General features: G+C 70.5%; 39 protein-coding genes, 4 tRNA genes and 1 pseudogene (1 of these 44 running past the window's edge). 25 read left to right on the top strand and 19 right to left on the bottom strand.

The genetic code is table 11. The features are described 5' to 3' along the window. From AR3_RS04730 to AR3_RS04710, 5 genes are all read left to right on the top strand, one after another. On the top strand, positions 1–1,293 hold a 1,293-nt coding region (locus AR3_RS04730), incomplete at its 5' end, for an extracellular solute-binding protein (RefSeq protein ID WP_217998446.1). Positions 1,294–1,348: 55 nt separating this feature from the next. After that, complete coding sequence (locus tag AR3_RS04725; RefSeq protein ID WP_067908960.1) at positions 1,349–2,284, top strand: carbohydrate ABC transporter permease; 936 nt, start codon at positions 1,349–1,351, stop codon at positions 2,282–2,284. Beyond that, positions 2,284–3,114 (top strand): carbohydrate ABC transporter permease, encoded by an 831-nt coding sequence (locus tag AR3_RS04720; RefSeq protein ID WP_067908957.1) that lies wholly within the window; start codon positions 2,284–2,286, stop codon positions 3,112–3,114. Before AR3_RS04725 ends, AR3_RS04720 begins: the two co-directional genes overlap by 1 nt. Before the next feature lie 29 nt (positions 3,115–3,143). Continuing rightward, a complete protein-coding gene (locus tag AR3_RS04715) occupies positions 3,144–4,448 on the top strand; it encodes an ABC transporter ATP-binding protein (RefSeq protein ID WP_067908954.1) in 1,305 nt (434 codons plus the stop codon). A gap of 7 nt (positions 4,449–4,455) precedes the next feature. Further along, positions 4,456–5,748, top strand: coding sequence for a DUF4032 domain-containing protein (locus tag AR3_RS04710; protein ID WP_067908951.1), 1,293 nt, complete (start codon positions 4,456–4,458; stop codon positions 5,746–5,748). On the opposite strand, the gene AR3_RS04705 is transcribed toward AR3_RS04710, so the two are convergent. The 6 genes from AR3_RS04705 to AR3_RS04680 form a co-directional block, all read right to left on the bottom strand. Further along, positions 5,749–6,951, bottom strand: coding sequence for a L,D-transpeptidase (locus AR3_RS04705; RefSeq protein WP_227023106.1), 1,203 nt, complete (start codon positions 6,949–6,951; stop codon positions 5,749–5,751). It lies immediately after the preceding gene. A gap of 146 nt (positions 6,952–7,097) precedes the next feature. After that, positions 7,098–8,297, bottom strand: coding sequence for a fumarylacetoacetase (gene fahA, locus AR3_RS04700; RefSeq protein ID WP_067908949.1), 1,200 nt, complete (start codon positions 8,295–8,297; stop codon positions 7,098–7,100). Next, a complete protein-coding gene (locus AR3_RS04695) occupies positions 8,294–9,127 on the bottom strand; it encodes a hypothetical protein (protein ID WP_067908979.1) in 834 nt (277 codons plus the stop codon). The genes fahA and AR3_RS04695 overlap by 4 nt, the downstream gene beginning before the upstream one ends. Beyond that, complete coding sequence (locus AR3_RS04690) at positions 9,124–10,320, bottom strand: homogentisate 1,2-dioxygenase (protein WP_067908946.1); 1,197 nt, start codon at positions 10,318–10,320, stop codon at positions 9,124–9,126. Before AR3_RS04690 ends, AR3_RS04695 begins: the two co-directional genes overlap by 4 nt. A gap of 80 nt (positions 10,321–10,400) precedes the next feature. After that, the gene (locus tag AR3_RS04685) at positions 10,401–10,937 is read right to left on the bottom strand and encodes a MarR family winged helix-turn-helix transcriptional regulator (RefSeq protein ID WP_067908943.1); all 537 of its coding nucleotides are present in this window, start codon (positions 10,935–10,937) and stop codon (positions 10,401–10,403) included. 35 nt (positions 10,938–10,972) lie between these two features. After that, on the bottom strand, positions 10,973–11,515 hold the full coding sequence (locus AR3_RS04680; protein WP_067908977.1) for an HD domain-containing protein: 543 nt from the start codon (positions 11,513–11,515) through the stop codon (positions 10,973–10,975). A gap of 258 nt (positions 11,516–11,773) precedes the next feature. Between AR3_RS04680 and AR3_RS04675 the strand changes: the two genes are divergently transcribed. Continuing rightward, positions 11,774–12,955 carry a glycerophosphodiester phosphodiesterase gene (locus AR3_RS04675; RefSeq protein ID WP_067908940.1) on the top strand — a complete coding sequence of 394 codons (1,182 nt, stop codon included), beginning with the start codon at positions 11,774–11,776 and terminating at the stop codon, positions 12,953–12,955. A gap of 743 nt (positions 12,956–13,698) precedes the next feature. Here the strand turns inward: AR3_RS04675 and AR3_RS04670 are convergent. Further along, positions 13,699–14,181, bottom strand: a complete 483-nt coding sequence (locus AR3_RS04670) for a hypothetical protein (RefSeq protein ID WP_067908937.1) — start codon at positions 14,179–14,181, stop codon at positions 13,699–13,701. A gap of 506 nt (positions 14,182–14,687) precedes the next feature. After that, positions 14,688–15,053, bottom strand: a complete 366-nt coding sequence (locus tag AR3_RS04665) for a DUF488 domain-containing protein (protein WP_067908934.1) — start codon at positions 15,051–15,053, stop codon at positions 14,688–14,690. Positions 15,054–15,373: 320 nt separating this feature from the next. On the opposite strand from AR3_RS04665, the gene AR3_RS04660 reads away from it, so the two are divergent. From AR3_RS04660 to AR3_RS04630, 7 genes are all read left to right on the top strand, one after another. Beyond that, positions 15,374–15,446, top strand: a tRNA-Val gene (locus tag AR3_RS04660). Between the two features lie 79 nt (positions 15,447–15,525). Next, positions 15,526–15,598, top strand: a tRNA-Arg gene (locus AR3_RS04655). A 32-nt stretch (positions 15,599–15,630) separates the two neighbouring features. Next, the gene (locus AR3_RS04650; protein ID WP_067908931.1) at positions 15,631–17,022 is read left to right on the top strand and encodes an SDR family NAD(P)-dependent oxidoreductase; all 1,392 of its coding nucleotides are present in this window, start codon (positions 15,631–15,633) and stop codon (positions 17,020–17,022) included. Then, positions 17,022–18,170 carry a leucine-rich repeat domain-containing protein gene (locus AR3_RS04645; RefSeq protein ID WP_067908974.1) on the top strand — a complete coding sequence of 383 codons (1,149 nt, stop codon included), beginning with the start codon at positions 17,022–17,024 and terminating at the stop codon, positions 18,168–18,170. Before AR3_RS04650 ends, AR3_RS04645 begins: the two co-directional genes overlap by 1 nt. Beyond that, positions 18,167–19,948 carry an ankyrin repeat domain-containing protein gene (locus AR3_RS04640; protein WP_067908928.1) on the top strand — a complete coding sequence of 594 codons (1,782 nt, stop codon included), beginning with the start codon at positions 18,167–18,169 and terminating at the stop codon, positions 19,946–19,948. The genes AR3_RS04645 and AR3_RS04640 overlap by 4 nt, the downstream gene beginning before the upstream one ends. Beyond that, a complete protein-coding gene (locus AR3_RS04635; RefSeq protein WP_067908925.1) occupies positions 19,945–21,156 on the top strand; it encodes an AAA family ATPase in 1,212 nt (403 codons plus the stop codon). The genes AR3_RS04640 and AR3_RS04635 overlap by 4 nt, the downstream gene beginning before the upstream one ends. Beyond that, positions 21,156–22,340: a vWA domain-containing protein gene (locus tag AR3_RS04630; protein ID WP_067908922.1), complete on the top strand. Its 1,185-nt coding sequence runs from the start codon at positions 21,156–21,158 to the stop codon at positions 22,338–22,340. Before AR3_RS04635 ends, AR3_RS04630 begins: the two co-directional genes overlap by 1 nt. 12 nt (positions 22,341–22,352) lie before the next feature. On the opposite strand, the gene AR3_RS04625 is transcribed toward AR3_RS04630, so the two are convergent. Next, the gene (locus tag AR3_RS04625) at positions 22,353–22,856 is read right to left on the bottom strand and encodes an ATP-binding protein (RefSeq protein ID WP_083950928.1); all 504 of its coding nucleotides are present in this window, start codon (positions 22,854–22,856) and stop codon (positions 22,353–22,355) included. 412 nt (positions 22,857–23,268) lie between these two features. Between AR3_RS04625 and AR3_RS04620 the strand changes: the two genes are divergently transcribed. The 3 genes from AR3_RS04620 to AR3_RS04610 all read left to right on the top strand — a co-directional run bounded on the left by AR3_RS04620 (position 23,269) and on the right by AR3_RS04610 (position 27,125). After that, positions 23,269–24,279 (top strand): hypothetical protein, encoded by a 1,011-nt coding sequence (locus tag AR3_RS04620; RefSeq protein WP_067908919.1) that lies wholly within the window; start codon positions 23,269–23,271, stop codon positions 24,277–24,279. Positions 24,280–25,725: 1,446 nt separating this feature from the next. Continuing rightward, a complete protein-coding gene (locus AR3_RS04615) occupies positions 25,726–26,133 on the top strand; it encodes a hypothetical protein (protein WP_067908917.1) in 408 nt (135 codons plus the stop codon). 257 nt (positions 26,134–26,390) lie between these two features. Further along, positions 26,391–27,125 carry a hypothetical protein gene (locus AR3_RS04610; RefSeq protein ID WP_067908914.1) on the top strand — a complete coding sequence of 245 codons (735 nt, stop codon included), beginning with the start codon at positions 26,391–26,393 and terminating at the stop codon, positions 27,123–27,125. Positions 27,126–27,445: 320 nt separating this feature from the next. On the opposite strand, the gene AR3_RS04605 is transcribed toward AR3_RS04610, so the two are convergent. The 5 genes from AR3_RS04605 to AR3_RS04585 form a co-directional block, all read right to left on the bottom strand. After that, positions 27,446–27,931 carry a GNAT family N-acetyltransferase gene (locus AR3_RS04605; protein ID WP_083950934.1) on the bottom strand — a complete coding sequence of 162 codons (486 nt, stop codon included), beginning with the start codon at positions 27,929–27,931 and terminating at the stop codon, positions 27,446–27,448. Positions 27,932–27,983: 52 nt separating this feature from the next. Next, a complete protein-coding gene (locus AR3_RS04600; RefSeq protein ID WP_217998445.1) occupies positions 27,984–28,568 on the bottom strand; it encodes a methyltransferase domain-containing protein in 585 nt (194 codons plus the stop codon). Between the two features lie 177 nt (positions 28,569–28,745). After that, complete coding sequence (locus tag AR3_RS04595; RefSeq protein WP_067908908.1) at positions 28,746–29,096, bottom strand: ArsR/SmtB family transcription factor; 351 nt, start codon at positions 29,094–29,096, stop codon at positions 28,746–28,748. 64 nt (positions 29,097–29,160) lie between these two features. Then, the gene (locus AR3_RS04590) at positions 29,161–29,580 is read right to left on the bottom strand and encodes an arsenate reductase ArsC (protein WP_067908905.1); all 420 of its coding nucleotides are present in this window, start codon (positions 29,578–29,580) and stop codon (positions 29,161–29,163) included. 109 nt (positions 29,581–29,689) lie between these two features. Further along, positions 29,690–30,067: an ArsR/SmtB family transcription factor gene (locus AR3_RS04585; RefSeq protein ID WP_067908902.1), complete on the bottom strand. Its 378-nt coding sequence runs from the start codon at positions 30,065–30,067 to the stop codon at positions 29,690–29,692. A gap of 139 nt (positions 30,068–30,206) precedes the next feature. On the opposite strand from AR3_RS04585, the gene AR3_RS04580 reads away from it, so the two are divergent. Further along, a complete protein-coding gene (locus AR3_RS04580) occupies positions 30,207–30,695 on the top strand; it encodes an ArsI/CadI family heavy metal resistance metalloenzyme (RefSeq protein ID WP_067908899.1) in 489 nt (162 codons plus the stop codon). A gap of 447 nt (positions 30,696–31,142) precedes the next feature. Here AR3_RS04580 and AR3_RS04575 read toward each other — a convergent pair. Then, positions 31,143–31,216, bottom strand: a tRNA-Phe gene (locus AR3_RS04575). Positions 31,217–31,243: 27 nt separating this feature from the next. After that, positions 31,244–31,321: transfer RNA gene (locus AR3_RS04570), tRNA-Asp, on the bottom strand. 443 nt (positions 31,322–31,764) lie between these two features. Here AR3_RS04570 and AR3_RS04565 point away from each other — a divergent pair. The 4 genes and pseudogenes from AR3_RS04565 to AR3_RS33035 form a co-directional block, all read left to right on the top strand. Further along, positions 31,765–33,156: an amino acid permease gene (locus AR3_RS04565; protein ID WP_227023105.1), complete on the top strand. Its 1,392-nt coding sequence runs from the start codon at positions 31,765–31,767 to the stop codon at positions 33,154–33,156. A gap of 171 nt (positions 33,157–33,327) precedes the next feature. Then, complete coding sequence (locus tag AR3_RS04560) at positions 33,328–35,079, top strand: adenylate/guanylate cyclase domain-containing protein (protein WP_227023104.1); 1,752 nt, start codon at positions 33,328–33,330, stop codon at positions 35,077–35,079. Between the two features lie 394 nt (positions 35,080–35,473). Continuing rightward, the gene (locus AR3_RS04555) at positions 35,474–36,349 is read left to right on the top strand and encodes a glycerophosphodiester phosphodiesterase (protein ID WP_227023103.1); all 876 of its coding nucleotides are present in this window, start codon (positions 35,474–35,476) and stop codon (positions 36,347–36,349) included. 391 nt (positions 36,350–36,740) lie between these two features. After that, a pseudogene (locus tag AR3_RS33035) lies at positions 36,741–36,913 on the top strand (transposase); the annotation flags it as partial. Positions 36,914–37,519: 606 nt separating this feature from the next. Here the strand turns inward: AR3_RS33035 and AR3_RS04550 are convergent. Continuing rightward, complete coding sequence (locus tag AR3_RS04550; protein WP_067908892.1) at positions 37,520–38,836, bottom strand: cyclic nucleotide-binding domain-containing protein; 1,317 nt, start codon at positions 38,834–38,836, stop codon at positions 37,520–37,522. A gap of 906 nt (positions 38,837–39,742) precedes the next feature. On the opposite strand from AR3_RS04550, the gene AR3_RS04545 reads away from it, so the two are divergent. From AR3_RS04545 to AR3_RS04525, 4 genes are all read left to right on the top strand, one after another. Next, positions 39,743–40,615 (top strand): helix-turn-helix domain-containing protein, encoded by an 873-nt coding sequence (locus AR3_RS04545; protein ID WP_067908888.1) that lies wholly within the window; start codon positions 39,743–39,745, stop codon positions 40,613–40,615. 274 nt (positions 40,616–40,889) lie between these two features. Next, positions 40,890–41,102, top strand: a complete 213-nt coding sequence (locus tag AR3_RS04540; protein WP_174545421.1) for a DUF397 domain-containing protein — start codon at positions 40,890–40,892, stop codon at positions 41,100–41,102. Between the two features lie 1,172 nt (positions 41,103–42,274). Next, positions 42,275–43,054 carry a cellulose binding domain-containing protein gene (locus tag AR3_RS04535; protein WP_169803784.1) on the top strand — a complete coding sequence of 260 codons (780 nt, stop codon included), beginning with the start codon at positions 42,275–42,277 and terminating at the stop codon, positions 43,052–43,054. Positions 43,055–43,397: 343 nt separating this feature from the next. Next, the gene (locus tag AR3_RS04525; RefSeq protein WP_227023102.1) at positions 43,398–44,369 is read left to right on the top strand and encodes a sigma-70 family RNA polymerase sigma factor; all 972 of its coding nucleotides are present in this window, start codon (positions 43,398–43,400) and stop codon (positions 44,367–44,369) included. 824 nt (positions 44,370–45,193) lie between these two features. Here the strand turns inward: AR3_RS04525 and AR3_RS04520 are convergent. Beyond that, positions 45,194–45,844, bottom strand: a complete 651-nt coding sequence (locus AR3_RS04520) for a hypothetical protein (RefSeq protein ID WP_067908876.1) — start codon at positions 45,842–45,844, stop codon at positions 45,194–45,196. 13 nt (positions 45,845–45,857) lie between these two features. Further along, on the bottom strand, positions 45,858–46,492 hold the 3' portion of the coding sequence (locus AR3_RS04515; RefSeq protein WP_067908873.1) for an alpha/beta fold hydrolase. The gene runs 121 nt beyond the window's last position; only the last 635 of its 756 coding nucleotides appear in the window; its start codon lies off the right edge, out of view — the gene reads right to left on this strand; it ends in the stop codon at positions 45,858–45,860.

The following is a 46,492-nucleotide window of genomic DNA, read 5'->3' as shown; positions in this document are numbered from 1 at the left end:
CGCGGCAGGGCGAGAGCGCTGCGCGGCGCGGTCGCCGCGGCGCTGCTGGCGGGCGGGCTCGCCGCCTGCGGCGGCGACGGCGGCACGCCGACGCTCCACTGGTACATCAACCCCGACAACGGCGGGCAGGCGCGGCTCGCCGAGGCGTGCACGAAGGCGGCCGGGGGCCGGTACCGCATCGTCACGTCGATCCTTCCCAACGACGCGACGCAGCAGCGCGAACAGCTCATCCGGCGGCTGGCCGCCAAGGACGACCAGCTCGACATCATGAGCCTGGACCCGGTGTTCGTCGCCGAGGCCGCCAACGCCGGGTTCCTCCGCCCGTTCACCGCCGACGAGGCGCGGCAGTTCACCCAGGGCGTGTTCCCGGCGGCCGTGGAGAGCTCCACGTGGAAGGGGCGGCTGTACGCGGCGCCGTTCTGGGCGAACACGCAGATCCTCTGGTACCGCAAGTCGGCCGCGCAGAAGGCGGGCGTCGACCCCAACGCGCCCGACTTCACCTGGGACAAGATGATCGACGCGGCGGTGCGCGCCGGCGTCACGGTCGGCGTCCAGGGCAACAAGTACGAGGGCTACATGGTGTGGATCAACGCCCTCGTCGCGTCCGCCGGCGGCCGCATCATCAGCGCGGCCGAGCGCGGCAACGACGCGTCCATCGACATCGACTCCCCGGCCGGCCGGGAGGCCGCCCGGATCATCGGCAAGCTGGCCCGGTCGAAGGCGGCCAGCCCGTCGCTGTCCACCGACATGGAGGAGCAGGCGCGGTCCCTGCTCAACAGCGACCGCGGCGGTTTCATGGTCAACTGGGGCTACATCTGGCGCGCCGAGAACGACGACGCCAAGTCCGGTGTCATCGACAAGAACATCCCGAACGACCTGGGCTGGGCCCCCTACCCGCGGGTGCGGGCGGACCAGCCGGGCAGGCCGCCGTTCGGCGGCATCGAACTCGGCATCGGCGCCTTCGGCAAGTACAAGGACACCCACGCGGTCGACGCGGTCCGCTGCATCACCACCCCCGAGAACATGAAGAAGTACATGCTCGACTCGGGGAACCCGGCGGCGCGTCCCGAGGTGTTCGACGACCCCGAGGTGCGGCGCGAGTTCCCCATGGCCACGATGATCCGCGACTCGATCAACGCGGCGGCGCCCCGGCCGAACACCCCGTACTACACCGACCTGTCCGCGGCGGTGCAGAGCCGATGGCACCCGCCCGCGTCGGTGAACCCGGAGTCCACGCCGCGCCGGTCCGCGGAGTTCGTCCGCGCCGTGCTGCGCGACGAGGCGCTGCTGTGATCGGGGGTGTCGCTGTGACGAGACGGAAGGCCCCCGCCGTGCCAGGAGGTGCGTCATGACCGCCCAGGTGGAGACGGCGCCCGCCGCCCGACCGGCCGCGCGCTCGGAGATCTCCGACCGCGCCCGGGCCGAACGGCGGCTGGGACTGCTGCTGTCGGCCCCCGCCGTGATCGTCATGCTGCTGGTGACCGGGTATCCGCTGCTGAACGCGGTGTACCTGTCGCTGTTCAACTACCGGCTGACCGCGCCGCAGGACCGCGAGTTCGTCGGCCTGCGCAACTACATCACCGCGCTGTCGGACGGGCTGTTCTGGCAGGACGTGTTCACCACGTTCCTCATCACGGCGATCACCGTGGCGGTGGAGCTGGTGCTGGGCTTCGGGCTGGCCATGGTGATGCACCGGGCGGTGTTCGCGCGGCGCACCGTGCGCACCGCGATCCTGCTGCCGTACGGCATCGTCACCGTGATCTCGGCGTTCGCCTGGCGGTACGCCTTCGACCTGCAGTCCGGGTTCGTCAACTCCTGGTTCGGGCTCGGCGACTTCGCCTGGTTCTCCGACCGGTGGGCCGCGCTGTTCGTGATCTGCCTGTCGGAGGTGTGGAAGACCACCCCGTTCATCTCGCTGCTGCTGCTCGCCGGGCTGGCGCAGGTGCCGCACGACCTGAGCGAGGCCGCCACGGTGGACGGCGCCACCGCCTGGCAGCGGCTGCGGCGGGTGATCATCCCGAACATGAAGGCGGCGATCCTGGTGGCGGTGCTGTTCCGGACGCTGGACGCGTGGCGGATCTTCGACAACCCGTTCGTCATGACCCGCGGCCAGGAGCAGACGGCCACCCTGTCGTTCCTGACCTACGACCAGACCATCACCCGCACCTCGATCGGCATGGGCAACGCGGTCGGGGTGCTGCTGTTCCTGTCCGTCGTGCTGATCGCGGCCGTGTTCATCCGCGGGTTCCGGGTGGACCTGTCCCAGGTGAGGGGTGATCGTTGATGGAGACGGGACGCTCCAAGGCGCTGTGGATCGTCGCCTCGCTGCTGATCCTGGTCTGGACGATCTTCCCGATCCTGTGGATCGTGATGCTGTCGTTCAAGCAGCCCGGCGAGGTCGGCAACGTCCAGAGCTTCCTGCCCAAGGACTGGACGATGGAGAACTACCGCACGGTGTTCTCCACCAGCCTGTTCACCTCCGCCCTGATCAACTCGATCGGCGTCTCGCTGATCGCGACGTTCATCGGGGTGGTGTTCGCGACGCTGGTCGCCTACGCGATCGCCCGGCTGGAGTTCCCCGGCAAGAAGCTCATCCTGTCGTTCGCGCTGGCCATCGCCATGTTCCCGGTGGTGACGCTGGTCGGGCCGCTGTTCGACCTGTGGCGCACCATCGGCCTGTACGACACCTGGCCGGGCCTGATCATCCCGTACATCTCGTTCGCGCTGCCGCTGGCGATCTGGACGCTGTCGGCGTTCTTCCGCGAGATCCCCTGGGAGATGGAGCAGGCCGCGCAGGTGGACGGCGCGACCAGCTGGCAGGCGTTCCGCAAGGTGATCGTGCCGCTGGCGGCGCCGGGGGTGTTCACCGCGGCGATCCTGACGTTCTTCTTCTGCTGGAACGACTTCGTCTTCGGCATCTCGCTGACCTCCACCGACCGGGCCCGGCCGGTGCCCGCGGCGCTGGCGTTCTTCACCGGCCAGTCGCAGTTCGAACAGCCCACCACGGCGATCTGCGCCGCCGCCGTGGTGGTGACGATCCCGGTCGTGGTGATCGTGCTGCTGTTCCAGCGGCGCATCGTCGCTGGGCTGACGGCCGGCGCGGTCAAGGGCTGACGGGGCTGACACGAGGAGGGCTGTGCGGCATGGCCGAGATCACCTTGAAGAACATCGTCAAGCGGTACGGCGACGGATACCCGGCCGTCAACGACGTCAGCCTGGAGATCAAGGACGGCGAGTTCATGATCCTCGTCGGCCCGTCCGGCTGCGGCAAGTCCACGCTGCTGCGCATGATCGTGGGCCTGGAGGACATCACCTCCGGCGAGCTGCGCATCGGCGGCAAGGTCGTCAACAAGGTCGCGCCGCGCGAGCGGAACCTGGCGATGGTGTTCCAGAACTACGCGCTGTACCCGCACCTGACGGTGTTCGAGAACATCGCCTTTCCGCTGCGGCTGGCCAAGACGCCCGAGGACGAGGTGCAGCGGCGCGTCAAGGAGACCGCCGAGCTGCTGGAGCTGACCGACCACCTGGACCGCAAGCCCGCCAACCTGTCCGGCGGCCAGCGGCAGCGCGTGGCGATGGGCCGCGCGATCGTCCGGGAGGCCGACGCGTTCCTGTTCGACGAGCCGCTGTCCAACCTGGACGCCAAGCTGCGCGGGCAGATGCGCACCGAGATCTCCCGGCTGCAGCGGCGCCTCGGCGTGACCACCGTGTACGTCACGCACGACCAGACCGAGGCGATGACGCTGGGCGACCGGGTGGCGGTGCTGCGCAAGGGCGTGCTGCAGCAGGTGGGCAGCCCGCGCGAGCTGTACGAGCAGCCGACCAACCTGTTCGTGGCCGGGTTCATCGGCTCCCCGTCGATGAACTTCCTGCCCGCGACCGTGGACGGCACCGTCCTGGACACCCCGCTCGGCCGGTTCGACATGCGCGACCGCCGCAAGGCCGAGGCGGTCGGGGACCGCACGGTGGTGCTGGTCGGCATCCGCCCCGAGCACTTCGAGGACGCCTCGCTGGTCGGCGACGACCGGCGCGAGCGCGGCGCCGTGGTGAAGGCGCGGGTGGACGTCACCGAGTGGCTCGGCAACGAGCTGTACGCCTACGTCCCCTACGAGGCGCCGGCGGACGTCGCCGCGCAGCTGCGCGACCTGTCGCAGGAGCTCGACAGCGACCAGCTGCGCACCCAGGCGGTCGTCGCGCTCGACGCGTCCAGCCTGATCAGCCCCGGGGACGAGGCGGAGCTGTGGATCGACACCTCCCGCGTCCACCTGTTCGACCCGGCGACCGGGGAGAACCTCACCCGGGACGAGGAGCGGGCGGCGGCGCTGGGACGGCTGGCCGACAAGGAACGCGAGGCCCAGCGCCGGGCGCAGCGCGCCGAGGCGGAGGCGACGTCCGATACGAGCGACGAGGACGAGGACAAGGGCGGGACCGAGACCGCGGCCGGGTAGGCGGCGGATGCGGTTCGTCTTCAAACCCCCGGCCGAGACGGCGAGCGGCCTGCTCAGCCTGCCGTGGCACGAGCCGCTGGCGTCCTGGCGCGACGAGCGCCTGGTGGAGATCCGCCACCGCGGACTGTCCCGGCACACGGTGCGGTTCGTCGCCGAGGCCGGCGCGGTCTACGCGCTCAAGGAGCTGGACGAACGGCTCGCCCGCCGCGAGTACAAGCTGCTGCGCAAGCTGCGCGAGCTCGGCATCCCGGCCGTCGAGGTCACCGGGATCGCGGTGGACCGGCCCGGCGGGCAGGACGCGGTCCTGGTGACGCGGTTCCTCGACCACGCCAGCTCGTACCGGGCCCTGTTCGCCAACCCGCGCGGCGGGCACCCCGCCGACCGGCTGCTGGACGCGCTGGTCGAGCTGCTGGTCCGGCTGCACCTGGCGGGCTTCATGTGGGGCGACTGCTCGCTGTCCAACACGCTGTTCAAGCTGGACGCGGGCGCGTTCTCGGCGTACCTGGTGGACACCGAGACCGCCGAACTGCACCCGTCCCTGTCGGAGGGGCAGCGCACCTACGACCTGGAGCTGGCCCGGGAACGCATCGCCGGGGAGCTGTTCGACCTGGACGCCGCCGGGCTGCTGCCGCCCGACCTGGACCCGGTGGCCGTGGCCGACGACACCGTCCGCCGCTACACCGCGCTGTGGGACGAGCTGACCCGCGAGGAGATCATCCGCCCGGAGGAGCAGCGGCTGCGCATCGCCGAGCGGCTGCGCCGCATCAACGAGCTCGGCTTCGACGTGGACGAGGTGGAGCTGATCGACGCGGGCGGCGAGGGCAGCAGGCTGCGGGTGCGCACCGTCGTCGCCGAACCGGGCCACCACCGCCGGCTGCTGTTCGCCCGCACCGGCCTGAACGCCCAGGAGAACCAGGCCCGCCGGCTGCTCAACGACATCGCCAGCTACCGCGGCCACCTGGAGCGCGAGTCGGGGCGTCCGGTGTCGGAGGCGCTCGCGGCGAGCAAGTGGCTGACCGAGGTGTACGACCCGGTGGTGCGGGCCATCCCCGACGACCTGCGCGGCCGCCTGGACGAGGTGGAGATCTTCTACGAGGTGCTGGAGCACCGCGGGCACCTGGAGCGGACGCTGGGCCACGACGTCAGCACGACCGCCGCGGCCCGCGACCACTTCCGCCACGTCCTGCCGCACGTCCCGGAGGAGCTGACCATCAAGCCCATCCCGCGCACGCCCCCCGACGGCGAGCGGGCGGCGGGGGACCGGCCGGAGGCCCGGGCCCGGGACGGCGGAAGCGACTGATTAAGAGAGGGCGCTGCCCTTCTTCCAGGTCTGGAACGGCAGCTGCCAGAACGACCAGCCGTTGTTCCACTCCAGCTTGCGCTTGGTGCCGGTGATGACGACGACGTCACCCGGCTGGACGGTCTTGTAGAACCAGATCGCGTCGCTGCGGGGCTGGCGGACGCAGCCGTGGCTGCAGTTGGCGCGGCCCAGGCAGTACTCCTCGCCCATCGACTGGTGCAGGTACTCGCCGGTGTTGGAGATGCGGACCGCGTAGTTCACCAGCAGGTCGTAGTACCCGGGGTCGCCCTTCTTGCGGCCGGGCGCGGTCATCCGCACCGGGTTGCCCTTCTCCATGGTCAGGTGGACGCCGCTGGTGGTGGTGTACTCCCGGGTCGTGCCGTTGCCGCCGCTGACCGGCACCGAGCGCGCCTTCTTGCCGTCGACGTACACCGCCATGCGGTGCCGCTTCAGGTTGATCTTGGTGATGCGGGCGGCGCCGATGCGGAACGTGCGGTTGAGGTCCTTCGTGGCGTAGACGCCCTTGGCGACGCGCACCCCGGCCAGGTGGGCGTTCAGCTTCACCGTCTGGTGCGCGGGCCAGTAGGTCTTGGTGCGGTAGACGACCCGCTGGTCGCCGATCCACCGCCAGGCGCCCTCGACCGGCTTCTCCGCGGTGACCTCCAGGGCCCGCTCCACGGCCTTCTTGTTGGCGACGGGACGGTTGAAGTCGACGATGATCGGCAGGCCGACGCCGTAGGTCTTGCCGCGGTTGCTCTCGAGGATCCAGTCCAGCGAGGCGGTGGCGGTCTGCGCGGCCGTCGGCTTGAGCGTGCGGAACGTGCTGGTGGACCGCGAAACGGTGCCGATGGAGTTCTTGGCCGTGGACGTCACCGTGTAGGTGGTGCCCGGCCGCAGCGCCCACTTGGACCGCCATTCGGTGCGCTGGGCGTTGAAGGCGCCCTCCACCGGCCGGCCGTTCGCGGTCACGCTGACCGACTGCAGCGTCCCGCCGTCCGCCTTCACCACGACGCCGCGGTCGGGGCGGGCCTTCTCGGCGCCGTTCTTCGGATACGTGGTCACCTTGGCGGCGGGGACCGTGGTGTCCCCGCCCGCCGTGGTCGTCTTGTGGGTCTCAGAGGAGCAGGCCGTCAGTCCCAGCGTTCCGGCCAGCAGAACGATCCCGGCCGCCCAACGTCGATCAACGATGCCGCGTGTGCGCAACGGTGCCACCCCAGGCCGTCCCCGATATTCCCGCCGCGGACCGGCGGGACCGAACCTTAAACAAAGGTTAAAGTTGTTGATGTTGAAAATACCTGGTGGCTCGGCTGCGCATGCGGCCGGGCATATTACGATTTGGGATCAGTCGATCACCCTGCTCGCTCGTTCCCGGGCGCGCAGGACGCCGGAAGGATCCGTCCGCGGACCTCGCCGAAGCCGATGCGCGACCCGTCCGGGCCGGGCGCGGTCGCCGCGATGGCGACCTCGTCGCCGTCCTCCAGGAAGGTGCGCTCCTCGCCGTTGACCCGCAGCGGCTCGCGCCCGCCCCACGTCAGCTCGATGAACGCGCCGCGCTGGTCCTTCTCCGGGCCGGAGACGGTGCCGGACGCGAACAGGTCCCCGGTGCGCGCCGACGCGCCGTTGACGGTCATGTGGGCCAGCATCTGCGCCGGCGACCAGTACATCGTCCGGTACGGCGGACGGGAGACCACCTGGCCGTTCCAGCTGACGGCCATCTCGATGTCCAGGCCCCACGGCTCCTTTTCCCGCAGGTAGGGCAGCGGTTCGGGCTGCTGCGGCGGGGTGGCCGTCCGAGCGTGCTCCAACGCCGCCAGCGGCACCACCCACGGCGACACCGACGTGGCGAAGCTCTTGCCGAGGAACGGCCCGAGCGGCACGTACTCCCACGCCTGGATGTCGCGCGCCGACCAGTCGTTCACCAGCACCGCGCCGAAGACGTGCTCGGCGAAGTCCTCGCACGGGATGGGCCGGCCCAGCGGGGAGCCCACGCCGACGACGAACCCCAGCTCGGCCTCGATGTCGAGACGGCGGCTCGGCCCGAACACGGGCGCGGGGTCGGCGGGCGTCTTCCGCTGGCCGCACGGCCGCACGATGTCGGTGCCCGACACCACGACCGTTCCGGCGCGCCCGTGATAACCGACGGGAAGGTGCTTCCAATTCGGCATGAGCGGCTCGGAATCCGGGCGGAACAGCCGCCCCAGATTCGACGCGTGGTGTTCGGAGGCGTAGAAGTCGACATAGTCGCCGACCTCGAACGGCAAATGCAGGGTGATCTCCGAGGCGTCCGCGACCGCCGCGTCCGGAACGTCCCCTTGAACGAGCTCGGTGATCCGCTCGCGCGTCTCGGCCCAGCGGCGCGGCCCCTGAGCCATGAACGCGTTCAGCGAGGGACGGGCGAAGACGTCGTCGTCGAGCGCGACCGCCAGGTCCACGACCGAGTCGCCGACGCGCACCCCCACCCGAGGCCCGGCGCCGGGCGTGGAGAAGACCCCGTACGGGAGGTTGGCGATGCCGAACGGCGAGCCGTCGGGAACGTCGATCCGGGTCATCGGGTGTCTCCTTCGGATTCCGCCACGGACGCCGGGAGCAGCCCCAGCGCCACCAGGTCGGTCAACGGGTCGGTGATGCTGCACGTCCCGAACGAGACGAACCGGCCCCGGATGTCGGCGGCCCGCGCCTCGTCCAGCTTCCGCACGCGGTCGGCGAGCGCCGCGCCGTCGCGTTCCGCCGAGGTGCGCGCCAGCGCGTCCGCCGGACGCCCGTCGAGGGCGTCGTCGACCGCGAGCAGCAGATTGAGGAAGCCGTGCTGCTCGAACCCCGTGTCCGGGTCGGTGTTGCGCACGGCGTGGTGCAGCCCGGCGGTGGCCTTGAACGGGACGCCCGCGTCCACCACCGCCTTGACCGCGGCGGCGAGTTCGTCCTCGTCCGGGTACATCTCCGCCCGCACCCCGCCGGTGCGGAACTTGGCCTTGCCGCCCCGTTCGGCCAGCCCGGCGATGACGTCCGGCCGCCGCTCGTCCCGCGGCACCTCGACGAACACGGTCGTGCCCGTCAGGCGTTCGCATTCGGCGAAGAAGTCGTCCACCGACATGCCCGCCGGGACCGCGACCTCCACGGCCTTCACGGCGCGGGACGCCACGGCCTCGGCCGCCTGCTTCGGCCCCTCCGGCGCCGTCACGATCAGCTCCGGCGCCTCCTCGGGCAGGCGGTCCAGCTCGTCCAACATGGGCGCCGCGATGACGAACGGGCCGACCAGCTCGGCGTACTTCGCGCGCCGGTGCCGGTGGTGCGCGGGCACCGCGTCGCGCAGCGGCAGCGACCCCGGGGGGAACACCGCCGCGTCGTCGCACAGCCCGCGGAGCACGGCGGGGACGCTCATGACCGCCGCCCTCCGGCCCACGTCCACGCATAGGCGGAGTCCTCGCAGGCCAGGCCGCCCTCGCCCAGCTCCAGCGGCCGGAACGTGTCGACCATGACGGCCAGCTCGTCGAAGAACTCGACGCCGATGCTGCGCTCGTAGGCGCCCGGCTGCGGCCCGTGCGCGACGCCGCCGGGGTGCACCGACACCGAGCCCTGCCCGATGCCCGAGCCCTTGCGCGCCTCGTAGTCGCCGCCGCAGTAGAACATGACCTCGTCGGAGTCCACGTTCGAGTGGTAGTAGGGCACCGGGATGGCCAGCGGGTGGTAGTCCACCTTGCGCGGGACGAAGTTGCACACCACGAACCCGGGCCCCTCGAACACCTGGTGGACCGGCGGCGGCTGGTGCACCCGCCCCGTGATCGGCTCGAAGTCGTGCACGTTGAAGGTGAACGGGTAGAGGCAGCCGTCCCAGCCCACCACGTCGAACGGGTGCCGCGCATAGGTGAGGCGGGTGCCGACGACCCCGGACGACGTCCGGTGCTTGACGAACACCTCGACGTCGGTCTCGTCCACCACCAGCGGCTCCTCGGGACCGTGCAGGTCGCGCTCGCAGTACGGGGCGTGCTCCAGGAACTGCCCGTACCGCGACAGGTAGCGCTTGGGCGGCGCGACGTGCCCGTTGGCCTCGATGGCGTACGCGCGCAACGGCTCATCGCCCTCCGGCAGCCACCGGTGCGTGGTCGACATCGGGATGACGACGTAGTCGCCCTCCTTCACGGAGAGCACGCCGAAGACGGTCTCCACGGTCGCCGCGCCGGACTCGACGTACACGACCTCGTCGCCGAGCGCGTTGCGGTACAGCGGCGACGGCGCCATCCCGACCGCGTAGGAGATGCGCACGTCGCCGTTGCCCAGGATGAGCCGGCGCCCGGTGACGACGTCCGTGTCCGCCCACACGTCCTTGGGGAACAGGTCGTGCAGCTTCAGATGCCGGGGCTTGAGCGGATGGTTGGGCGTGGTGGCGACGTCCGGGATCTCCCAGGGCCGCGAGTCCGTGATCGCCGAGGGGATGTCGCGGTGGTAGAGCAGCGAGGAGTCCGAGGAGAAGCCCTCCTCGCCCATGAGTTCTTCGTAGTAGAGCCGTCCGCCGCCGTCGCGGTGCTGGGTGTGGCGCTTGGGCGGCACCTCGCCGACCCGCCGGTAGTACGCCATGGTGTCCTCCTCCCCGCCGAACGGGCGAAGTAGTTAACACATGTACTATCTCACCCCGTTCGGGATGACGCCAGCCCCCTTCAGCTCCGTTCCCGCACGTCGAACCGCCGCCGCCCCTCGATGAGCTTGTCCAGCAGCATGATCAGAATGCGCTGCTCGGTCTCGGTCAGCGCGTCCGTCCACTCCAGCTCGCGGGCGTTCTGCGCGGCGAACACCTCCAGCATCGCCTTGCGGCCCTGCTCGGTCAGCGACAGCGTCACCGTGCGGCCGTCCCGCTCGCCCGGCGCCCGCGCCAGCAGCCCGTCGGCGACCAGCGACTTGGACAGGTTCGACACCGCCGCCCGCGTCATGCCCGCCAGCGCCGCGGCCCGTCCCGGCTCCAGCGGCCCGGCCAGCCACGTCACGAACAGCAGCCGGAACCCGGCCCACGACAGCCCGCGCGGCCGGTGCACCGCCGCCTCCAGGTCGTAGGTGACGATCGCCGAGGCCCGGTTCAGCGTCAGCAGCAGCCGCGTGGCCGTCCGATGCGGGAACCCGAACTCCTCCGCCAACCTCCGCTCGGCCAACTCGACGAACGACCAGAAGTCCAGTCCGTCGGTGGCGCCCTCATCCGCCATGCCCCCAGGCTAGCCCCAGATAGTTAATACATGTATTAACTAGGGTCGTCTCCGTTCATCGCCCGGCCCAGCCACTCCAGCGACCCCGTCTCCAGCGCGTGACGCGCCAGCCGCTTGGCGGACTCGGTCTGCAGCTGCTCCAGCGAACTGTCGATCCACCCCTGGGTGTTCTGGTTTCCCTGCTCCCGGTACTCGACCGCCTGGAGCAGGCATTCGAGCTTGTCGGCGTCCCGCGCGCACACGGCCTCCGCGCTCGCCCTGCCCTCGTACTCGGCGACCACCCCGGTGACCATGTCGGCGACCGCCTCGGGAAGGCCGCGCACCTGATGCGCGGTGACCTCCTCGTTGCCCGTCCTCGTCACATACGGCCTGGCCAGGTACGGGATGTCGGTGAGCCGGGTCTCCTGAGTGTCGTGGAACAGGCTGAGCAGCGCGGCCCGCGCGGGGTCGGCGCCCTCCATCACCGCGAGCACGCTCGCGATGACCGCGGCGCGGAACGAGTGCTCCGCGATGCTCTCCGGATCGCGCACCCCCGCGACCAGCCACCCCGTCCGCTTGTACCGCTTGAGCAGCCCCATCTCGTACAGGAACCCCGCCACCCGCTCCACCGTCGCCTCCTTGCCGTACGACCCCGACGACCCGCTTCTACCCGATCGTCCCGCGACCGCGACACCGTCCGCGCCGCCTCCGGCGGCCCGTTCACCCGGTCGGCGGGCAACGTTCGCCTGTCCGTCATCGGCCGCATCCTGGTCCGCCCCCGCACCGCTCGTTAAGGTCCGGCGGCAGTGATCACCCGACGAGCGATGTCGGCAAGCGCCGCACGGAGAGGAGCTGGCATGAGCGACGGACGGGCGACGAAGACGATCAGACGGCGCGCGGTCATCGTGGCGGGAGCGCTGCTGCCGCCCGTACTGGCCGTCGGCGCCGCCCAGGCCGCGCCGAGCGTCGCGCCCGCCGCACCGGCCGAGACCGCCGCCGTCGCCACGGTGCCCGCGCGGGGACCGCTCGTCCTCGGCCACCGGGGCGCGGCCGGCTACCGTCCCGAGCACACCACGGCGTCGTACGAGCTGGCCGTCCGCATGGGCGCCGACTACATCGAGCCCGACCTGGTGCCGACCAAGGACGGCGTGCTCGTCGCCCGGCACGAGAACGAGATCGGCAGCACCACCGACGTGGCGCAGCGCCCCGAGTTCGCCTCCCGCAAGACCACCAAGACCATCGACGGGCAGAAGGTCACCGGCTGGTTCACCGAAGACTTCACCCTCGCCGAGCTGAAGTCGCTGCGCGCGGTCGAACGGCTGCCCGACGTCCGGCAGCACAACACCCTCTACGACGGCCGCTACCAGGTGCCCACCCTGCAGGAGGTCATCGACCTGGCCGAACGGCTGAGCCGCGAGCACCACCGGCGCATCTCGATCATCCCCGAGATGAAGCACCCCACGTACTTCCGCTCGATCGGCCTGCCGCTGGAGGGCGCCCTCGCCACGACGCTCAAGCGCAACGGCCTCGACCGCCCCGACGGGCGGGCGATCGTCCAGTCGTTCGAGCCGACCTCCCTGCGCATCATCGACAAGCAGGTGCGCGTCCCCCTGCTCCAGACCATCTCCGCGACCGGAGCCCCCTACGACACCATCGCGAACGGCAAGGGCCCCACCTACGCCGAGATGATCACTCCCGCGGGGCTCAAGGAGGTCGCGTCCTACGCCGACTGGATCGGCCCGGACAAGAACCTCGTCATCCCCCTCAAGTCCGACGGCTCGCTCGGCACCCCGAGCCCCCTGGTGAAGAACGCCCACGCCGCCGGACTCAAGGTCGCCCCGTACACGTTCCGCAACGAGAACCAGTTCCTGCCGACCGACCTGCGCACCGGCACCGCGCCCGGCGACTACGGGAAGGCGCTGAAGGAGTACGACGCCTTCTACCGCGCCGGCATCGACGCCCTGTTCAGCGACAACCCCGACACGGCCGTCATCGCCCGCAACGAATTCCTGGGCGGCCGCCCCACCCGGTCCAGCTGACCGCACGTCCGCGCCAGGCGCCCCTCAGAGCGGGACGGCCCTGCTCAGCGGAGAGGCTCGGTCGGGATGCGGACGACGTGCCAGCCGACCCCGTGTTTCGGCCGTCTGCATGAGCCGGCGCCGGGGCGGAGCGGTGAGGTGGCTCGAGCATGAGCCCGTGCAGCGGCCTGCCGACAGCCCGTCGGCAGGCCGCTGGCCCGCCGCCGTTCCGTCCCGTACCGCAGGACAGTCGGCGGCCTGGTGCTTCGGCGACCAGCGGCCGCTGCGCACAGGCGCGCAGGATCGACTCGCGGTGCGGGGGGGACCGTGCGGCTTCCCCGTCACGATGAGGTGTACGTGCGGGGCATGCGGTGTGGATCTACCTTGCCCGAGATCAAAGATGTGGCCCGCAGCACTCACTGCTCCCGCGCGACGGCCCCGTCTCAGACGTGACCGCACACGGCACCCCCGCCCGCAAGACATAAGTCCCCGCCACACTGACCCACGCCGAGGCGCATTACGTCGACTCGCACCACCGCTTCCGGGTCCAATACGGGGAAGCAGTCGTAGAGAACACCCACCGGCCTGCAAGCCGGATGGTCCGGAAGTAGAGCAAACGCCTCTGACAATGGCCTGCGCGCTGATCAACCGGCTGGGCAGTGCTTCGCAGCGCCGCCCCGGGCGTGGTCGTCGCGAGCATGGGGCGCGGGGGGTAGTTGGTACGTCGACATGGCATAGGTCGACGGCGGTGCAGGGCTGGCTGATTAGACGCAGCACCAGCAATAGAGCTGTTCGCCCGCGTCACGGGCGTTTCTGGCGAGCTGGACCAGCTCTTCGATGAGCGGCCGCAAGTCCTCGGGGTTCGCTTGGTCGAGCTCCTCCGCCTGTGCCCACTCGGCGGCCAGCCGCGGTATATCGGCGTCGCGCACTCCCGCCAGCGTGTCCCGCACCCCGACGTCCAGGTGCAATACCCACGGCCCTGGCCAGTCGTCGTCAAACTGAGGGCCGTCCGGGCCCGGACTGGTTGGCCATACCGGCGTTTCGTGAACCAAGTCCCCGTGCCATGGCACCCGTCTGATGGCCGCGATCAGTGTCCCCAGAGCGATCGGCGGATCCACGTTCTTGGTTTCGACTCCGTCGAAGATGGAGTGCTCGCCGCCTACCGGTGAGTGGCCATCGGTGCGTTCGAGCGCTCGCACCACTGTTTCAGAGTCCGTCGCGCGGAAGTAGTCGACAAGAACACCCACCGAATCCTCCCACTCACAGGTCGGACGGTCCGGAAGTAGAGCAGACGCCACTGACACAACGGCCCATGCGCTGAGCCACGAGCTAGGCATCAGTTCTGAGCACCGACATATACCGCTGTCGGCAGCACGTTGCGCGGTGGACCGATTCGGCTCACTTCCCGCGTGGCTGCGGCGCGGTGCCGTTCGAGCCGGTAGATGCTGCACTCGACGGCATGGCGTCGCCGGTGATCCAGCGCGCAGAACACCGGACACCGACCACCCACGGGAATCTCGTGCAGCCGATCCCCCGGTTGCGCCGGGACGCGCGGTTCGGGCGAGAGCTGAAGACGTGTCGGCCCGAACTAGATCAGGCCGGCTGCGTGGATGGCATGTCCCATCCGCGGCACGTCGATCCGCTCCAGAACGGGCTGACCGCCGGTCATCAGCAGCGTCAGCACCCGCGCCGTGCTCGCACGCCAGGTGGAGCGCGGTCCTCAGCCCACCGTGTGAACGTCCCAGAGCCTGATCTAGGAGCGCGACAAGGCCTTGAGGAGGGTCGGGAGCTGGCTGTGCTCGACGTCCTTGGTGGCGGTGAGCAGGGTCAGGGGCCCGGACGCGGCGAGGTCGCGGAGCCGCTTCAAGGCCTCGGAGTGCTCGGGGTCGGCGAGCTCGGCCTCGTACCGGCGGCAGAACTCGTCGTAGCGGGCCGGGTCGTGGCCGTACCAGCGGCGCAGTTCGGTGGACGGGGCGACTTCCTTGAGCCACACGTCGACGTCCGCGTCCTCCTTGGACAGCCCACGAGGCCAGAGACGGTCCACCAGGACGCGCGTACCGTCCTCAGGTTCGCGCGGCTCGTAGGCTCGGCGCACCCTGGGCTTCGCCGGATCGCTCATGACCCGATGGTGCCCCACCTCTCCGTGGCTATGCCGCCGTACACGCGCGCGCCGCGTCTCCGCGCCTACCGAACGAGGGGCATGAGGTAGTCGCGCTGTAGGGGAGAGGGCCCAGACGGTCCGGTGAAGGCAGATCGGCCCGCGCGGTCACCAGGATGCGGTCGCTGGACGCGGCGTGGTGCAGCCGCACTCGATACCGCTTAGTGCCGCTTGGTCAGCAGCTTGCGGGGGCTAAGCAGCCGCGCCGTTGTGGGTGGACGGCGGGAACGAGGCGTCGCTGGCGGCTGTTCGTGCGGTGCCGCCGTTATGCTGCCGGGCGGCGGGTCGTAGCGCAGAGGTCGTCGCGCCGAGTTGACAACTCGGAGGACGCCGGTTCGAATCCGGCCGGCTCGCCACGAAACCGTTGCCCCCTGAGGCGGGGATAAATCCGAGGAAGTTTGTCAGATTTGGTCGCTAGGCTTCCCGCCGGTGATGGGCCGTAGCGCAGAGGTCGTCGCGCCCGCTTTCTCAGCGGGAGGACGCCGGTTCGAATCCGGCCGGTCCATCGCCCCGTTCCGTCCGTGGGGGAGGCAGCGCGGTGGCGTCGATCGACTCGGAGCCGACGCAGGCCGACATCGACACGTGCCTGCGGGTGCTGGAGCGGGCGGGTGCGGCGGAACCGGGCGATCCGCGCTGGGTGCGGGTCCAGCGCGCCGCGGCCGACGTGTACCGGGCGGGCAAGAAGGCCCGCAAGGCGGCACGACGCAAGGAGCGGCAGCGGCATGACCGGGAGGCCCTGGCCGCGTCCGAACGCCACCGCGAGCAAGACCCCTCGCCTCACCCCGAGCAGCGGCTCGAGCCCGGCGACCGGCCTGCGACGCCGTCGCGGCAGCTGATCCGCGCGCGGCGCTGCTACGTGTGCAAGGCGCCCTACCGGCGGGTGCACCCGGAGTACCACCTGATGTGCCCGGAGTGCGCGCACGAGAACGCCGTCCGCCGTCACGCCCGCGTCGACCTGCGCGGACGCCGCGCCCTGGTCACCGGAGGCCGGGTGAAGATCGGTTTCCACACGGCGCTGAAGCTGCTGCGCGACGGTGCCGAGGTGATGGTGACGACCCGGTTCCCGCGGGACGCGGCGCGCCGGTTCGCCGCCGTGGCCGACGCGGACGACTGGCTGCACCGGCTGCACGTCCACGGCGTCGACTTCCTGGACCTGCCCGCCGTCGCCGACCTCATCGACCTGGTGCACCGGCGGTTCGACCACCTCGACATCCTGGTCAACAACGCCGCGCAGACGATCCGCCGTCCGCCCGCCTATCACCGCGAGGTCCGCGCCGCCGAGGAGCGCGCGCTGACCGGCGGCGCCGCGGCCGTGACCGTCACCGGCGCCTGCCGCCCGGCGCTGACGGCCGGACCGGCCGCCCCGGAGGTTCTGCCGGACGGGGGCTGGGAGGCCCTGTTCCCGGCGGGGCGCACGGACGAGACCGGCCAGCCGCTCGACCTGCGCGACCGCAACAGCTGGGTGCTGCGGCTCGCGGAGGTGCCGCCCGTCGAGTGGCTGGAGGTGCACGTGGTCAACGCCTTCGTGCCGTTCCTGCTGACGTCGCGGCTGCGTGGGCTGATGGAGGCGTCGCCGCACCCGGACCGGTACGTGGTGCAGGTGTCGGCGATGGAGGGCAGCTTCTCGCGGTCGTCCAAGACCGTCCGGCACCCGCACACCAACATGGCCAAGGCGGCGCTGAACATGATGACCCGGACGTCGGCCGACGACTACGCCGCGTCCGGCATCTACATGAACAGCGTGGACACCGGCTGGGTCACCGACGAGCGGCCCCATCCGAGCCGGATGGCGCAGCGCGCGCTGGGGTTCCGCCCGCCGCTGGACGTCATCGACGGGGCCGCGCGCGTGTACGACCCGATCGTGCGGGGTGTGCGCGGCGAGCCCGTCCACGGACTGTTCCTCAAGGACTACCGCCCGGTGGAGTGGTGATGACAGATCCTCGGACACGGCCCGCCCCGGTACGTTGCCCCGCCATCGACGCCCCGGACGTTCCGGCGGCCGACCCCGCCGACCTGGAGCCGCTGCTGGCCCGCCTGGGGGACGCGGCGGCGGTCGACGGCGACGAGACGTTCCCGCTGGGAACGCTGCGGCCGGACGGCCGTGTCGACCTGTGCAAGCAGGGCCTCGGGGCGGAAGGGGTCGAGCGGCTGATGCCCGTGGCCGCCGTGTCGCCGCACGCCGTGCACCTCCTGCTGGGCACCAACGCCATGGGGAACGACGGCGCGCGCGCCATCGCCCGAGCACTCGTCCCCGGACACGGCGTCCGAACGCTGTACCTGGGCTGCAACCGCATCGACGGCGAGGGCGCGGCCGCGCTTGCTGAAAAGCTCGCCGACGACGACACCGTCCGGGCCGTCTGGCTCAAACGCAACCCCCTCTGCGACGAGGGCATACGGGCGCTCGCGGCCATGCTGCGCCGCAACACCGCAATCCGCACCCTCGACCTGGTCAACACCGGCATCACCGTGGACGGTCTGCGCACGCTGCTGGACGCGCTGACAGCACGCCCGCAACCGGTGGAACGCCTCTTTCTGGGAGGCAACGGCCTCGCCGCCGACGCGGCGCCGCTGCTCGCCGCGCTCATCCGCGACGCCGGCGTCCGCGAACTGTACCTCTCGGCGAGTCACCTGGGCGACGCGGGCGCCGCCGCTCTTGCCGAGGCGGCAGACCCGCAGCGCCCCGTCCGGCTCGGACTCGGCGGCAACGGCATCGGCCCCGTCGGAGCACGCGCACTGGCGGACGCCCTCGACGGCATCGAAGCGCTCAATCTGGGACGTCCGCGTTCGCAACGCGCACTCGGCGCACCGGCCAACGCCACCGGAGACGAAGGCGCGGCCGCGCTCGCCGACGCCCTCCCCGGCAGCCCCCTGCGCACGCTCGACCTGGCCCACTCGGGCATCACCGGGCGCGGCGCCAAGGCACTGCTGGCCCGGGTGAGCGCGACCGCGACGCGCCTGGAGCAGGTGCGGCTCGGCCCGAACGTCCCGCGTCGCGTCAAGCGCGCCCTGAACGCGCTGATGCGCCCCCTCACCCCGGCGCATCCCGACATCCTGGCGATCGGGAGCGTCTACCGGTGAGCACGCGCGACCGGCCCGCCCAGCCGAAACCGGGCACTCAACCGTGCGGCCCGTTCGACCACGAGAACGCGGGCCTGTGGGCGCGGACGCGCCGGTACGCGGTGCCGCGCTGGATGATCGAGGAGGCGACGGAGCGGCGCCTGGCCGGGGACTGGCGGGGCGCCTGCGCCGTCGCCGGCGTCGACGTCGACATCGACCTGGCCGAGGTGGCCCGCAAGCACGGCCCGGCGACCGCCGAGGCGCTGGAGGACGATCTGCGGCACTTCGCGCCCGACCTGCTGCGCTGGCACCTTCCCCGGCGGGAGTGGCCGGGACCCGAGCAGACGCTGATCCAGCCTGGGCAGGTGATCGTTCTGCGCGTCTACGATCCGCCCCGGCGAGCGGCCGCCCTGAGCATCGTCACACCCGAAGGCTGGAACGCGCAGCGGCTGACGTTGCGCTTCGGCTCCGTGGACGTCGGCACCGGACCGTACCCGAAAACCGAGCTCGACTGGTCGGCGGCGCGTCACACGTGGGACGCACGTCACGCGCACGAACTGCTCGCCCGCAACGGCGGCCGGGACCGCGCCCCGTTCTTCAACCCCGACGGCACCCTGCGCGCACCGCACGAGCTGCCCACCGAGGACCCGGGGCCGGACGACCCGGTCGGCCACGCCGAGTGGGTCACGCTGCTGCACGAGCGCGGGCAGGTGGACGAGGCGCTCGCCGCCGCCGGCATCGTCGCCACGGCCGACACGTCCGGTCGCCGCGGCTTCAATCCGCTGCGCGCGCTGACCCGCAGCCCGCTGGCCCCGAACCGGCTGCGCTCCGAGCTGCTGCGGATCATGCGGGACGGCGGCACCCGAAACTGGCACATCGAACTCGGCCGACACACCCGAAACTGGGCGCTGCAACACGCCGTCGCGGTGATCGAACAGGCCGATGACGGCCCGACGGGCGACGGCGTCGTCCGCCTGACCCTCCGCCGAGATTCGCGGCCCGGCCGGTCGCTCCCCGGCAAGGTCACGTCTCATCCGCTGCCCGAGGTGTACTGGCGGCGCCTGCCCGACCTCGACCTGCTCCGCGCCGGCCGGCTCACGCCCGAGGACCTGCACCCGCTGGTCCGGTCGGCGCTGTTCCCGGCGCGGGACGCCGCCGGCGGCGGGCGCCCGATCGGCCCGCCCGACCCCGAGCCGCCGCCCGTCGTCCGCGTCCGCTGCCGAGGGGTCTGGCACACGGTGTCGTATCAGGACGGCGGCCTGCGCACACACGACCACAGCGAACAGGAGCGGCGGCGCGAACAGGCCCTCGGCGCGTTCGGCGGCAAGGTCGCCGGCTGTTTCGCCGTCCGCCAGGGCTGGAAGGCTTCCACGGGGCGGCTGCCGCGTGCCGTCCGCGAACAACGCCGCGAACTGTTCAACAGGATGCTGCACGGCGACACGCGCGGCGTCCTCCGCATGCTCGACCTCGGTCACGACCCCCACGCGCGCGACGGCGAAGGACGCACCCTGCTGCACCTGCTGTACCACGCCGACCATCGGCTGCTGCTGCCGCGCCTGCTGGAGGCCGGGCTCGACCTGGAGCAGCGAGACGTGCGCGGCTGCACCCCGCTGTTCCAAGCCGTCGACCAGGGCCCGGCGGACGTCGTCCGGGCGTTGGTGGACGCCGGAGCCCGCACCGACGTCCGCGTCGTCCACCCGGAAGGCGGCATGACCCTCGCCGAACTCATCGACTTCCGCGAGCGCAGCGATCTGGACTTCCTCAAGGACCGGATCGCCGCGCAGGGAGGCAACGCATGACCGCCGCCGACCCCGCCCACGAGCACGACCGGAACGACCCGCTGGCCGCGGCCGACGAGCTCAACCGGCGGGTCGGGGCGTGGCGCACCGAACCCGCCGAGGACCACCGGTTCGAGGCGCTCGCGCTCGCGGTCACCGCGAACCTGCCTGTCCTGCTGTGGGGGGAGCCGGGCATCGGCAAGACCGCCGCGATGCGCCAGCTCGCCGACGGCCTCGGCGTCCCCCTGGAAACGGTGATCGCCAGCGTGCACGAACCGTCCGACTTCGCCGGGCTGCCGATCGTCGGCGACGACCCGGCGGTCACCGGCGTGCCGATGGCGCCGCCCGACTGGGCGGTGCGCCTCGCCCGCGCGGGACGCGGCCTGGTCTTCTTCGACGAGCTGTCGTCCGCGCCGCCCGCCGTGCAGGCCGCCCTGCTGCGCGTGGTGCTGGAACGCCGCGTCGGCAGCCTCACCCTGCCCGAACCGGTCCGCGTCGTCGCCGCCGCCAACCCGCCGTCCAGCGCCGCCGACGGCTGGCACCTCAGCCCGCCGCTGGCCAACCGGTTCGTCCACCTGCACTGGACGCACGACCCGCGGACGGTGGCGCGCGGCATGGCGGGCACCTGGCCGCAGGTCTCCCTCCCGAAGATCGACCCCGCGCGGATGCCGTCCGCGGTAGCCCGAGCCCGCAGCGCCGTGTCCGGCTTCCTCACCGCGCGTCCCGGCCTGACCCACCAGCTCCCCGGGGACGCCGAGTCACGCGGCGGCGCGTGGCCGTCCCCCCGCACCTGGGAGATGGCGCTGCGGCTGCTGGCGGTCGGGTACGCGACCGGCGCCGGACGGGAGGCCCTGTCGGCCGTCGTCATCGGCGCGGTCGGCGAGGGCGCCGGCCTCGAACTGCTGTCCTACCTGGACAACCTCGACCTGCCCGACCCCGACCGCGTCCTCGCCGACCCGGACGCCTTCACGCTGCCCGACCGCGGCGACCGGCAACTGGCGTTCCTGACCTCCGTGGTCGCCGCCGTCCAGACACGGCCCACACGGCGCCGCTGGGACGCCGCCTGGACCGTGCTGGCCAAGGCGGTCGACGCGGGCGTCCCGGACGTGGCGGCGCGGGCCGCGGTCGACCTGGCCGCCCTGCGCGACACCGACTGGCCCGTGCCCGACGGCATCGACGCGTTCGTCGACCTGCTCCACCTGTCCGGCGCGCTCACCGGCGACCGCTGATGTCCGCCGCCGACGACCTGGACCGGACGAAGCTGCTCGCCGCCCGGTTCCGCGCCGCGTCCGAACGCCCCTACCTGGCGTCCGCGCTGTACTCCCTGTCGGTCGTCCCGACCGACGCCGTGCCGACGATGGGCGTCGACCGGCACTGGCGCTGCTACGTGTCGCCCGCGTTCGTCGACGCCACGCCCGTGGAGGAACTGGCCGGCGTGTGGGTCCACGAGGCGGCGCACCTGCTGCGCGACCACCACGGCCGCGCCGACCGGATCCCGCCCGCACAGCGCCGCGACCGGCTGCGCGTCAACCTCGCCCAGGACTGCGAGATCAACGACGACCTGCTCGCCGACGGCCTGCGGCTGCCTGCCGGACGCGTCACCCCCGACGCCTTCGACCTGCCGCCGGGACGGCTGTTCGAGGAGTACCTGCCGCGGCTGCCCGCGTCCGACGCCGTCCTCGACTGCGGACCGGGCGCGCACGGCGAGCCCACCCCGTGGCAGCTCGACGACGCCGACGGCGCCGCCCCGCGCGTCACCGAGGCCGAGGCCAAGGCGATCCGCCGCCACACCGCCGAGGCCATGCGCGCCCACGTGCGCAATCGGGGCACCCTCCCCGCCGGATGGCGGCGCTGGGCCGACCAAGTCCTGGAACCCGTCGTCGACTGGCGGCGGGTGCTGGCCGGGGCCGTGCGCGAAGCCCTGTCGTGGGCGAGCGGCGCCGTGGACTACACCTACCGCCGCCCGTCCCGCCGAAGCTCGGCGCTGCCCGGCGTCGTCCTGCCGAGCCTGCGGCGCCCGCTGCCGCGCGTCGCCATCGTGATCGACACCTCCGGCTCCATGGGCGACCGGGAACTCGGCGCGGCGCTCGCCGAGGTCACCGGGGTGCTGCGCGAGGTGGGCGTGCGCGGCGACCGCGTGACCGTGCTCAGCTGCGACGCCGACGTGCAGGCCGCGTCCCGGGTGACCGCCGCCGAGCAGATCGAGCTGAAGGGCGGCGGCGGCACCGACATGCGGGTCGGGATCCGCCAGGCCCTGGACGCGCCGCACCCGCCGAGCGTCGTCATCGTCCTCACCGACGGCCACACCCCCTGGCCGGACGAACCCGCGGCGTGCCGGCTGATCGCGGTAGTGATCGGCGCGGGCTCGGCGGCGCCCTCCTGGGCCGAGACGATCCGCGTGCCGAGAGGCTGACGGCGGGACGCGTCAGGTGCTGACGACGAACCAGAGCACCGTCTCGGTGGAGGTCTGCTCGAGCCCCCACTCGTCGGACAGACTGTCGATCACGATCAGGCCGCGGCCGTGATCGGCCGGATGCCGGTCCGGCTCGTGGCGCCGCCCGGACGACGCGTCGCAGCTCACCGGCGAAGCATTCGCGGGCAGAACGTCGGGCTCCCGGCACGGGCGGCCCGCAGAGGACGCCGCGCCGTCCCCTGGGTCCCGCACGGCGCGGCGCGCGGGGCCTTCGTCGCGGACCTCGACGCGCAGCCGCCGCCCGTCCGTCGCCACGTCCACCTGTACCACCCCGGTGCCGTGCAGGACCGCGTTGGCGACCGCCTCCGCGGTCATCAACTCGATGTCGTCCAACGCCGCGGGGTCGTCCACCACCTTGGCCGCGCGCTCCCGGACGAGCCGGCGGGCGGTCCTGCCCTGCCGTGCCCCGCCGGTCAGCGCCAGCCGGTCGCCGAGGGCGTCCATCGAGGCGGTCATGACGTCACGGCGACGGTGGACCGGCGCGCGTCGGCATGCGCAAGCTCCCGCGTCCGTCGGGTCGGGGCCGGGTTCGTCCTGCCGAGCGTCACGTGATCACCATCCCGTGGTCGGGTGCGCGAAGCAATCATTCCGTTACACAGAGTGATCGAGCAATGCGCCGCGCGCACCGAGGCTGACCTCATCTGGACACCATCGGCGAACACGCCGCCCTCGCGACGCCGTTTTGACGCCCCCTTTACTCAACTGCGCACATAGATCAGCGAAAATCTCCTGCTTCGACGTAGATCCAACGACGCGACGGCTGTGCCAACATCCTTTTCGCAGGGCGCCGTCCCGACGTCCGGATGACGCCGCCTCGCCGCTTTCACTCCGTGCCCGCCTGAAAGGTCGCCCCCCGGAGGTTCGCGCCGTGACAGCGGTACTGCTCGCATGCGCCGCCCAGGTCGTCTACATCGTCGCGTTCGTCGTGTTCAAGACGGCCACACGGGCGATGTCACCGCTGACCGGCCGCCGTCCCCTGGCGGTGATGACGCAGGCGCTGAGCAGCGGGCGTTGGCTGCTGGGCCTGCTGCTGCTCGTCACGGGGTTCGCGATGGGGGACATCGCTCTGCTCAGCCTCCCGCTGGCGGCCGCACTGCCCGCCTACGGATTCGGCCTGATCCTCGTACTGCTCGTAGGGCACCTCTCGTTCGGCGAACGGTTCGCCGGACGGGAATGGCTGGGGATGCTCCTCACAGTCGCCGCGATGGCGTCGGCGGCGGCATCAGTCGCCGTGAAAACAGCCCCCCGCTTCGCCGTAAACCTGCCCACCAGAGAAGACGCACTGGCCGCACCGGACGCATTGCCATGGTGGACACTCGCGGCAGTCGTCGTACCGTCCCTCGCCATCCCACTGTGGATGTTCACCGTGCGTGACCGCGCCCGCGAAGGACGACACGCACGGCGCCTCACCGGCATCGCCTACGGCGTGGGCGCGGGCGTCCTCCTAGGGACGGCCGAGGTCTTCGGCCTCGGCACAGCACTGACACTCGCCGACGGTCGTTTGGACGTGCACCTCACCCCACACCCCTACCTCTTCCTGCTCGCCGGGGTGTTCGGCTTGACGCTGCTGTCCATCGGGCTCCAACGCTGCCGACTGAGCTTGTTCGTCACCGTCCTCACACTGACGGCGAAGCTTCACCTGCTGCTGTCGGCGACGCTCATCTTCGGAGAGCCCTGGCCCCAAGACCGTCCTCTGTTCATGTTGCGCGTAGGCGCGGTGGCCCTGGCCATGCTGGCCGTCCTGACCTTCCCCAAACACGAACGCCGTCGTACTCGCCCAACTCCCACCCCTCCGCACCGGTACCGCTACACCCCGCCCATGCCCACCGCACCCTCATGGGCACCAGCCCCACGCAGCCAACACACGGGCGTCCTATGAACCCCCGAATGCAAGCCCGACGATGCTGAGCGCCAACCAGCGCCAGCGCCACCTCGGAAGGGCAGATTCGGTCGATCCGTGCGCCGGATTCCTTGTCATGGAGGCGCCCCACAGCCCAACGGATCCGGCCTGCCAACGTAGCCAGCGTGCCCAAGAACGTTGCGCGAAGCCCGACACCCCGCAGTCGAGCGACGTCCAGCTCGTTGAGGAACACGCGCCGACCAGAAGCCTGATGAACAGGGATGACACGGTGTTCGATCCCCCGCCGAGCGAGCCGCACATATTGCACTCCCGCAAGGGGCCGCACCATCCGAGCCTCATGAGCCGCCGCAGGGGCCGCCTGCCGTGCCGCGAAGGCTGCCAATGCCACCGAGGCCGTATGGAGCGCCGCAGAGCGTGCGATCTCAGGCGTGGCCAAGCGAGTTGTCACGGGAGGCAAGCCCACCTCTCAAGGCACTCAGCATGTTCAGCGGTCTGGAGTCATGCCATGGGCCGGGCCAGTGACGGATCGCCGCAGTCAGATGTTCAGAAGGACGGCGATTCGAATTGTCTTGGCTTACGAGCGGCCGTGTCACTGCGGTGCCGTGACGGGGGCCGTGCCCCGTAGGTCAGCGGCAGCAACGCGAGGGCAGGTACGTCTGGCGGGTGCCGGTCGCAGCTTCTGCGACCCCGCGCCTTCACAAGAAGCCCGCAGCCAGGGGAACAGCACGTGCCGACGCTCGCTATGGCGCCTTGCCCATAATGCCCATCGAAACCCACACCGTCTCATCTCGAGCCAGCCTCATGTGCGGGGGCTGATCCGTCCATGAAACGGCGCTAGTAGCCAGGTCACCAAGCCGATATGACTGTGTGGATCGCGAGTGGCGCCGTGCCGCCCGGCCAGGTCAGGACGGTCCCGGATGATCGCGTCGGCGGTCCCCAGAGTTAGGGCCGCGGTCGGCTCATCCAGCACCCGCGGGCCGGCCAGCAGTAGGCGCTGCCGCCGACACGACGATGGGGGACGAGGTACTGCAGCAGTCAGCACGGTCGAGTTCGCCTACACCGCCTTGACAGGAACCTCGGCGAACCGCCACTGCCCATATGACCGCGCAGGCCAGTGGCAGGGCACCGCGTCAACAGCGGGCCGTACCGCATGGTCCAGCCAACACTGCATCAACCAATTCGTCCGCGGTTTCTCCCGAACAGCTGGTCCCGTCGTTGTGCAGGCGCCGGACATCACCACGCTGACGCGGCAAGACCTCTGCGGTCGACTTCGCCACGCAGCTGGTCGAGGCGGCCCTCAACAAGGGTCACGGAAATGCCGGCCACAACCGCCTCACAGGCGCTCCCACCGCTCGGCCGCATCACGAAAGCGCGTCCGGCACCTCCAGCGACCACCCGCACGTTCGCCGATGACCGATCGCGGCACGAATTGATCCATCGGCGGCAGGCACACGTTCCATTGGTATGGACATCCTGCTTCGCCTTCTCGTGGCCGTGGGCCTGGCGGTCGACGCCTGGGTCCACTGGGACTTCGCACCGGAGATGGAGCCGGGGCCGCGCGGCGCTGGTGGCGCCATCCCTGGCGACGACCTCTTCCGAGCCCAAGCCATCCTCGCCGCAGTAGCCGGCGTCCTGGTCCTGGCCTGGGCCCGCAAGTGGACGTACGCCATCGCCTTCCTCGTCGCCGGAAGCGCCGTCGGAGCCCTGCTCCTCTACTACTACGTGGACGTCGGCAGGCTGGGCCCGATCCCCGCCATGCACGACCCGCACTGGTACAGCGAGAAGACCATCTGCCTCATAGGCGAAGGCGTAGCCACCCTGGCCGCAGCAGTCGGCTTCTTCGTAGTCAACCGCCTCCGCACCCAGGAGTAGCCCCCACAGGAAGACCCGGCTGTGCTCAGCACAGCCGGGTCTTCAGCATGCCCACCTGTTGTGCCCGCACTCAGTGACGGCCGAAAAACCTGTTGGAGGCCCATGGCGACCGACTGCTACCTTGCCGGGGGGCCGTGCAAGAGAACGAGGAGGTGGTACCCGTGAACGCATCGACATGGGTGCTCCCCTCAGGAGGCACGGCTGGGCGATAGGTCGTCCGGGAGCGCCGTTCAAGAGCACTCCCGGAAGGCACGACCATGCGATTCACCTCTGAACAGGTTCTCGACGGCGGCGTCCTCGAACGCGAATTCACCCTCGATGAGATCCCCGGCATTCTCTGGACGCCTACATCCGCATCTGCACCTGTCCCGCTGATCCTGCTCGGCCACCCTCCGCTCGGACTGCACACGATGTACCCGCGGCTGCTGGCGCGGGCCCGGCACTCCGTGGCGCAGGGCTTCGCCGCAGCCACCATCGAGTTGCCCGGGAGCGGCGACCGGCCCCGTTGGGCCGCCGTCGAGCAGGCCCGCGCCGACCTGCGCCGAGCTGTGAAGGCGGGCGAACCGGTCAGTGACGAGATCATCGATGCCCTCGTCCTCCCGCTGGTCGAGAAGGCGGTCCCGGAATGGCAGGCCGCCCTGGACGTCCTCCTCACGCTGCCCGAGATCGGCGGCCCAGTCGGCTACTCGGGGGGAGTGATCTCCATCGGCATCCGGCTCGCGGTGGTCGAGCCGCGCATCGTCGCCGCCGGCCTCTTCGCAGGGAGTTTCGTGCCTCGCATCATGTTCGAGGAGGCCCGGCACGTCACCATTCCGCTGCACGTCCTCCTGCAGTGGGATGACGAAAACAACGATCGGCAGGCGGCCCTGGACCTGTTCGACGCCTTCGGCTCCAAGGAGAAGACACTGCTCGCCAACATGGGCGGGCACACCGGTGTCCCACACTACGCAGCGGAAGACGCAATGGGCTTCTTCACCCGACACCTGCACTAGCTGCTGCACCCTGGGGCCCGTCGCCAGGCCAGCACCTTGCCGAGTTTGGCACGGGCCCTTGTGGGCGCCTGTTCTGGGGCCTGCGTGGCAGGGAGCTGGCCACCATCACCTACCAGCGCGCATGCTGTACCGGACGCTCCCGAGCGAACGCCTGCTGTCAGCTTGGAAAGCATTGCGATTGCGCTGGCTGGAACCGCTGACCTGGCGTTTGGACATGCCGCAAGTGGCCGTGATTGACCCCTGATCATCGCCTTGATTGCACGCGGTGGGTCGTCGACCTGCAGCGCTGTCTCCTCGCCGCTCGTCCGGGGCTGATCGGGTTACAGGATGGTGGGGCTCCGGCGCTCCAGTAGGACGACGTCGCGCCACCGGCCGTGGAGGCGGCCTAGGCGTTGGCGGGTGCCTACCGTGCGGAAGCCTGCCTTGGTGTGCAGGCGGAGACTCGGCGTGTTCTCGGGGAAGATGCCGGCCTGGATGGTCCATATGCCGTCGGCCTCGGTGGACGCGATGAACACGGCCAGCAGGGCGGCCCCAACGCCTTGTCCGCGAGCGTGGGGGGCGATGTAGATGCTGTGCTCCACTACCCCGGCGTAGCAGCAGCGGTCAGAAACGGGGCTGGCGGCGATCCAGCCGAGCACGTTGCTACTCGGCTCGGCGGTGGGGTCGATCGCTACGAACCGGTGACGGTCGAGCTTGGCGGCGTCGAACTCCTGCCAGGTGGGTGCGGTGGTCTCGAAGCTCGCATGTCCGGTGTCCAGGCCTTGCTGGTAAATCGTCAGTACCTGGTCGGCGTCGTGGCGTTCCATGGCGCGGATGGCGACGCCGGGGGGCTGGTGGAGTGGCATGGCGTTGTCCCGGCTAGCTGGCGGGCTTGGCGGCTTGGACGATGGCGGCGTGCAGCCCGTCCCCAGTGTCGGCGGTGAGGGTGATGGTGATGCCGGTGAACCCCGCGGCGTGCAGTTCGCGGCGGTACTCCTCGGCGGTGAGAGGGGAGGCGGCGCATCCGATGCGCTGCTCCGCGGCGGCGCGCTCGTCGGGGTCAAGGCCGGGTTCGGCGATGATGTCGCTGACGCCGAGCCGCCCGCCGGGGCGCAGGACGCGGAAGGCTTCGGAGAGGACGCGGGCCTTGTCGGTAGCGAGGTCGATGACGCAATTGGAGATGACTACGTCCACGCTTCCGGCCGGCAGCGGGATGTCGTCGATGTGGCCGTGGAGGAAGCGGGCGTTGTCGGCTCGTGCCTGGGCGGCGTTGGCGCGGGCGAGTGTGAGCATGTCGTCGCTGGCGTCCAGGCCGTAGGCGATTCCGGTCGGGCCGACCCGGCGGGCCGACCCGGCGGGCCGACAAGAGAACGTCCAGGCCGCCGCCTGATCCGAGGTCGAGCACGGATTCTCCGGGGTGCAGCTCTGCGACGGCGAGGGGGTTGCCGCATCCCAGGCTCGCACGTAGAGCGGCTTCGGGCACCTGGTCCTCGGCCTGGTAGGAGGCGGCACCGAAGCAGGAATCGCCGCACTCGCCTCCGTCGCGCGGGGTGTCGCCGGCAAGGACGGCTCGGGCGAGATCGGAGTAGCGGGCAACGATTTCGTCGGTGGTGGGGGTGCCGGTGATGTGGGCGTCGGGCATCAGACGTCTCCTTCGGGTGGGCACGTCGGAGCGGTCGGTGCGGGACGTCCCATGACCAGATCGGCGGCGGTGGGGAAGCACTCCACGCACGCGGTGTTGATCCGGTAGAAGCGGGAGGTGCCGCGCTGGTCCACGAGCACGAACCGGACCTCGGCCAGCACCTTGAGGTGTGCGGACACGGTCGACTGCCCGACGTGGACGGCGTCGACGATCTCTCCGACCTTCATCGGCCGTCCCTGCCGGGCGAGCAGGGACACGATCTGGACGCGCGTCGGGTCGGCCAGTGCCTTGAACCATGACGCGTACTCGGTCGCCGTCGGTCGGTCGAGCGGCCCCTTCTGCTCATTCATCGTCCATCGACGATAGACGATATATTGGGTGTGAGGAAGACCGGCGGCCGATGCACGGGGCGCGTCAGGCGTCGGCGGGCAGGAGTTCGGCGAGCAGGGCGCGAACGCGGGCGTCGATCTCGTCGCGGATGGACCGGACGTTCTCGATCGGCTGTCCGGCGGGGTCGTCGAGCTGCCAGTCGAGGTAGCGCTTGCCGGGGAACACGGGGCAGACGTCGCCGCAGCCCATGGTGATGACCACGTCGGCGGCCTGAACTGCTTCGCCGGTGAGGGGCTTGGGAAACTCCTTGGACAGGTCCAGGCCGAGTTCGCCCATTACCGCGCGGACGGCGGGGTTGATCTCGTCGGCGGGTGCAGACCCGGCCGAACGGACGCGGACCCGTCCGGCGGCGTAGTGGTCGAGCAGGGCGGCGGCCATCTGGGAGCGTCCGGCGTTGTGGACGCACACGAACAGCACCTCGGGTACATCGGCGGCCTGGGTCATGAGGTCTCCGGCAGGATGAGGCGGCGGCGCACCGCCGACAGGCGGGCCGCTACGGCGTCCGTGGGCCGGGCGCCGGCGGGCGCGGTGCGGGCGTCTGGTTCGGTGTCGGTCACGAAACAGCCGCGGTGACGCGCGGCCCCAGGATCGCCGACAGCCGCTCCAGGACGCCGGGGTTGAGCCAGTAGTAGACCCAGGTCCCGCGCCGCTCGGAGTCGATCAACCCGGCCTTCTTGAGCACCTTCAGGTGGTGGCTGATCGTCGGCGCGGTGAGGTCGAACGCGGCGGTCAGGTCGCAGACGCACGCCTCGCCGCCTTCGTGGCAGGCGATCAACGACAGCAGCCGCAGCCGGACCGGGTCGGCGATCGCCTTGAACAACGGCGCCAGTTCGGCCGCCTCGGTCTCGCTCAACGGCTCGCAGACCAGGGGCGCGCAGCACGGCCCCTCGGTGTCGACGGGGTTCACGATCGGCAGGCGCTGCTTAGACATGCCTCTAATTTGACATCCATCTATGCAGGGATGCAAACTCGGGTCACCGGCTGCTTAGACAGACATCTAAACAGCGTCCGCCGGGGCATCTGCCGACCGACGACCGGCCGACACCGCCCACGACACGAGGAGGAACCGCATGTCCCGCGTCCAGCTCGCTCTGCGCGTGTCCGACCTGGAAGGCTCGATCGCCTTCTACTCCAAGCTGTTCGGCGCCGAGCCGGCCAAGCTCCGGCCGGGCTACGCCAACTTCGTCATCACCGAGCCGCCGCTCAAGCTCGTCCTGATCGAGGGCGAGGACGGCGAGCCGACTCGCATGGATCACCTCGGGGTCGAAGTCGAGAACTCCGAGTTCGTCGCCGAGGCGGCCAAGCGTCTGACCGAAGCCGGGCTCGTGACCCTGGAGGAGAAGGACACCTCGTGCTGCTACGCGGTGCAGGACAAGGTCTGGGTCCAGGGGCCCGGCGGCGAACCGTGGGAGTTCTACACGGTCAAGGCCGACGCCGACACCCTCGGCAAGAGCGCTGCCGACTCAGCAGACGGCAACACCTGCTGCGGCACCTCCGATGAGAAGGCCCTCGACCCCACGCAGCCCCCCAAGACTTCGTCCGGTTGCGCCTGTACCTGATCAACCGTCCAGTGCCCGTCCTGGGCCCACGTGCTCGATCAGCACGCGGCTTCTCCTTGTCCTCGGCCGGCACGCGTGCGTGTCGCTGTTGCTGGACTTGGGCGTCCCGCCGCACGTCGTCCGGGAGATCGTCGGGCATAGCGACATCGGGGTCACGATGACGGTCTACGCGCGGCGCTTGGAGAGAAGGGGCGGGCTCTCGGAAGCTTGGGGAGATCACTCGTGTCGAGGTCTTGTTTTGCGTCTACGCCAACCGCATTGACTGGCGGGACGAAGCAGGCAAGTACAGGACCGAGGCTGCCCTACGGCCCACCTAAGTTTTCAGCACGTATTGGGCACGTCTGACCGCCGTCCGCCGGTGATGACCGGACACGACCGGATGCGATAACAACAGCGCCCGACCGGATCAATGCTGGTCGGGCGCTGTGTTGAAGCTGGTGGATCGTGTGGGCAGGGGCGGGGTCGAACCGCCGACCTTCCGCTTTTCAGGCGGACGCTCGTACCAACTGAGCTACCTGCCCGCGACGCGCCGAAGACGGCGGCACGCCTGGCGGTCCTGACGGGATTTGAACCCGCGGCCTCCACCTTGACAGGGTGGCGAGCACTCCTAACTGCTCCACAGGACCATGCTCTCCTGAGCGTAACCGCTCCGGAGGTGTTCCCCTGACCGGTCTCTCGCCGGTGTGTGGCAACGACCGAGAGCATACGCGATGCCCGAGGTGAGCGCCAACTCGATATCGCGACCCCCGAGACCCGGGATTGAACCGGGCTTGCCGGGCCTGTGGAGGTCGAGGCGCTGGTAGGAGCGGGTCTCAGGGCGGCGGCAGGGATGTTGCGTAAAGCGTCCGCACCGTTGCGTATCGTGACGTCCGGTCGTGGGTACGTGGCGTTCGTGCTGGATGGGCCCCTTTCGGTGGCCGTTTGGCAAATCCCTACTATGTGTGCGGTCCGCCACAAGCGGCACCACAGACAAGCCGTCCTACAGGACGGCGGCGAGCGAGAAAGGCCTACAAGGCGTATGGCTCCTGACACTGCCGACAGGCCCCCTAGAGAGGCACGACCTGCCGGGATGGGCTATCACCGGGCGCTCGGCACCCGACAGATCCAGATGCTGGCGATCGGCGGCACCATCGGCACCGGGCTGTTCCTCGGTGCGGGGACCAACATCGCCAAGGCCGGCCCCAGTCTGATCCTCACCTACGCGGTGGCGGGGCTGGCGCTGTTCTTCGTGATGCGGGCGCTCGGCGAGCTGCTGACGTACCGGCGCGCCCCCGGCGGGTTCGCCGACTACGCCCGCGAGTTCCTCGGCCCGTTCTGGGGCTACGCGACGGCCTGGACGTACTGGGTCATCTGGGTGACGACCGGCATGGCCGAGCTGACCGCCGCGGGCGAGTACATCCAGTACTGGTGGCCCGGCTTCGACCAGTGGAAGACCGCCCTGATCGCGCTGGTCGTGCTCTTCGTGATCAACCTCGTCTCGGTCCGGCTGTTCGGCGAGCTGGAGTTCTGGTTCGCCATGATCAAGATCGCCGCGATCGTGATGATGATCCTGGTCGGGCTGGCGGTCCTGATCTTCGGGTTCAGCGACGCGGGGGCCACGGCCTCGGTGACCAACCTGTGGTCGCACGGCGGGGTCTTCCCGCAAGGGTTCGGCGCGACCCTGATGACGCTGCAGATGGTGATGTTCGCCTACCTGGGCGTCGAGCTCGTCGGCGTGACCGCGGGCGAGGCCAAGGACCCCGAGAAGAACATCCCCCGGGCCATCAACGCGCTGCCGATCCGGTTCGCGCTGTTCTACCTCGGCTCCCTGCTGGTGATCCTGTCGGTGGTGAGCTGGACCGAGTTCGAGGAGGGCACCAGCCCGTTCGTGCTGGCCTTCACGAAGATCGGCATTCCGGCCGCGGCGGGCATCGTCAACTTCGTCGTCCTGACCGCCGCGCTGTCGTCCTGCAACGCCGGCGGCCTGTACTCCACGTCCCGCATGCTGCGCACCGCCGGGGTCAACGGCGACGGCCCGCGAATTCTGGCGCGGCTCAACAGCCGAGGCGTGCCCGTCCTGACCGTGGTGATCTCCGCCGTCGTCATGGGCATCGGCGTGGTGGTGAACGCGATCGTCCCGGACAAGGCGTTCGAGTACATCACTTCGGTGTCCACCGGCGGTGCCCTCATGGTGTGGACGGTCATCGTCGTCGCCCACATGCGGTACCGCCGCGCCGTCGCCGCTGGACGGCTCGCCCCCTCCCCGTACCGCATGCCGGGTGCGCCGTACACGAACGTCCTGGTGCTGGCGTTCTTCGCGTTCGTCACCCTGCTGATCGCCTGGGAGGCCGACACCCGGGTCGCGCTGTACGTGATGGCGGCGTGGATGGTGGTCATCGCCGTGGGGTGGCCGCTGGTCCGCCGCGGCTCCGCCGAGCGGGCCCGCGTGCCCGTCGCCACCGCGTCCGCCGACCGCACCTGACCGCGGAATTCATCGCCGCTCGCCGCCGCCCTGGTGCGGCGGCGAGCGGCTGCGCGTCACGCTGCGACTTTCACCGACGCGCCGTCCTCACCGCGATTTAAGGTGAGACGTGTCGCGGTTACCCAGTGGACGGCGGCGGTCGAGGACCTCGGGAGACCGGGGAGGACGCAGGTGACCGGCAGGGCGATGTCGCGCGTTCTCCGAACCAGGCTGAAGTTCCCCGGGGTGCCCCGCACCATGCTGGAGATGCGCGTCCGCTGGGTGCTGCTGGTCGTCGTGAGCCTGGCGAACCTGGGCGGCGCCCTCGTGGTGTTGCTGTTCGCCATCTTCGTCGTCCCCGATCCGCCGCTTCCCGACCCTGAGCGGGCGCGCGTCGTCAACACCACCTCGTTCTTCGGCTACCCGGTGGTCGCCGCGCCCGTGACCCTGCTGCTGGGATTGCGGCTGTGGCGGCCGGTCGTGCGGCTCGTGCGCGACAAGGGCGTCCCCGACCCGGAGCAGCGGCGCGCCGTGCTGCTGGGGCCGCTGCGCCTGACCCTCCTCGTCGGCGGCATGTGGGCCGTGGGCGCCGCGGGATGGGCCGTCCTCGACCTGGCGCTGTTCACCGGCAGGCTCGCCGTCAAGACCGGGCTCACCTGCCTGCTCGGCGCGATGACGACCTGCACCCTCGTCTACCTGCTGTCGGAGCGGCTGCTGCGCCCCGCGGCCGCGCTCGTGCTGGCGGACGGGCCGCCGCGCGGCCTGCGGCTGCCCGGCGTCACCACGCGGATCATGCTGGCCTGGCTGCTCGGCACCGCCGTCCCGGTTCTCGGTCTCGTCTGCGTGGCCGTCGCGGCGCTGGTCGAGAGCCTCATCGACACCCGGCAGCTCGCCGTCACCGTGCTCGGCCTGGGCGGGGCCGCGCTGCTCGTCGGCATGCAGGTCGCCTACATCGCCATCCGCGCCGTCGCCGACCCGATCGAGTCGGTGCGGCAGGGCATGGCGCGGGTCGAACGCGGCGACCTCGGCGCGAGCGTCCCGGTGTACGACGCCAGCGAGGTCGGCCAGCTGCAGGCCGGGTTCAACCACATGGTCGCCGGGCTGCGCGAGCACCAGCGGCTGCGCGACCTGTTCGGACGGCACGTCGGCGAGGAGGTCGCCGTCCTCGCGTTGGAGAGCGACGGCATCAGGCTGGGCGGACGCACCCGCGAGGTCGCCGTGCTGTTCGTCGACATCGCGGATTCGCCCCGGCTGGCCGAGAACCGCACTCCCGACCAGGTCGTGGCGCTGCTCAACGCGTTCTTCGGCGTGGTGGTGGACGTCGTCGCCGCGCACGGCGGCTGGATCAACAAGTTCGCGGGGGACACCGCACTGGCCGTCTTCGGCGCGCCCACCAGCCTCCAGGACGCCGAGGGCGCCGCACTCGGCGCCGCCCGGGAACTCGCCACGCGGCTGCGTGCGGAGGTTCCGCAGCTGGACGCGAGCATCGGCGTGTCGGCGGGCACGGTCGTCGCCGGCTACATCGGGGCGGAGCAGCGCTTCGAATACACGGTGATCGGCGACCCCGTGAACGAGGCCGCCCGCCTCAGCGACCTGGCCGCGACCTTCCCCGGCCGCGTGCTGGCCTCCGGCGCCCTGCTGGACGCGGCGCACAGGGACGAGGCCGCGCAGTGGCAGCTCGGGGCCTCGGTCGTCTTGCGCGGGCGCGGCAAGCCGACCAGGCTCGCCACACCCGTCCCGCCCCTCGTCCCCGGCGCGAGGCGGCGGCTCTTCCCGCGCCCGCGCGTCATCCGGCGTCGCCGAAGCCCTTCGGCGGACGACGCGGCGGCACCGTCCGTCGCCGGTCGGCGGACGAGGCCGTCCCGCACCGCAATTTCGAGGCTCAGGCCCTTCGGCAGACCCGATTCACCCTCCGATGCCGCGGAGGACATCCCGGATAGTTGACGCAATGAAGCGGAAACTAGTTCATGCCTTCCTTTCGCTTTGATCCGGCGATGTGGTGACAAATGGTTTGCGTTCTGTTTTGTTGTGATGTGGTGCGGTGAAGACCGAGGGTTCTCGGTGATGCGGCGCAGCGGGGTCCCCGGTGGCGAAAGGGGCGACGGCATGGCGATGACCTGGGACGTCGGCTGTTCCGGCACCACGGGACGAACTGGCGGAAAGCCGGATAAGGACGAGCCGTTAGTGCCGCTACGGCGTGTCTGGTCCACAGGGATTACAAGAATTGCTAATCATTTGTTACTTGACTGTCATCGGACGGCTCAAGGGTTGGACCGACATCGCCTAGTTGCAAGGGGTGACAATGTTCCGACGGCTCGGTTTCACCCTCGCCGTTGCCATGACGGTCGCGCTCGTCGCCGGAACGGCGGCGGACGCGAACGCCGACACGGTGACGTCAAGACCCAGGAAGGTCGCCGCCGTGGCCCACCGGGGCGCCTCCGCGTACGCTCCGGAGAACACCATCGCCGCGTTCAAGCTGGCCCGCAAGCAGCGCGCGGACATGTTCGAGCTGGACGTCCAGGAGACCAAGGACCACAAGCTCGTCCTCATGCACGACACCACCCTGTCGCGCACCACCAACGTGGAGGAGGTCTTCCCCGACCGGGCGCCGTGGCGGGTCGCCGACTTCACCCTCGCCGAGATCCGCAAGCTGGACGCCGGGTCCTGGTTCGGCGACGAGTTCAAGGGCGAGCCGGTGCCGACGTTGGGCGAGGCGCTGCGCGCGATGCAGCACAGCGGTCTCGGGCTGCTGCTGGAAGTGAAGTCGCCGGAGCTGTACCCGGGCATCGAGCGCCGGATCGCCGCCGAGCTCAAGCGCCACCCGCTGTGGCTGCGGCCGGACCCGCGCAAGCGCCGCCTGGTCGTGCAGTCGTTCGACTGGGACTCGATGAAGCGCTTCCACGCCCTCATGCCGCGGGTGCCGATCGGGCTGCTCGGCACGCCCTCGGTCGACGAGCTGCCCGTGCTCGGCGGGTACGCCGACCAGATCAACCCGCGGTACGCCGATCTGACCCCGGCGTACGTGAAGCGGGTGCACGCGCTCGGCATGGAGGTCTTCACCTGGACCATCGACGATCCGGACGCGATGCGCGACGCCGTCGAGCTCGGTGCGGACGGCATCATCAGCAACAAGCCGGACGTGCTGCGTCAGGTGCTGTCCGGCAGGGCGCTGTCCGTGCAGGTCGGCGCCGTGCGGGTGAAGGCGGCCGCCTAGTCATCGCGTTCGCTCAGTCCGCGCCGTCGGCCTCCTGACGGGGTCGGCGGCGCGGCCGCTTCACGGGGGGCGAACGACTCGAGCGGACGCTGAGAAGTCGGCTTCGGGCATGGGGTGGCCGTCAGCACACGTCGATGAACACCGAAGCGATGAATCGAAGGTTGCGTCCACGGAGATGGTGTACGAGTTCCAGCAGGTCAGAGGGCATGGCGTCGTGATGAGGCGGGCCACCGCGTGATCCTTCGAGAAGCGAAGACCAAGATCGAAGGAGACGACGCGATGGCCGATGACACCAGTGTGGACCCCGCGGAGCCACTGGCGAGGGCGCTGCGGGCGGCCTCGGTGGCGTAGCCGCGGCCCCAGGCGTGGCGCACCAGCCGCCGGCTGCCGGATTGCCGGGCAGATCGGGGCGTGTGAGCCGGACCTGCTGCGGTCAATGCCCGAGGCGTTGATGAGCGCGGAGGCGACGCGTTCTGCGGGGCCGGCTACGGCGAGCGGTCGGGTGAGCGGGTGAACCGCCGCAACGGGTACCGGATTCGGGACTGGGACACCCAGGTCGGCACCGGCTCGCCGCAACCGTTGAGTCACGCCAGGATACGGGTCGTCGCCACTGACCCGAGGCGCGGTGCGCAGCAACCGGCCACGACGCGCTTCGTCTCTGCAGAAGGGGCGGCGGTTGGAGCCGCAGCGTCTGCGCTGGCGTGCACCAGCTGCACCATGTCCGGCTGGACAGTATGTGGGCAGCAATAGTGCGTGCGGTGCCGTGAGCGTCGATGTCGCGAGTACTCGGAGGACGACGAGATTGAAGCTGACGAGGCCGATCTTGAAGCCTGAGGACTGGGCGTCGGGCGATGGAAGAGGCCGCGTACGAACGTCGCTGTTGGCCCGGTGACATCTACGACCCGGCTGTTGTCTGCCCCGTCCTGCAACAGCCCTTCGTCGAGGTAAAGAAGGTCATCTTCGGCCAGGACCGCATCGGTGTGGTTTCCACAGGCGTGTCCGCTGAACGGCGGTTCGGGGAGCTTGGGGCGCGGTGGCCGTCGAGAAGATGAGGCCATTGCCGTCGTATGAGCGGCCTCGGGACGACGGGATGTCCCGGTCGAGGAGGGGGCGCACCGGACCGGGTGCGGGGTGAGAACCCGGCGGTGCGCGCGAAGGCGACGGGGGCGGTCAGGCTGCGGGAGGGAAGGTGGCGCTGGACAGGTGCATCCAGCCCGTCAGTTCCGCGTCCTTGACCTTGCAGATCACGCGCTGGTAGCTGGCCGGGTTGACCAGACCCGGCGCATGCGCGATGACGAACTCGTAGACGTAGGAGGAGGCGATGACGCCGACGTCGGCCTGGGTGCGGTCCATCCAGTCCTTCAGGACGGGCGCGTCGAGCAGCCGCGCCGTCTGGATGATCGCCAGACCGGAGACGCCCTGCTCGTCCGGTACCACCGGGCCGACGTGCAGGGCGACCCGAAGTTGGAACCGGGTGCCCTTGTCGGCGTCGCGGTTGTGGCGGTGCAGCCGTGCCGTGAGCAGCGCCAGCATCGGATCGACGACGCAGCGGGTGGGGATCTCGGCCGGGACGATCACCAGGGCGCCGTCGCCGCGATCCTCGTGGTGGCACGGCTCCCACGGCACCCCGGACTCCTCGAGCGCGCCGCGCAACAACTCGTACATGACGCGACGCACGACGAGCCGGTCGTCGTCGGTGCGGTGGGCGCCACTGAACCGGACGATGTCGGTGTAAAGGATCGTGCAGTTCTGCCCGGCGCGGATGTCGGCCACCGGTGCGGGGGCGGCCACGGCATCGGGCGCGGTGTAAGTCGGGGTCGCCCTCGCGAATCCGGCCGTCGCCGCTGCGGAGTCCGTCGGCGTCTCGGAAGCGTCGTGCGCATCCTGGGGCGAGGGGACGGACGCGGCCGCCGCCGTCCGCGGGAATCCGTGGAAGCACACGGACGAGTCGCCGCCTTCGGTGAGCCGGTCGTACATCTGCGCCTCGACGACGCGCAGGATCCGGGGGTGCTCGGCGAGGATGGCGGCGAACGCGGTGGTGGCCAACCGCATCGCGTGGACGGTGGCCATAACGACGACGGTGGCCGAACGCCGCCGCACCTGCATGGCGGCGCGTTCGCCGATCAGGGCGCCCGGACCGCGGACGGCGATGACGTGCTCGTGTCGCCCGCGCCGGACGGAGATCTTCACCCAGCCGGACTGGATGACCAGCACCTGGTCGGCGACGTCGCCCTCGCGCCACAGCACATGGCCGACCGGCAGCAGGACCGGCTCGGCGTAGGCGGCGAACGCCTGGCGCTCGTCGTGGGTGAGGGCTCCCCAGAATTCGCGGTCGGTGTCGGGGTGGACCTCCGTGTGGGGCGCGGCCGCCGCGATGTGGCTGCACCCGCGCACCGCCTGCCGGGGGTGCCGGCCGTCGATGGGACGGAGCGGAGGGCGGGTGACGATGGCGTCTGGGTCGTGACGGTGCGTGTGCGGGCTCGTCATCGCGCCTCCCCGAGCCGGGCGCCGTCCCCCTCCGCCGCGTCGACGCGGGCGGACGAGGGGACGCCGGACGGGACAGGCGAGAGGTGAGCGATGGCGGGCGGCGTCGTCAGAGAGGCGGACGGCCGGACGATGGCCGTGGGGCGACGGCGCACAGGGAAGGCGTCGGCGGTCCGCCGTGAAAGCTGTCGAGTACGCATGACCGAGAATCCCAAGTCTCGAAAGCGGCTCTCACGTGCACCGCGGTCCGTCGCCTCCTGGCTCGTCGGCGACGGAGCGGTGCGGGAGGCGAGTCGCGGGCACCTATAGCCTCGGCCGCGTGATCGCGGTTAGACTTGGGTGCATCCGCGGGAGGTGTTTGTCCTGGTCAACGGCTGAACTGCGGTGACAGCGCAGACGGTCGCCGACCGGCAAACACTTCTGACGGTTCCGAAGGGTCGCCCTCCGCTTTCCTTCGATTCGCTTGGCTGGCTACCGACTGATCGATGGAGAGCGCAGGGTGGCCCTTGGTGTTTCCAGGGGAGTGCTCGGACTTTCGATACCTGCTGAACCTCCTTCGTGCGGCCGGCCCGGCGGGAACGCCCGGGTGCCGCGGGTCGTGGGGGCCGACCATAAAGGCCACCCTTGATTTTTGACGCTGCGTCAACCCTAACACGCCAGTGAGCTTAATGTCAGGTGCTAGTCTGCTACCTAGCACCGTACAACATGGTCGGGTGCCGCGCAGCAGTCGGCGAGCTGTCGTGTGTGTAACCGGCCACTTAACGGCAGGTGGGTGAGGTAAAACTAAACGGCGCAGCCGAGGGAAGCTGTCGGAGTGCAGACGGACAGCACGCTAGATGTCCGACTGCCAGATGGCACTTCGGCATGTGACATAGACCACATTGGGGCTACACAGGGTGAGCGTTGGCGATGGCAAGTGATCAGGGCCCGGTTGTGCAGAGCGCGCTGCTGCGAAGCGAGCTCGTCAGGCTCCGAAAAGAGAAGGGGATGACCCAGGAGCAGGTGGCTCGGGCTCTGGAATGGTCCCCGTCCAAGGTCATCCGCATCGAGGGCGGAAAGAACGCCATCACCCGGACCGACCTGCAGGCCCTGTTGATGGTCTATGACGTCACGTCTGAAAGCCGGCAGGAGAGGCTGCAGGCTCTGGCGCGCGGTGCCCGCGAGCCCGCTTGGTGGAACGCCTACAAGGGCGAGGTCGAGGACACCTTCCTGAACTTCGTCGGGTACGCGGCGGGTGCGTCGTACATCAGGGGCTTCCACGGCACCGTCGTCCCGGGGCTGCTGCAGACCCGCGAATACGCCGAAGTGCTCAGCACCGGCATGGTCAGCCCCACGCAGCAGGCGTTCGGCGTCAAGCTGCGCATGCAGCGGCAGGAGGAGCTGGCCCGGCGCGAGAATCCGCCGCGTCAGTACTACATCATGGACGAGGCCGTGATCCGGCGGCACGTCGGCATCAGCGCCGATCCCGCGATCATGCCGACCCAGCTGAGGCACATCGCGGACACCGTCGAGAACGACGACCTGATCAAAGTCCGCGTGATCCCCTTCTCTCGAGGGGCGCATCTCGGCCTGTACGGGCCGTTCACTCTCCTGGAGTTCGAAGGCGGCCTCGGCGACGTGCTGTACCTGGAGGGGCGTCCGGGCAACAGCGTGATGATCACCGGCGACGACTCGCGCATCGCCGAATACCGCGACAACTTCGAGACCCTCCTCGACGAGGCGCTGCCGGTCGAGGAATCCCTCGCCCTGATCCGGCAGGCGGCCGAGGACCTGATGGCCTGACCCAGCGATGCCGCTCCCGGCGATCTGACCTGGACTGATGGGGAGGTGATCGGACGACCTGCACCCCCAAGCCCGACGGGCGTCATACCGACATCACGTGATCTTGTGTTCCCGGTGTAGGCGGGATAACTGAAACCGTTTACACTCTTGTCCGGGAAATTTTCCACAAGGTCGTGGTTTGTCATGCCCTGCTTGGCTTGAGCCTGGTAGGTGATCTTGTCTGGACGGCTCGTGCGGCAAGGTCCCGCCGGCGACGTTCACAGAGGGGTGCTGGATGGTCGAACGCACGTCGTCGATGGGCGCCCTCGTCTGGCGCAAGAGCAGCGCCAGCAACCCAGCGGACGACTGTGTCGAGGTGGCGGCGCACGAGGGCCGCGTGCTCGTCAGGGATTCGCACGATCGCAGTGGTGCCATACTCGTGCTGGAGCCCAGGCGATGGCGCGCACTCCTGCGCCACATCAAGGACGGCGGCGGCGACCTGCGGTGAGCGGACACCGCAATCGCCGCCCACATCGACGGCCATCGTGTGTCGATCCACTCCTTCTGGCGACGATCCGCTTCCGACAACGCTGTCCACTTCATTGACCGCGCGGTAGTCTCGACGCCCGCCGATCACGCCGCCACATCCCATGTAGTGGAGCCACCTGGAACCCGGACGGCGCTGCACTCGCCCTCAAGGACTTGCGCAGCAATCTTGAATCCTCCGGAAGCTCGGGGACGGCTGGGGACGAGCAGGCGCGTCCGCCCCCGCCAGCGGCGCCGCCTACATCGGCCGCGCACCTCAAACGCCTGGCCGACGGCAATACCCTCGTCGTCGCGTAGGGCGACCTGATCGGGCATCCGCGCGGATCTCGGGGCTCCTCGGCAAGATCGGCGTGACCGCCTCCGCCGTCGGCAACCACAGGTTCGGCGAGGGTTGCAAGCAACTGCGCATCCGGCACAGCGGGCGCCACCCCGAGGACGGTTGCTCGCCCGCGGGCCGACGGAAGAGCGCCGCGTTCAAACGCTGCTGGGCGGAATGCGGACGCTCGAACGCCACGCTAGGAGCGGCGCAACGGTCAGCTGAACTGAGGAAGTAGTTGAGCCGCCTGACCTGCTGCCGCGCTCTCTTGTGCGAACTGTTCGCTGGACAGTTCCGTATGCCGCCATAACGGAGTATTACTCCGCACAGAGTGTGCAGATCTGCAAAAGCACTGCCCCCTGGCCGCTCTGAGGCCGCCGGAAGATGCACCGGCGTTCCTGGGGATGGACGGCATCAACGGGGGCGATGAGTGGCCGAACGTGAGCCAGGCCACGCTACTGGCGGGAGGATGTTTGCCGGCGGATTTCGGCGGTTGGGCAACTCCGGAGGTCAGTAAGTAGCTCACTGTGACCATGCTGATCGATTCTGCGAGCTCGGCGTGGTGCGTCGGACACGCAATGCGGCGGGTGGTGTGCGCTCTGTTGTCTCGGCCTTCCGCTGGGTATTCGGTAGGGGATTCCGTGGAGGGTTCTCCGCGCGGCTGATTTCCAATCATTCGGCGCGCGGGACCGGCGGTCGTGCTCGAATCTGCCCTAAGATCTTCGCGGCAATGCGCTTGGGCGGCGCCTCGGGGGCGGTCCCGGAGGCGGGACGACGCTCGGTGGCCTTCTTCGTCCTGGTACGAACGGATGGGGCGCATGGCAGAACACAGGACAGGACCGACGAGGCAGCGCCGTGCCGGGGGAGCGCGGCGGCGGCCGAAGGCGGGGGCGCTGGAGCGTCTGCGCGGCTACCGGCCCTCGGGGGTGGCCTGGGCCGCCGGAGGCCTCGGCCTGGTCACCTTCGTCGTGACCATCCTGGTGATGAGCATGGTCTTCGGCGGCGACGGAGGCGGGGTGAACGCGCGCGCCCCGCAGACCGCCGCGCAGTGCGATCCGTCCGCGTGCGCCGCCGAGTCGCCGTCCGCCCCGTACGCCAGCGGGGAGCCGCTGGTCCGTCAGAGAGGGCTCCAGAAGGGGCCGTCCGCGTCGCCGACCTCGACCTCCCCCTCGCCCTCGGCGACCTCACCGTCGTCGGCCCCGTCGTCTTCGTCCGAGCCTTCCTCCGCGCCGTCGAGGCCGCAGCCGGAGCGGACCCTGGCGCGGGCTCCGGTCGCGCCCGAGCCGCCTCGCACGGACGGGCGGGTCACGGTGCGGTACGCGACCGCGAACGCCTGGCAGGGCACCTTCCACGGCACGTACGTGGTGGTCAACAACACCGATTCCGATCTGCCGTCCTGGCGGCTGACGTTCACCTACCCGCCCCGGAAGCTGACGGCGCTGTGGCCGCAGGACTGGCGGCGGTACGGGTACACGATCGTCGTGAGCGGCGGTGCGCTGCCCAGGGGCGCCAGCACGACGATCTTCTTCCAGGGGAGCGGTTCCCCGATGCGTCCGTCCAACTGCACGTTCAACGGAACGGCCTGCACTCCGGGCTGACAATTCCGCTTTCTCCGGGTTTGGGATGTTCCCTGGGGGTATTAATCGGCGCCTGAAAAGGAGCCGAGCCGAAGGGGGACGCGCCCATGGTTCGTCATGCGCTGGAGAGTGACGACATTCGGCGCCGCCCGAACGCCCGCCGGGCGTGGGCGGGACGGCCGTCCTCGAGCGCCGGGAACCTGACCGCGGACGCCGCCGCGCAGCACCGCGCCCGGCCCGACAGGGCGCGGCACCGCCATGCCGAGCGGCGGCAGGACGTCCGCCGCCGCGTTGATCACCAGCGCACGCTCGACTTCGGAACGCCGACGTCCCAGCGCGATCGTGACGACCGAGGGTGAGCAAGGTGGCCCGCGTTTCCAACGGTCATGCCCGGTATGAGCCGTACGGGCCCGACGAGGATCGGGACCTGCTCGGCCAGTACCTGTCGCAGATCGGCGCGACGCCGCTGCTCACGGCCGAGGAGGAGGTCGAGCTCTCCAAGCGGATCGAGGCGGGGCTGTACGCCCGGCATCTGCTCGACACCGGCGGCCGCGGGCGCACGCCGCGCACGGCCGACGCCACGCGCGAGGAGCTGGAGGCGCTGGCCGGGGACGGCCAGGCCGCCAAGGACCACATGATCCGGGCGAACCTGCGGCTGGTGGTGTCGGCCGCCAAGAAGTACGCCGGCCGCGGGCTGCCGATCCTGGACGTGATCCAAGAAGGCAACCTCGGGCTGATCCACGCGGTCGAGAAGTTCGACTACACCAAGGGCTACAAGTTCTCCACGTACGCCATGTGGTGGATCCGGCAGGCCATCGGACGCGGCCTGGCCGACAAGGCCCGCACCGTGCGTCTGCCCGCGCACATCCTGGAGGAGCTGACCCGGCTGGCGCGGATCGAGCGGCAGTTGGAGACGGCGGGCCGCGAGCCGACCGCCGAAGAGATCGCCGCCGTGGCCGGCCAGCCCGTCGACCGGGTGGTGGACCTGCGCCGCGCCGCCCGCGAGACCCTCAGCCTCGACACCATGGTCGGCGAGGACGGCGAGACCCGGGTCGGCGACCTGATCCCCGACGCGACCGCCGTGCCGGCGTCCGAGGCCCTGGAGTTCGAGAATCTCGCGCAGGAGCTGCGCGCCCTGGTGGACCAGCTGCCGCCGCGCGAGGCCCTGATCCTGACCCTGCGGTACGGGCTGAACGACGGCCGCCCGCACACCCTCCAGGACATCGCCGACCGGATCGGCCTGACCCGCGAGCGCGTCCGCCAGCTCGAGAAGGGCGCCCTGGCGCGCCTGCGCGACCCCGAACGGCGCGAGCCCCTCCTCGCCTGGGTGAGCTGACCCCGGCATCGCCGACGGCCTGGGGTTTCATTGGCGGGGACGCGCGAAACGCCGGTCGAAGGTTAAGGATCGGCCGCCCAGGGTAATGAGATCATCGCGTAGAGTAATCGAGTGGTCTCGTAGGGGTGCCGAGTCTCCCGCCGGTCGGTGAGCGGACGTCCGATCGGCGGATTCCCGTCCCGCGAGGCCCGCCCACCGCACCGGTCCGGACGGCCGGCGGCCTTTCCGTCGACCCCCAGGTCGCCGGGGCGACGCCCGGTGCGGTGGGCGTTCATTCTGTCTCAGGCCGGGCCCGAACGCTGCCGCGCCCCCGCATTCATGCCGGAGAAGCAAGCTGAGTACGACCCTGCCGCCATCCGGGCGACGGCACATTCCAGGGTGCGGCCAGGCGTTCGCGCAGGCCGCCTTTGGTCGTCGCCTGGTCGAGCTCGGTCCTCCGCTTCGCACCTGGTCGATGCCCCCGATGCATCGCCTGGTAGGCGCCCCGCGGTCGTCACCCCTCACCAGACCGCTGCTTTCAGGGCGCGGCGCCAGCACTCGGTCCGGCGCCGACCCTCTCCACCTCGGATCCGCGCTTGGTCGTGTGTCTCAATCGGGGCCTGGGAGGAGCGCGGCGGCCGCTTCTTCGGAACACCGGGTCGAGGCGACCGGACGTCTGCCCGCTGAAGGGCTCGACGCGCAGAAGTCGGCTGGCGTCATGTCTCTGTGCGCCGCATGCGATGTGGCTCACCCGCCGCATCCAGACAGGCTGCCAGCACGTGGCCGTTCGTCCTGCGCCTCTCGATCTCTGGCGATGCCGTAGCCGACGGCATCCCACCGGCATGTCAGGAGGATCGGACGTTCGCTTCGACCTTCCGCGCGAGGTCGACGAGCAGGTCCCACTCCTTGGTGGACGGCCTGGAGTGCGTGCGCGCGGACACGTCGATCAGTCCGTTGGACACCCGGAACTTGACGTGGAGGTCGTAGACGGTGACGCGCAAGAACACCAGGTCCGCACGCATGGTGTCGGTGTTGGCGTACCCCTGTTCGCCGACGCCGATGGGGCGCGCGTCGGTGTCGCGGCGGGCCGCCCGGGCGCGATACCAGGATTCCAAGGAGAGGCGGGCCCGTTCCTCGGCCGAGGTGCGGCCGGAACGCTTCATGGTCTCGGTGTGCACGCGCACCGTGCGGAACGGCTCGTCCTGCCCCTTGGGGACGCTGCTCCACTTGCATTCCGACCGCAGGTTCCCGCCGCTCCAGCCGCCGAGCAGCGGCTTCGGCCGGGAGTCGATCGGTTCGCGTGCCGGGTTCCGCACCAGCGCGGCGATGTCCTTCTCGGGCGGGAACAGCGCGCAGGCGTCCAGCCCGTCGAACCGGCCGTTCGACGCGAACAGCCCGACGTACCACGCGGCGGCCGCGCCGCAGCCGCCGGCGGCCGCGCAGGACGCCAGCACCAGACCGAACGCCAGACCGCGACGGCGACGCGGGGACTTCATCGCCGCGGCCGGGTCAGGACGCCAGGAAGTCGGCGATGGCGATGCCGAGGTCGCGCTTGGTGACGGCGCTCATGTGCTCGCCGGGGACTTCGGCGTAGCGGGCGTTCGGGAGGACGTCGGCGAGCGCCTGCGCGGACCCGTTGTCGTGGTCCTTTTCGCCCGCGACCACCAGCGTCGGCACGGTGATGCGGGCGAGGTCCTCGCGGGGCGTGTCGACGAAGGAGTCCAGCAGCCGCAGCAGCGCCACGGGGTCGCCGCCGACGGTCTTGAGGAAGGCCTCCGCCCGCCACTCGGCCGTGCCGCGTTCGAACGTGCCGAGGTTGGTCAGGATGCGGCGGAAGTGGTCGCTGCGGCCGCCGGCGTCGACGATCCCGTCCAGGCCCATGCCGCCGATGACCGCGCGGGCGGGGGTCGCGCCGCGCGCCAGCATGCGGACGACGGTGCGCGCGCCCAGCGAGTAGCCGCCGAGGTCGTAGTCGGTGAGCCCGAGCGCCTCGATCAGCGCGAACCCGTCGTCGGCCAGCACGTCGGGCGGGTAGGCGGCCGGGTCGTGCGGCTTGCCGCTGTCGCCGTGCGCCCGCAGGTCCGGCATGATCACCCGGTGGCCGCGCGCCGCGAGCGTCTCGGCGTGGCCGTAGCGGATCCAGT

Source organism: Actinomadura rubrobrunea NBRC 15275 (assembly GCF_001552235.1).
GTDB lineage: Bacteria > Actinomycetota > Actinomycetes > Streptosporangiales > Streptosporangiaceae > Spirillospora > Spirillospora viridilutea.
Note: the sequence above shows the minus strand (reverse complement) of the source record. Positions and strands in the feature narration are given on the sequence as shown.

Bases quoted from the DNA above. Each gene is read 5' to 3' on its own strand.
- AR3_RS04725 (WP_067908960.1), top strand. From the start codon at position 1,349: ATGACCGCCCAGGTGGAGACGGCGCCCGCCGCCCGACCGGCCGCGCGC.
- AR3_RS04720 (WP_067908957.1), top strand. From the start codon at position 2,284: ATGGAGACGGGACGCTCCAAGGCGCTGTGGATCGTCGCCTCGCTGCTG.
- AR3_RS04715 (WP_067908954.1), top strand. From the start codon at position 3,144: ATGGCCGAGATCACCTTGAAGAACATCGTCAAGCGGTACGGCGACGGA.
- AR3_RS04710 (WP_067908951.1), top strand. From the start codon at position 4,456: ATGCGGTTCGTCTTCAAACCCCCGGCCGAGACGGCGAGCGGCCTGCTC.
- fahA (WP_067908949.1), bottom strand. From the start codon at position 8,297: ATGACCCGGATCGACGTTCCCGACGGCTCGCCGTTCGGCATCGCCAAC.
- AR3_RS04695 (WP_067908979.1), bottom strand. From the start codon at position 9,127: ATGAGCGTCCCCGCCGTGCTCCGCGGGCTGTGCGACGACGCGGCGGTG.
- AR3_RS04690 (WP_067908946.1), bottom strand. From the start codon at position 10,320: ATGGCGTACTACCGGCGGGTCGGCGAGGTGCCGCCCAAGCGCCACACC.
- AR3_RS04685 (WP_067908943.1), bottom strand. From the start codon at position 10,937: ATGGCGGATGAGGGCGCCACCGACGGACTGGACTTCTGGTCGTTCGTC.
- AR3_RS04680 (WP_067908977.1), bottom strand. From the start codon at position 11,515: ATGGGGCTGCTCAAGCGGTACAAGCGGACGGGGTGGCTGGTCGCGGGG.
- AR3_RS04675 (WP_067908940.1), top strand. From the start codon at position 11,774: ATGAGCGACGGACGGGCGACGAAGACGATCAGACGGCGCGCGGTCATC.
- AR3_RS04665 (WP_067908934.1), bottom strand. From the start codon at position 15,053: ATGAGCGATCCGGCGAAGCCCAGGGTGCGCCGAGCCTACGAGCCGCGC.
- AR3_RS04645 (WP_067908974.1), top strand. From the start codon at position 17,022: ATGACAGATCCTCGGACACGGCCCGCCCCGGTACGTTGCCCCGCCATC.
- AR3_RS04635 (WP_067908925.1), top strand. From the start codon at position 19,945: ATGACCGCCGCCGACCCCGCCCACGAGCACGACCGGAACGACCCGCTG.
- AR3_RS04630 (WP_067908922.1), top strand. From the start codon at position 21,156: ATGTCCGCCGCCGACGACCTGGACCGGACGAAGCTGCTCGCCGCCCGG.
- AR3_RS04625 (WP_083950928.1), bottom strand. From the start codon at position 22,856: ATGACCGCCTCGATGGACGCCCTCGGCGACCGGCTGGCGCTGACCGGC.
- AR3_RS04615 (WP_067908917.1), top strand. From the start codon at position 25,726: ATGGACATCCTGCTTCGCCTTCTCGTGGCCGTGGGCCTGGCGGTCGAC.
- AR3_RS04610 (WP_067908914.1), top strand. From the start codon at position 26,391: ATGCGATTCACCTCTGAACAGGTTCTCGACGGCGGCGTCCTCGAACGC.
- AR3_RS04605 (WP_083950934.1), bottom strand. From the start codon at position 27,931: ATGGAACGCCACGACGCCGACCAGGTACTGACGATTTACCAGCAAGGC.
- AR3_RS04595 (WP_067908908.1), bottom strand. From the start codon at position 29,096: ATGAATGAGCAGAAGGGGCCGCTCGACCGACCGACGGCGACCGAGTAC.
- AR3_RS04590 (WP_067908905.1), bottom strand. From the start codon at position 29,580: ATGACCCAGGCCGCCGATGTACCCGAGGTGCTGTTCGTGTGCGTCCAC.
- AR3_RS04585 (WP_067908902.1), bottom strand. From the start codon at position 30,067: ATGTCTAAGCAGCGCCTGCCGATCGTGAACCCCGTCGACACCGAGGGG.
- AR3_RS04580 (WP_067908899.1), top strand. From the start codon at position 30,207: ATGTCCCGCGTCCAGCTCGCTCTGCGCGTGTCCGACCTGGAAGGCTCG.
- AR3_RS04565 (WP_227023105.1), top strand. From the start codon at position 31,765: ATGGGCTATCACCGGGCGCTCGGCACCCGACAGATCCAGATGCTGGCG.
- AR3_RS04555 (WP_227023103.1), top strand. From the start codon at position 35,474: ATGACGGTCGCGCTCGTCGCCGGAACGGCGGCGGACGCGAACGCCGAC.
- AR3_RS04550 (WP_067908892.1), bottom strand. From the start codon at position 38,836: ATGACGAGCCCGCACACGCACCGTCACGACCCAGACGCCATCGTCACC.
- AR3_RS04545 (WP_067908888.1), top strand. From the start codon at position 39,743: ATGGCAAGTGATCAGGGCCCGGTTGTGCAGAGCGCGCTGCTGCGAAGC.
- AR3_RS04540 (WP_174545421.1), top strand. From the start codon at position 40,890: ATGGTCGAACGCACGTCGTCGATGGGCGCCCTCGTCTGGCGCAAGAGC.
- AR3_RS04535 (WP_169803784.1), top strand. From the start codon at position 42,275: ATGGCAGAACACAGGACAGGACCGACGAGGCAGCGCCGTGCCGGGGGA.
- AR3_RS04520 (WP_067908876.1), bottom strand. From the start codon at position 45,844: ATGAAGTCCCCGCGTCGCCGTCGCGGTCTGGCGTTCGGTCTGGTGCTG.